Source organism: Paralimibaculum aggregatum (assembly GCF_030270585.1).
GTDB classification, from domain to species: Bacteria; Pseudomonadota; Alphaproteobacteria; order Rhodobacterales; family Rhodobacteraceae; genus Thermohalobaculum; species Thermohalobaculum aggregatum.
In genome coordinates this window covers 1-57,671 of sequence record NZ_BSYI01000012.1, presented here as the reverse complement: position 1 = coordinate 57,671, position 57,671 = coordinate 1, and the positions used below count along the sequence as shown (strand labels likewise).

Annotated in this window: 41 protein-coding genes; 21 read left to right on the top strand and 20 right to left on the bottom strand. The window is 71.6% G+C overall.

What is annotated here, in order from left to right; translation table 11 throughout:
* Positions 1 to 59: 59 nt before the first annotated feature.
* From QSJ97_RS09235 to QSJ97_RS09220, 4 genes are all read right to left on the bottom strand, one after another.
* Positions 60 to 530: a hypothetical protein gene (locus tag QSJ97_RS09235; RefSeq protein ID WP_285671448.1), complete on the bottom strand. Its 471-nt coding sequence runs from the start codon at positions 528 to 530 to the stop codon at positions 60 to 62.
* Positions 527 to 5,383, bottom strand: coding sequence for a DUF4781 domain-containing protein (locus tag QSJ97_RS09230; RefSeq protein ID WP_285671447.1), 4,857 nt, complete (start codon positions 5,381 to 5,383; stop codon positions 527 to 529). Before QSJ97_RS09230 ends, QSJ97_RS09235 begins: the two co-directional genes overlap by 4 nt.
* Positions 5,384 to 5,401: 18 nt before the next feature.
* A complete protein-coding gene (locus QSJ97_RS09225; protein ID WP_285671446.1) occupies positions 5,402 to 6,667 on the bottom strand; it encodes a hypothetical protein in 1,266 nt (421 codons plus the stop codon).
* A 208-nt stretch (positions 6,668 to 6,875) separates the two neighbouring features.
* Positions 6,876 to 8,771: a sigma-54 interaction domain-containing protein gene (locus QSJ97_RS09220; protein ID WP_285671445.1), complete on the bottom strand. Its 1,896-nt coding sequence runs from the start codon at positions 8,769 to 8,771 to the stop codon at positions 6,876 to 6,878.
* Between the two features lie 184 nt (positions 8,772 to 8,955).
* On the opposite strand from QSJ97_RS09220, the gene QSJ97_RS09215 reads away from it, so the two are divergent.
* The 5 genes from QSJ97_RS09215 to QSJ97_RS09195 are packed head-to-tail and all read left to right on the top strand — an operon-like array spanning position 8,956 to position 13,154.
* Positions 8,956 to 10,344, top strand: a complete 1,389-nt coding sequence (locus QSJ97_RS09215; protein WP_285671444.1) for a CmpA/NrtA family ABC transporter substrate-binding protein — start codon at positions 8,956 to 8,958, stop codon at positions 10,342 to 10,344.
* A 4-nt stretch (positions 10,345 to 10,348) separates the two neighbouring features.
* Complete coding sequence (gene ntrB / locus QSJ97_RS09210; RefSeq protein WP_285671443.1) at positions 10,349 to 11,191, top strand: nitrate ABC transporter permease; 843 nt, start codon at positions 10,349 to 10,351, stop codon at positions 11,189 to 11,191.
* Between the two features lie 7 nt (positions 11,192 to 11,198).
* Complete coding sequence (locus QSJ97_RS09205; RefSeq protein WP_285671442.1) at positions 11,199 to 12,122, top strand: ABC transporter ATP-binding protein; 924 nt, start codon at positions 11,199 to 11,201, stop codon at positions 12,120 to 12,122.
* A 14-nt stretch (positions 12,123 to 12,136) separates the two neighbouring features.
* On the top strand, positions 12,137 to 12,607 hold the full coding sequence (gene cynS / locus QSJ97_RS09200) for a cyanase (RefSeq protein ID WP_285671441.1): 471 nt from the start codon (positions 12,137 to 12,139) through the stop codon (positions 12,605 to 12,607).
* 25 nt (positions 12,608 to 12,632) lie between these two features.
* Positions 12,633 to 13,154: a nuclear transport factor 2 family protein gene (locus QSJ97_RS09195; protein ID WP_434220903.1), complete on the top strand. Its 522-nt coding sequence runs from the start codon at positions 12,633 to 12,635 to the stop codon at positions 13,152 to 13,154.
* Positions 13,155 to 13,293: 139 nt separating this feature from the next.
* On the opposite strand, the gene QSJ97_RS09190 is transcribed toward QSJ97_RS09195, so the two are convergent.
* The 3 genes from QSJ97_RS09190 to QSJ97_RS09180 all read right to left on the bottom strand — a co-directional run bounded on the left by QSJ97_RS09190 (position 13,294) and on the right by QSJ97_RS09180 (position 17,086).
* Positions 13,294 to 14,091, bottom strand: coding sequence for an SDR family NAD(P)-dependent oxidoreductase (locus QSJ97_RS09190; protein ID WP_285671440.1), 798 nt, complete (start codon positions 14,089 to 14,091; stop codon positions 13,294 to 13,296).
* A 149-nt stretch (positions 14,092 to 14,240) separates the two neighbouring features.
* Positions 14,241 to 15,902 (bottom strand): choline dehydrogenase, encoded by a 1,662-nt coding sequence (locus QSJ97_RS09185; RefSeq protein WP_285671439.1) that lies wholly within the window; start codon positions 15,900 to 15,902, stop codon positions 14,241 to 14,243.
* Between the two features lie 26 nt (positions 15,903 to 15,928).
* A complete protein-coding gene (locus tag QSJ97_RS09180) occupies positions 15,929 to 17,086 on the bottom strand; it encodes an aromatic ring-hydroxylating oxygenase subunit alpha (protein ID WP_285671438.1) in 1,158 nt (385 codons plus the stop codon).
* Between the two features lie 238 nt (positions 17,087 to 17,324).
* On the opposite strand from QSJ97_RS09180, the gene QSJ97_RS09175 reads away from it, so the two are divergent.
* The 13 genes from QSJ97_RS09175 to QSJ97_RS09115 all read left to right on the top strand — a co-directional run bounded on the left by QSJ97_RS09175 (position 17,325) and on the right by QSJ97_RS09115 (position 31,997).
* A complete protein-coding gene (locus QSJ97_RS09175; RefSeq protein WP_285671437.1) occupies positions 17,325 to 18,335 on the top strand; it encodes a GlxA family transcriptional regulator in 1,011 nt (336 codons plus the stop codon).
* Between the two features lie 715 nt (positions 18,336 to 19,050).
* Positions 19,051 to 20,022 carry an ABC transporter substrate-binding protein gene (locus tag QSJ97_RS09170; protein WP_285671436.1) on the top strand — a complete coding sequence of 324 codons (972 nt, stop codon included), beginning with the start codon at positions 19,051 to 19,053 and terminating at the stop codon, positions 20,020 to 20,022.
* 54 nt (positions 20,023 to 20,076) lie between these two features.
* A complete protein-coding gene (locus QSJ97_RS09165) occupies positions 20,077 to 21,132 on the top strand; it encodes a quaternary amine ABC transporter ATP-binding protein (RefSeq protein WP_285671435.1) in 1,056 nt (351 codons plus the stop codon).
* Positions 21,129 to 23,192, top strand: coding sequence for an ABC transporter permease (locus QSJ97_RS09160; RefSeq protein ID WP_285671434.1), 2,064 nt, complete (start codon positions 21,129 to 21,131; stop codon positions 23,190 to 23,192). Before QSJ97_RS09165 ends, QSJ97_RS09160 begins: the two co-directional genes overlap by 4 nt.
* Positions 23,193 to 23,317: 125 nt before the next feature.
* On the top strand, positions 23,318 to 23,887 hold the full coding sequence (locus QSJ97_RS09155; protein ID WP_285671433.1) for a helix-turn-helix domain-containing protein: 570 nt from the start codon (positions 23,318 to 23,320) through the stop codon (positions 23,885 to 23,887).
* Positions 23,888 to 24,062: 175 nt separating this feature from the next.
* Positions 24,063 to 24,947, top strand: coding sequence for a nitrilase family protein (locus QSJ97_RS09150; RefSeq protein WP_285671432.1), 885 nt, complete (start codon positions 24,063 to 24,065; stop codon positions 24,945 to 24,947).
* Between the two features lie 51 nt (positions 24,948 to 24,998).
* Positions 24,999 to 26,156 (top strand): substrate-binding protein, encoded by a 1,158-nt coding sequence (locus QSJ97_RS09145; RefSeq protein ID WP_285671431.1) that lies wholly within the window; start codon positions 24,999 to 25,001, stop codon positions 26,154 to 26,156.
* Between the two features lie 55 nt (positions 26,157 to 26,211).
* On the top strand, positions 26,212 to 27,051 hold the full coding sequence (locus tag QSJ97_RS09140) for a branched-chain amino acid ABC transporter permease (RefSeq protein WP_285671430.1): 840 nt from the start codon (positions 26,212 to 26,214) through the stop codon (positions 27,049 to 27,051).
* Entirely contained in the window at positions 27,041 to 28,852 is a 1,812-nt protein-coding gene (locus QSJ97_RS09135) for a branched-chain amino acid ABC transporter ATP-binding protein/permease (protein ID WP_285671429.1), read from the top strand. Before QSJ97_RS09140 ends, QSJ97_RS09135 begins: the two co-directional genes overlap by 11 nt.
* Complete coding sequence (locus QSJ97_RS09130) at positions 28,849 to 29,580, top strand: ABC transporter ATP-binding protein (protein ID WP_285671428.1); 732 nt, start codon at positions 28,849 to 28,851, stop codon at positions 29,578 to 29,580. Before QSJ97_RS09135 ends, QSJ97_RS09130 begins: the two co-directional genes overlap by 4 nt.
* A gap of 3 nt (positions 29,581 to 29,583) precedes the next feature.
* Positions 29,584 to 30,333 (top strand): DUF1028 domain-containing protein, encoded by a 750-nt coding sequence (locus QSJ97_RS09125; protein WP_285671427.1) that lies wholly within the window; start codon positions 29,584 to 29,586, stop codon positions 30,331 to 30,333.
* A 9-nt stretch (positions 30,334 to 30,342) separates the two neighbouring features.
* Positions 30,343 to 30,594 (top strand): hypothetical protein, encoded by a 252-nt coding sequence (locus QSJ97_RS09120; RefSeq protein WP_285671426.1) that lies wholly within the window; start codon positions 30,343 to 30,345, stop codon positions 30,592 to 30,594.
* Positions 30,591 to 31,997, top strand: coding sequence for an amidase (locus tag QSJ97_RS09115; RefSeq protein WP_285671425.1), 1,407 nt, complete (start codon positions 30,591 to 30,593; stop codon positions 31,995 to 31,997). Before QSJ97_RS09120 ends, QSJ97_RS09115 begins: the two co-directional genes overlap by 4 nt.
* A gap of 3,221 nt (positions 31,998 to 35,218) precedes the next feature.
* On the opposite strand, the gene malQ is transcribed toward QSJ97_RS09115, so the two are convergent.
* From malQ to QSJ97_RS09095, 4 genes are all read right to left on the bottom strand, one after another.
* The gene (malQ, locus tag QSJ97_RS09110) at positions 35,219 to 37,294 is read right to left on the bottom strand and encodes a 4-alpha-glucanotransferase (RefSeq protein WP_285671424.1); all 2,076 of its coding nucleotides are present in this window, start codon (positions 37,292 to 37,294) and stop codon (positions 35,219 to 35,221) included.
* Positions 37,291 to 39,438: a glycogen debranching protein GlgX gene (gene glgX, locus QSJ97_RS09105; RefSeq protein ID WP_285671423.1), complete on the bottom strand. Its 2,148-nt coding sequence runs from the start codon at positions 39,436 to 39,438 to the stop codon at positions 37,291 to 37,293. Before glgX ends, malQ begins: the two co-directional genes overlap by 4 nt.
* Positions 39,435 to 40,904 carry a glycogen synthase GlgA gene (gene glgA / locus QSJ97_RS09100; RefSeq protein WP_285671422.1) on the bottom strand — a complete coding sequence of 490 codons (1,470 nt, stop codon included), beginning with the start codon at positions 40,902 to 40,904 and terminating at the stop codon, positions 39,435 to 39,437. Before glgA ends, glgX begins: the two co-directional genes overlap by 4 nt.
* A 255-nt stretch (positions 40,905 to 41,159) precedes the next feature.
* Positions 41,160 to 43,559, bottom strand: a complete 2,400-nt coding sequence (locus QSJ97_RS09095) for a glycogen/starch/alpha-glucan phosphorylase (RefSeq protein ID WP_285671421.1) — start codon at positions 43,557 to 43,559, stop codon at positions 41,160 to 41,162.
* A 352-nt stretch (positions 43,560 to 43,911) separates the two neighbouring features.
* On the opposite strand from QSJ97_RS09095, the gene QSJ97_RS09090 reads away from it, so the two are divergent.
* On the top strand, positions 43,912 to 44,154 hold the full coding sequence (locus tag QSJ97_RS09090) for a hypothetical protein (protein ID WP_285671420.1): 243 nt from the start codon (positions 43,912 to 43,914) through the stop codon (positions 44,152 to 44,154).
* 80 nt (positions 44,155 to 44,234) lie between these two features.
* Here the strand turns inward: QSJ97_RS09090 and xylB are convergent, their stop codons facing one another.
* From xylB to QSJ97_RS09045, 9 genes are all read right to left on the bottom strand, one after another.
* Entirely contained in the window at positions 44,235 to 45,749 is a 1,515-nt protein-coding gene (gene xylB / locus QSJ97_RS09085; RefSeq protein WP_285671419.1) for a xylulokinase, read from the bottom strand.
* Position 45,750: 1 nt separating this feature from the next.
* Positions 45,751 to 47,223, bottom strand: coding sequence for a mannitol dehydrogenase family protein (locus QSJ97_RS09080; protein ID WP_285671418.1), 1,473 nt, complete (start codon positions 47,221 to 47,223; stop codon positions 45,751 to 45,753).
* An 8-nt stretch (positions 47,224 to 47,231) separates the two neighbouring features.
* On the bottom strand, positions 47,232 to 48,005 hold the full coding sequence (locus QSJ97_RS09075; RefSeq protein WP_285671417.1) for an L-iditol 2-dehydrogenase: 774 nt from the start codon (positions 48,003 to 48,005) through the stop codon (positions 47,232 to 47,234).
* Positions 48,002 to 49,006, bottom strand: a complete 1,005-nt coding sequence (locus tag QSJ97_RS09070; protein WP_285671416.1) for an ABC transporter ATP-binding protein — start codon at positions 49,004 to 49,006, stop codon at positions 48,002 to 48,004. Before QSJ97_RS09070 ends, QSJ97_RS09075 begins: the two co-directional genes overlap by 4 nt.
* 12 nt (positions 49,007 to 49,018) lie before the next feature.
* Entirely contained in the window at positions 49,019 to 49,849 is an 831-nt protein-coding gene (locus tag QSJ97_RS09065) for a carbohydrate ABC transporter permease (RefSeq protein WP_285671415.1), read from the bottom strand.
* Positions 49,850 to 49,862: 13 nt separating this feature from the next.
* A complete protein-coding gene (locus tag QSJ97_RS09060) occupies positions 49,863 to 50,735 on the bottom strand; it encodes a carbohydrate ABC transporter permease (protein ID WP_285671414.1) in 873 nt (290 codons plus the stop codon).
* A 78-nt stretch (positions 50,736 to 50,813) separates the two neighbouring features.
* On the bottom strand, positions 50,814 to 52,067 hold the full coding sequence (locus QSJ97_RS09055; protein ID WP_285671413.1) for an ABC transporter substrate-binding protein: 1,254 nt from the start codon (positions 52,065 to 52,067) through the stop codon (positions 50,814 to 50,816).
* Positions 52,068 to 52,594: 527 nt separating this feature from the next.
* Positions 52,595 to 53,521 (bottom strand): LysR family transcriptional regulator, encoded by a 927-nt coding sequence (locus QSJ97_RS09050; RefSeq protein WP_285671412.1) that lies wholly within the window; start codon positions 53,519 to 53,521, stop codon positions 52,595 to 52,597.
* Between the two features lie 403 nt (positions 53,522 to 53,924).
* Positions 53,925 to 55,121 (bottom strand): ROK family protein, encoded by a 1,197-nt coding sequence (locus QSJ97_RS09045; protein ID WP_285671411.1) that lies wholly within the window; start codon positions 55,119 to 55,121, stop codon positions 53,925 to 53,927.
* A gap of 241 nt (positions 55,122 to 55,362) precedes the next feature.
* Here QSJ97_RS09045 and QSJ97_RS09040 point away from each other — a divergent pair, with 241 nt between their 5' ends.
* Both QSJ97_RS09040 and zwf read left to right on the top strand, forming a co-directional pair.
* Entirely contained in the window at positions 55,363 to 56,307 is a 945-nt protein-coding gene (locus QSJ97_RS09040; RefSeq protein ID WP_285671410.1) for a carbohydrate kinase family protein, read from the top strand.
* A partial coding sequence (gene zwf, locus QSJ97_RS09035) for a glucose-6-phosphate dehydrogenase (RefSeq protein ID WP_285671409.1) occupies positions 56,307 to 57,671 on the top strand: 1,365 nt, incomplete at its 3' end. The genes QSJ97_RS09040 and zwf, both read left to right, overlap by 1 nt.

The window sequence follows — 57,671 nt, the reverse complement described above, 5'->3', positions numbered from 1 at the left end:
GAGCGCCTGACGTCCGGGCGGGCAGGTGTCGGTGGCGGCGGGGCGCCGCGCGTGCCGGCCTAGTCGCCGCCCGCGGCGAGCGCCTCGACGGCGCGGCGCCAGTCCGCCTCGGGGATCGACAGGTCCTCGGCCTCCTCGCGGGAGAGCTCGCCGATGCGGCGCATGTAGAGGTTGTTCCAGGTCTGCGCCTCGGGGATATGCGCGAGGTCGAGGCCGACCTCGTTGTTGCGGTCGATCCGGTACTCGAAATGGGTGAAGGGCGCGTTGGCGAAGGGCGGCGTGCGCTTCAGCGCCTCGGCGCGCTCGAGGATTGCGAGGACCGAGTCGCTCGGCAGCTCCGCGTCCATCTCGCCGAACGAGGTCTCGTTGCCCGCCGCATCCACCCAGCCCGGCATGCCCTGGGCGAAGCCGGGATAGATCCGGCCGCGGAAGACCATCGCCTCGGCCTCCGGCGGCGCGAGATCGACGAGGATCTGGCCGATCTCGCGCAGCAGCTCGCGATCGTCGGGGATGGCGGTCTCGTCGCTCATGCCTGCTTCCCGTCTCCGGTGTTGTAGAGGAAGATCTCCGTGACCTCGGGCTTGCCGTAGACGAACTCGCCGTTCTGGTCGCGCAGGAACCTGCCGTCCGGCCCCTTCTTGCGCCGGGCGATCGTGGTCCGGACCTTGAAGCGCTTCGGCGTCTGCCGGCGGGCCTCGTTGCCCGAGCCGTGGTAGACGACCTGGATGTCGATCTCCACCCTGTTGCCGGCATGGTGCTCGGCATACCACTGCTTCTCGAGCCCCCGCCATGCGCCGTTCTGGTTCAGCTCGCGCTGCATCGGCACGATGTTGAGCTTGCCCGGCGCGCCGCCGAGCTCGCGCGGGATCAGGTGCCCGCCGTCGAAGTTCTCGGTCGGATCGCCCTCGACGCCGACATGGCCCACCTCCTCGGTGATGGCGCTGTCGCGGTCCCATTTCACCGCCTTCTGCGCCGGCGGCGTCGGGAAGCTCATCTGCACGCGCTTGGTCCGGCCCTGGCCGTCGGTCTCGTAGACCGAGCCGTCCTCGTATTCGTAGCGCGTGTCCGGCTCGGGATTGTTGGCGTACCAGTTGCGCTCCTGGCGCTCGCCGCGGGGGGCGCCCTCGTCGCGCCAGCCGCGGTTGAGCAGATAGGTGAACTTCCTGGTCTTGGGGTCGATCCTCAGCCCCGGCACGTCGGGATGGATCGGCACCGGCTGCAGGCCCCTGGCGGTGATCGACCACTTGTACTCCGGCTTGCCGCTGCCATAGGGCTGGGGCAGCGGCGGATAGCCCTTCTGCTTGGCGATGTCGGCGGCATCGCCGGGCGACGCGACATAGCCCTTCGGCATCAGCTGGTCGAACTGCCTCAGCCGTTCCTGCTCCATGCGCAGCGCATAGGCGAGCTCGGCCAGCCGCTTGCGGATCTGCGCCTGCTCGGGCTCGGGCAGGTCGGGATCGGCGAGGCGCCTCGCGATCTGGAAGGATTCGTCCCGGATCTTGCGGCATTCCTGTGCCGCCTCCCAGGCCACCGGCGCGGTCTTCGGGTCGGGCGCATGCTCGGGATCGCCGTATTTCGTCCCCTTCAGGAAGGCGCGGAACCGCCCCTCGAGCCCGACCGACATCTCCATGTTGGCCGCCGCCCGGCCGTGCAGCTCGAGCATGAAGCGGCTCGGCGGGCTCGCCGCGTTGTAGACGATCTCGAAAGTCTTCGGATTGTCCGGCGGGTCGTGGCGCACCGCCACGCCGCCCTCGGGAATGCCGTCCTTTGGCAGCGCCTTGCGCAGGTTGTAGGGGCTGCCATGCTCGAGGATGTTGCGGGTGCGGGTGAAGCTGTAGTCGTCGAGCACGAACTCGCCCTTCACCTTCTTCGCGGTCATGCCGGCGGCGCCCATCGCGGCCTGCATGCCGAGCTGCATCATCGCCTGGTTCTTCTGCTCCGGGGTGAGCCTGTGCCAGGTCTTGCGCAGCTGCAGGATCTGGTCGGCGTTCTGCACGCCGCCGAGCACGTTGCCGGCGACCTGCAGCCCGGCGATCACGGTGGAGGCGCCGCGGCCCATCTGCATGCCCTTCGCGGCGAGGCTCGCCGCGCGCATGCTGCCGCCGATGCCGGCGATGGAGAGCGGGCCGGAGGCGAGGTCGTACATCAGCGCGCGGTTCTCCGGGTCGCTCATGTCGGTGATGTCGAAGCCATGCTCGCTGCGGTCGGCCGCCTTCTCGGCGGCGCGCGCGGTGGTGTAGCCGGCGACCGCGGCGGCCACCGCGGGGGTCGCGACCCCGCCGGTGCCGGCGATCGCCGCGACCCCGGCGGCGATGCCGGCGGCCACGGCCACATCGTCCATGATCTCGGTGACCTTGCTGCCGGGGGTGCCGGCCGGCGTCGTCGCGGTGATCAGCCGGCCGCCGAGCTCGAGCTCCGCGGGATAGGTCATCTGGCCGGCCGGCAGCTTGTTGTTCGCCGTCCAGTCCGCCACGTTCTTGTAGGTGCGGCCCCCCGCATCGACGAAATAGGTGAAGGTGCCGCTGTTCATCCGCAGCACCTTGAACACCGCCGCGCCGAACGCGTTGCTGGTCACCGTCACCGGGATCGGCTGCACGGTGAGATCCTGCACGCCGCCGAGCGGGTTCTCCTCCTTCCACTTCTCCTTGAGATTGGCGAAGGGCTGCTTGGTGTGGTCGAAATAGGGATAGTCGATCCCCGCCTCGAGGCGCCGCGCCCGCTCCTCCGGGGTCTCGTTCTTCGGCGTCCGGTCCGGCGTCATGCCGAGCGCCTGGCCGATCGCGTTGAGCGCCGCGCCGGAGGGCAGGTTCGGCCCGCGCCGGCCGGAGCCGCTGGCATCGACGAGGCGCACCTTCACCGGCGCCGGCGCGGTCTTCATCGCCTCCTCGATCTGCTTCCTCGCGAAGGCCTGGGAGATCGCCTTGCTCTCCCAGCCGTCCTCGAGCGTGTAGGGGTTGAGCGGCTTCGCGCCGGGCAGGCCCGGGCCCGGCGCGATCTGGCCGAGCGCCCAGTTGCGCAGCGCCGGGCTGACCTTCGGGTTGAACATCACCTCGCGGCCGCTCTCGGTGCCCATCGCCGTCTCCAGCCGGCGCTTCGTCATCCGCGCATCGCCGTCGGCGGCGCCGCTGGCGGCGTTGAGCAGCTTCGCCGTCGCCGCCGCCAGCGCCTTGCGATAGGCCGGGTCCTCGGCCTCGTCCGGGCTGGTCGCGCCATACATCGCGGTGACGAAGGCGTTCGTTGCCGCCGGGTCCATCGCGCCCGCGGCGGCCGCCTCGAGAAGGCCGTTGCGGGCCTCCTCCGACATCGGCCCGGGGCCGCGCTGCTTGAGCAGCGCCTCGTCGTTGCCGACCGCCTCCGCCACCGCCCCGACCCCGTCGGAGGGCGGCGGATAGGGCTCCGATCCGGTCGCCCGGCGGGCCAGCGCCAGGCCCTCCTCGGCACCGGGATAGCGCCCGGCATAGCCGGCCGGGTCGAGCTCGGCGGCGGCGAAATCCATCTTCGAGAGGATGTCGCGCACCCGGGCGACATGGCCGAGCTTCTCGCCCTGCAGGAACTCCCAGCGGCCGGGGTTCTGCTCCAGCATCGCATCGGCGACGATCTTCGCCATCGCGCCGTCGCCCCGTGCCGCCTCGGTCAGGGCGCGGATATCGGCCAGGCGCTCCGCGTGGAACGCGGTGTCCTCCGGCGGGATCTCGGGGTCGGGCACCCAGGAGCTGCAGGCCCGCGTCGCCAGATAGCGCTTCTCGTTCTCGCCGAGCTCGCCGAGGCCGGACCCGCCCTTCAGCGCCTCGGCCAGCGCCGCGCCGGTCAGCCGCTCGTCGCCCTCGCCGGATTTCCCGGCGATCCAGCCATCGAGCCTGGCGGCGGTGGCATCGTCGATGGCGAGGCGCTCCTTGAGCGGCACCGCCCAGAGCGCCGCATTGGCCAGCTTCCTGATCCGGCGCTCGATCACGTAGAGGTCGCCATCGTCCTGCGCGGTGGCGAGCAGGGCGATGATCTGCATCTTCTCGTCGCCGAGCGCGATCTTGGCCTCGTCGTCGGCCCTGTCGTGGATCACGATGGCGGAGAGCCGCGTCGTCAGCAGGGCGATCCGGTCCTCGAGCGTCGGCGGCTCCGCCGGTTCCGGGCCGATATCCTCGTGCGGGTCGGCCGCATCCTCGGCATCGCGCCGCGCCGCGCCGATATCGGCGGCGAAGGCGTCGATCCGGCCGAGCGCGGTGTCGAGCGCCGCGTGGTCGGTCACGCCGTCGAGCGCGGCGTTGAGCGCGGCCCGCCGGGTCTCGTAGGCGGCCTTCTCCTCCGCCAGCAGCAGGTCCGGCACCACGATCCCGTTCAGATACTGCCGCGCCTTCGCCAGCGCCGGGCCGAGCGGCTCGGGCTCAGGCTCCGGCTCCGGCGCCTCTCCGGGCGCGGCGGGCGGCGGCGCGGTCTTGCCCTCGAGCTCGTCGGCGAGCCGCTGCATGCGGTGGTGCAGGCGCTCCGCGGTCGAGCCCGGCGGCAGGTCATAGCCCCGCTCCGCCGGGTCGCGCCGGTAGGCCTCGGCGAGGATCGCGGCCAGATCGGCATGCTCGCCGCCGAGCTGCCCGGCGAAGAAGGCGGCGGCGCGCGCCTGCTCGAGAAGCCGCGCCTCGGCCTCGTGGCGCTCGTCCTCCGGCAGCGCATCGGCGACATCCGCCAGCCCGATCCAGTGATCGGCGGCCGATCTTGCCAGCGCCCGCCGCTCCTCCGGCGTCAGCGGGCCGAGCGTGCCGCCGCCCTTCAGCGCGATCACCAGCGCGTTGCCCGCCGTGCTCTGGCCGAACTGGTCCCTCGCATCCCCGTTCTCGCCGAGCCAGTCGAAGATCGCGTCGACGCGGTCGGGCTCGACGCCCTCGAACAGCTCCGCGGGCTCTGGGCCGGCCGCCGCCTCGTCCTCCGGGTCGCGCAGGAACGCCTCCAGCAGGCGCGCCAGCTGCACCGGATCGGAGACCCGGCCATGCGCCTGCAGGAACGCCTTGCGGTCCTCCTCGAACATCGACTGGGCGAGGTCGATCGCCCAGGCATAGTCGTCGAGATGATCGGCCGGGACCTGCTCGGGATCGGCGCTGCCGAACACGAACCTGCGCACCGCCGGCGTCAGGCCCTGCACCCCCTGCACCAGCGCCTTGCGGATCTGGTCGATCTCGGTCGCATCGACATCCAGCGTGATGACGTATTCCGGGGCATCCGGCGGCAGCGGCCGGTTTTCGCCGTCGATCACCAGCGCCCCCTCGCCGCGCTTGCGCGAGATGTAGTCGCTGGCCCAGTCGCTCGACCGCTGGAAATAGCGCTCGACGGCGATCCGGACCGCCATCTCGGTGGTCGCGGCCTGGGCGCGGGCGATCCGTATCGAGACTTCCGGCATCGTCGCGCTCCTTGCCGCCTAGAACCGGGGGACCGGGCTCGCCTTGATCCGGACCCGGATCAGCCCGGGCGCCGGGCCGCCGGGCATGGCGAGATCGCCCAGATCGGCGGTGTTCCCGGCCGCGAAGCCCTCGAGCGCCCTGATGATCTTCAGCGCGTCGGCGGGCTCGCGCGAGCGGACCGTCTGGCCGTATCGGACCAGCGTGGCCTTCAGCATCGTCGCCTCCTCCGGGCGCAGCTCGGGCATGATCGCCTTGAGGCGCGCATAGGCGGCGGCATAGCGGGGCTGGATCGCCACCAGCCGCTCGCGCGGCGGGCCGGGGGGCAGCTCCTCGGCCGGGTCCTCGCCCGGCGCCGGCTGCTTCGGCGCCTGCTGCTTCGGCTCCGGCGGCGGCGCCGGGCCGGGCGGCGGCGGCCCAGGCGCGCCCTGCACCGGGGCCGGATCGCCGGCCGCGGCGGCATCCGGCCCGTCGTCCGGGGCATCGAGATCCACCGCGTCGAGGGCGATGTCGTCCGGGGTGTCCTCGTCGGCGGCATCGAGCTCGGTCCCGCCCTCCAGAACCTTCACCCGGCCGAACTGGCTGAACCCGAGCTTCTTGAGCATCAGCCGGATGCGCTTGGCGAGCCCGGGGATCCGCCGTCCCTCGAGATGCAGGCAGAGCGTGCGCGCGCCGACATCCTCCTCGCCGACCTCCGCCGCCAGCTTCAGCGTGCCGGCCCGGCCGAAGGTGAACTTCTTGGCGCCGGCATGTTTTTTCAGGGGATTGGCGAGGCCGCGCGGGTCCTTCGACATGTGGAAGTTGAACCGCATCTCCTCCGGCTTGTTGGAGGGCAGCCCGATCGCGAAGCTCACCGTGCCGCGCTTGATCTTCGGCGCCCATTTCGCGAGGAACGCCTTGTGCGCCTCGGGGGTGCCGAAATCGCCGGCCGCCACCGCGTCCTCGAGCGGCTCGAGCTTGCGGCGCTGCGCGTCGATCTCGCGGGCCAGCGGCTTGCCCATCACCGCAACGGTGTTCGCCAGCTCGGCCCCGGCCTTCCTGTCCGCCGCCTTCTTCTCGAGATCCTTGGCCTCGGCGGCGACCTGCCTGCCGGCGCCCGCCAGCCCGGAGAGCGCGCCCTCGAAGGCGTCGATCTCCGCGTCCGGCCTGCCCTTGCCCAGCGCCGCATCGGCCCTGGCGAAGGCCTCGAGCGCCTTCTCGAATGCCGGTGCGGACTTCTTCAGCCCGTCCGGCGCTTCCTTCTTCCACCAGGCCTTCGAGAGCGTGATCTGGGATGCGCTTTTCAACGGCGGCTCCGATCATCAGGGGCCATCCGCCAGCATCGCCGGGCGGCCGGTGCCGCAACGGAGACAGGTCGGCCCACAGGTCGTCGCTCCCCTTCAGATTGTTTGCGAATCGCACATTCCCGTCAACAGGCGGCGGCCCGATTTCTCGGCGCCGGCCGGGCCGGCCGGGCGGCCGCACCCCGGCCGCGACCCCGGCCGCGCCGGCGCCTCAGCCCTTCAGGCCAAGGCGTCTCAGGCGCGAATAGAGGGTGCTCGGCTTCAGGCCGAGCAGCGCCGCCGCGCCGTCCGGGCCCGACACCTTCCCGCCGCAGGCCTCGAGCGCCGCCCTCATGTTCTCGATCTCGGCCGCACGGCGCGCCGCCTCGGTCTCGATCGCGGCGGGGGCCGGCGCCTTCTGCGCCGCGGCCGGGCCCGGCGCATTGCTGACATCGAAGCCGAGCCGCCCGCCCTGCGCGAGGATCACCGCGCGCTCGACGACGTTCTGCAGCTCGCGCGCGTTGCCCGGCCAGGAATAGGCGCGCAGCTGGTCGACATTGGCGTTCGAGAGCGTCGGTATCGGCACGTTGAGCCGCCGCGCCGAGAGCTTCAGGAAATGCTCGGCCAGCGGCGCGATGTCCTCGGGCCGCTCGCGCAGCGGCACCAGCCGGATCGGGAACACGTTGAGGCGGAAATAGAGATCCTCGCGGAACCGCCCGGCGGCCACCTCGCTCGACAGGTCGCGATTGGTCGCGGCGATGACGCGCACGTCGATCTGGCGGGTCTCGGCGGCGCCGACGCGCTCGAAGCTGCCCTCCTGGAGCACCCGCAGCAGCTTGCTCTGCAGCTCGACCGGGATCTCCCCCACCTCGTCGAGGAACAGCGTGCCGCCGTCGGCGAGCTCGAAACGGCCGATGCGGTCGCGCAGCGCGCCGGTGAAGGCGCCCTTCACATGGCCGAAGAACTCGCTCTCGAAGAGGTCCCGCGGCACGGCGGCGCAGTTGACCCGGATCAGCGGCCGGTCGGCGCGCGTGCTGTCCTGGTGGATCGCCTGCGCGACCAGCTCCTTGCCGGTGCCGCTCTCGCCGATGATCACGACATTGGCGTCGGTCGGCGCGACCAGCTCGATCTGGCGGACGGTCTCGGCGATCGCGGCCGAGATGCCGATGATCTCGTTGTGGTTGCGGCTCTCGCGGATCTCCTCCTGCAGATAGGCGTTCTCCATCTCGAGGCGCCGCTTGAGGCGGGCGACCTCCTCGGTGGCCTCGATCAGCCGGCGCTCGTTCTCCTTGCGGGTGGTGATGTCGCGGAAGACGATCACCGCGCCCTGCACCGTCTCGTCCTCGACGATCGGGGTCGAGGTGTATTCCACCCGCAGCGGGCGCCCGTCCTTGCGCCAGAAATACTCGTCGTCGACCCGGTTCACCTTGGCATGGCGGAAGGCGTTGTAGATCGGGCAGTCGCCGGCCGGGTAGACCGAGCCGTCGGCGTGGTGGTGGTGGATCATCTCGTGCATGCTGCGGCCGATCAGGTCCGCCGCGCTCCAGCCGAGCATCGCCTCGGCAGCGGGGTTCACGAAGGTGGTGAGCCCGTCGCGGTCGACGCCATAGATCCCGTCGCCGGCCGAGGTCAGGATCAGGTCGTTGAGCCGCGCCGCCTGGCGGGCGAGGCGCTCGAGGCGGCGCCATTCGAGCAGGCCGGCATGCACGATGCCGCCGGCCTCCTCGCGCCGGTCGCGGCGCGCCCGCTCGCCGAGATCGGCGGCGACGAAGACCAGCCGCCGGCCCGCGCCGGCATCGCTCGCCGCCGCCTCGTATTCGAGCGAGAGCACCTTGCCGTCCGGGCGGCGGGCCTCGAGCCGGCGGGTCCAGGCCGCGCCGCGATAGGCGACCTCCTCGGCAAAGACGAGAAGATCCGGCACCGAGGCCGGGTGCAGCGAGAGGAAGCTGCGCCCGGCCAGCGGCGCCGCCCCGTAGAGCCGCGCCGCGGCGGCGTTCGCGGCGAGGATCCGGTCGGATCCGGGATCGACCACGACACAGGCGGGCGCCACCGCATCGACCAGATGCGCGAACCATGCGGCCTCGTCCGCCGGATTGTGCAACTGCGTGATCGGATTGTGCGATCTCATGATTTACGAGATTGCGCAATTGCCCGGCGATGTCCAGCGATTGCCCGCGGAAATTTATTCCGTCGTCTTTCCAGTATCTTGTGCGAGGCGTGCGCGATCCGGCGCGGGCTGGCACGGTTCCTGCTCAACATGCTGCGATGCCGCATCACCGCGGTACGGAACACGACAGGGCATGGAGAAGAGCATGAGCGTGAAGAGTCTCGGCAACCCCTTCGACGGCGATTCCGACCTGGTCCACGGCGCCGGCTGCGGCTGCGGGAGCTGCAAGAACGGCCACCATCACGACACCGCCCCCGCCGACGCGCTGCCGGCCGACAGCGAGGCGATGCTGGAACGCGCCGTCGAGAGCGCGGTCGTGCGCTCGGTGTTCGGGCACAACGAGTTCTCGCGCCGCTCCTTCGGCAAGATGCTGGGCGGCGCGACGCTGGCCGGCCTGATCAACGCGGTGCTGCCGATGGACAAGGCCAAGGCGGCGATCCTCGACGAGCTCGGCACCCCGGAGAAGGCCGACCTGCAGATCGGCTTCGTCCCGATCACCTGCGCGACCCCGATCATCATGGCCCAGCCGCTCGGCTTCTACGAGAAGCACGGGCTGAACGCCCAGGTCATCAAGACCGCCGGCTGGGCGGTGGCGCGCGACAAGTCGCTGAACGGCGAATACGACGCCAGCCACATGCTGACCCCGATGCCGCTGGCGATGACCATCGGCGCCGGCTCCACCGCCGAGCCCTACCTGATGCCCGCCGTCGAGAACATCAACGGCCAGGCCATCGTCCTGCACAACGACCACAAGGACAAGAACGACCCGAAGATGTGGAAGGGCTTCAAGTTCGGCGTGCCCTTCGAATACTCGATGCACAACTTCCTGCTGCGCTACTACGTGGCGGAGGCCGGGCTCGACCCCGACACCGACATCCAGATCCGCGTGGTGCCGCCGCCGGAGATGGTCGCCAACCTGCGCGCCGGGAACCTCGACGGCTATCTCTCGCCCGACCCGTTCAACCAGCGCGCGGTCTGGGAGCAGATCGGCTTCATCCACATCCTCACCAAGGACATCTGGGAGGGCCATCCCTGCTGCGCCTTCGCCTGCCCGGCGAGCCTCGCCACCGAGATGCCGAACACCTATGGCGCGCTGCTGAAGTCGATCGTCGACGCGACGCAATACGCCTCGGCGGCCGAGAACCGCGTCGAGATCGCCGAGGCGATCTCGCCGACCAACTACCTGAACCAGCCGGTGCCGGTGGTGCAGCAGGTGCTGACCGGCCGCTTCGCCGACGGGCTGGGCAATGTGCGGGACGTGCCCGACCGGATCGATTTCGACCCGTTCCCCTGGCACTCGATGGGGGTCTGGATCCTGACCCAGATGAAGCGCTGGGGCTACGTGACCGAGGAGATCGACTACAAGGCGATCGCCGAGCAGGTCTATGTCGCCGGCGACTGCGCCAAGATCATGAAGGATCTCGGCTACGAGCCGCCGGGCGAGACCTATGAGAGCTACACCATCATGGGCAAGACCTTCGACCCGTCGAAGCCGCAGGAATACGTCGACTCCTTCGCGATCAGGCGGAGCTGATCCGATGCAGACCTTCAACGGACTCTCGCTCGGGATCCGCTCGGTCATCGTCTCGATCGCGATCCTGCTGGTCACGCTCGGGGTCTGGGAGCTCTCGATCTCGTCCGGCGGCGCCTCCGCCGAGCTGACGGAATACGAGCTGCTGACCGGCGGCGGCGCTCCGAAGGCGGGGGTTCCCCCGCCCTCGGAGGTCTTCGTCAAGGCCTGGGAGCAGCTCTCCGACCCGTTCTACGATGCCGGGCCCAACGACAAGGGCATCGGGATCCAGATCGGGCATTCGCTCTACCGGGTGCTGGCGGGGTATTTCCTCGCCGCCGCGATCGCGATCCCGCTCGGCTTCCTGATCGGCATGTCGCCGCTGATGTACCGCGCGCTCGATCCATTCATCCAGATCATGAAGCCGATCTCGCCGCTGGCCTGGATGCCGCTGGCGCTGTTCGTGATCCAGGACAGCCAGGCCTCGGCGATCTTCGTGATCTTCATCTGCTCGATCTGGCCGATGCTGATCAACACCGCCTTCGGCGTCGCCGGGGTGCGGCAGGACTGGGTCAACGTCGCGCGCACCCACGAGCTCGGCACCTTCAAGACCGCCTTCACGGTGATCCTGCCGGCGGCGGCGCCGACGATCCTGACCGGCATGCGGATCTCCATCGGCATCGCCTGGCTGGTGATCGTCGCCGCCGAGATGCTCGTCGGCGGCACCGGCATCGGATACTACGTGTGGAACGAGTGGAACAATCTCGACCTCACCTCCGTGATCTTCTCGATCATCATGATCGGGCTCGTCGGCATGGTGCTGGACGCCGTCTTCGGCCTCGTCCAGCGCCAGGTGCAATACAGCGAGTGAGGACGTCATGACGGTACCATTCCTGAAGATCGAGCAGCTCGCCCAGCGCTTCCCGAGCCCCGACCGGGGCGGCGAGCCGCTGACCGTGTTCGAGAATGTCTCCTTCGGCATCGAGAAGGGCGAGTTCGTCTGCATCATCGGCCATTCCGGCTGCGGCAAGTCGACCATCATGAACGTGCTGGCCGGGCTGGCCGAGCCCACCGAGGGCGTCGTGGTGATGGACGGGCAGGAGGTGAAGGGGCCGAGCCTCGAGCGCGGCGTGGTGTTCCAGAACTACAGCCTGCTGCCCTGGCTCTCGGCGCTGAGGAACGTCACCTTCGCGGTGCAGGCCCGCCATCCTGACTGGCCGAAGGACAAGGTGAAGGCGCATTCCTACCGGTTCCTCGAGCTCGTCGGCCTGACCGGCGGCGCCGAGCGGCGCAAGCCGAGCCAGCTCTCCGGCGGCATGCGCCAGCGCGTCTCGATCGCCCGCGCCTTCGCCATCGAGCCCAAGCTGCTGCTGCTCGACGAGCCCTTCGGCGCGCTGGACGCGCTCACCCGCGGGTCGATCCAGGACGAGCTGCTGCGGATCTGGCGGGGCTCCGGCCTCACGGTGTTCATGATCACCCACGATGTCGACGAGGCGCTCTATCTCGCCGACCGGGTGCTGCTGATGACCAACGGCCCCTATGCGCGGGTGGCGGAATCGGTCGAGGTCGGCATTCCGCGGCCGCGCTCGCGCGACCAGATCGTCGAGCACCCAAACTACTACAAGGCGCGCAACCACCTCGTGCACTTCCTGGCCCGGCGCTCGAAGGAGCTGGCCGGCCGCGAGCATGCCACCGCCTCGGGCCAGCCCGAGACGGTGCGCTTCGCCGACCCCGGTGACGACAGCCCGGGCGGCGAAGGCGCCGACCCGTCCCAGCCGGCGCTTCGCGCCGTCAACCAGTGAGAGGAGGCTTCCCGATGAAGGAATCGAAATTCGTCGACGCGGCGATGGACAAGGACGATGTCGCCGCCATGGTGCTGTCCGCCAAGCGCAGCGCCGGGCTCACCTGGGAGGAGATCGCCGAGCGGATCGGCATGTCGCCGGTCTGGACGCATTCGGCCTGCATGGGCATGAACTCGATGCCGAAGGACAAGGCGGAGCTGCTGGTCGCGGCGCTCGGCCTGCCGCAGGAGGCGGTGCTGGTGCTGAACGAGGCGCCCAACAAGGTGTTCGCGCAGGCGATCCCGACCGACCCCTGCGTCTACCGTCTCTACGAGATCGTCGGCGTCTACGGCCCGACCATCAAGGCGCTGATCCACGAGAAGTTCGGCGACGGCATCATGTCGGCGATCGATTTCGACATGGCGATCGAGCGCGTCGAGCACCCCAAGGGCGACCGGGTGAAGCTCACCATGTCGGGCAAGTACCTCGCCTACAACAGCTGGTGACGGGCGCGCCCGGCGCCGCAGCGCGATCCGGGGGGCGCCCGCCGCGGCGCCCCCTGCCGTCAGCCGAGGAGGAAGTCCCCTGTCCCGCCCCCCGTTTCCCCCCTTCGACGCCGAGAGCGCCGCGCAGAAGGTCCGCATGGCCGAGGATGCCTGGAACCTCCGCGACCCGGCGCGCGTGGCGCTGGCCTATACCGAGGACAGCAGCTGGCGGAACCGCGCCGAGTTCTTCAGCGGGCGCGCCGCGATCGTCGCCTTCCTCACCCGGAAATGGGAAACCGAGAGGGACTATCGCCTGATCAAGGGCCTGCACGCCTTCCACGGCGCCTGCATCGCCGTGCGCTTCCGCTATGAATGGCGCGACGCGGCGGGGCAATGGTGGCGCTCCTACGGCAACGAGAACTGGGAGTTCGACGGGCACGGCCTGATGAAGCGGCGCGAGGCCTCGATCAACGACACCGCGATCGCCGAGGCCGACCGCCGCTTCTTCTGGGATGCCCCGGGGCCGCGGCCGGCGCATGTTCCGGGGCTGCCGGAAACCCCGTTCTAGGCGCCGCGGGCAGCGCCGGCCCTACGCCGGCGCCGCGCGGCGCCCCGGCCGGGCGGTCTGCGGCCCCCGCCCGCGCCTCCATCGCCCCGCACGCGCCTCCACCGCCCCGCCCGGCCGGGCTGCGGCGCGCGGCGGCAGGCTACCAGAGCGCGCCGCCGGTCACCTGGATGTTCTCCATGGTGATGCCGCGCGCCGCATCGCTGCACAGGAAGGCGACGAGCTCGGCGATCTCGCCGGGCTGGATGATCCGCTTCTGGGGGTTCCCGGCCGCGATATCGGCCATCGCCTGCGGCACCGAGCGCCCGCTGCCCTCGCGCGCCACGATCTCCGCCACGTCGCGGCGCATCAGGTCGGTCTCGACCCAGGTCGGGCTGACCATGACGCAGGTGACGCCGTGCCCGGCGCCCTCCAGCGCCACGCAGCGGGTGAGGCCGAGCAGCCCGGCCTTGGAGGCGCAATAGGCCGGGTTGTCGGCCCAGCCCACGCTGGCGGCGGTGGAGCCGATATTGACGATCCGTCCGAAGCCCGCGCCGATCATATCCGGCAGCAGCGCCCGCGTCATCCGGAAGGCGCCGGTCAGGTTGGTCTCGATGATGGCGTTCCAGAGCGCGTCGTCATGGCCGCAGACCGGCTGCTCGCTGGTCATCCCGGCGGCGTTGACCAGCAGGTCGATCGGCCCGAGCGCGCGGCGCGCAGCGGCGGTGAAGGCATCGATGCTGGCCTGATCGGTGACGTCGAGCGGCCCGGCATGGACCGGCTCGCCCGCCGCGCGGAGCTGCTCCAGCGCCAGGCGGTGCCGGGGATCGTCGCCGCCGGCGACCGAGCGCGAGCCGACCGCGACCGCCGCGCCCGCCCGGGTCAGCGCGGCGGCGATCGCCAGCCCCATGCCCGAGAGGCCGCCGGTGACGATCGCGCGCCTGCCAGAGAGAACGGCCATGATCGATACTCCCTCCCGTCAGGAACGCCGCAGGCGGCGGCCGGATCGCCCGCCGGACCGCCCGCCGGGGCGCAGGGCCCGCGGCGCGCGCGGCGCCCCCGCGGCCACCGGCCCGGGCCCGCCCGCCGATCCTGCCGCCCGCGGCCGTCTCACATCGCGGACCCGGTAGCGGATGCGGCGCACCGCCCGCGGATCAGGTCGGCCGCCTTCTCGGCGATCATGATCGCCGTCGCGTTCGTGTTGGCGCTGACGATCTCCGGCATGATCGAGGCATCGACCACGCGCAGCCCGTCGATCCCGCGCAGCCGGCACTGCGGGTCGACGACGGCATCGGCGGCATCCCCGTTGCCCATCCGGCAGGTGCCGACCGGGTGGTAGCAGGTCTCGAGCGTCTCCGCGATCCAGGCGTCGATGGCGTCCCGGCCCGTCACCCCCGGCCCGGGGAAGAGCTCGGGCCCGGCAAAGCGCGCGAGGGCCGGCTGCGACAGCACCTCGCGCAGGATCGCGACGCTCTCGCGCAGGTCGGTCCGGTCGGCCGGATCGGCGAGATAGTTGAACAGGATCGCCGGCGCCTGCCGGGCATCGGCGTTGCGCACCCGGACATGGCCGCGGCTTCTCGGTCGCATCAGGTCGATATGCACCTGGAACGAATGTTCGCGCCGGATCTCCACGGTTCCCGGAACCACCGACAGGGGCATGAAGGTGAACTGCAGGTCCGGGTGCTCGACCTCCGGCCGGGAGCGGACGAAGCCGCCGGCCTCGAAATGGTTGGTCGCCGCGGGGCCGGTCCCGCGCAGCGCCCATTCGGCCCCGGCCAGCCAGCTCCGCCCCGGGCGGGTCGCCGGATAGATGCTGACCGGCTCGAGGCAGCGGTGCTGGATCACCAGGTCGGGATGGTCGTTGAGGTTCTCGCCGACGCCCGGCAGGTCGTGGCGCACCGCGATCCCCGCCGCCTCCAGAACCGCCGCGGGGCCGATGCCCGAGAGCTGCAGCAGGTGCGGCGAGCCGATCGCCCCCGCGGCCAGGATCACCTCGCGTTCGGCGCGGGCGGTGGCGGCCTGGCCGCCGGCGCGATAGCGCACGCCCCGCGCGCGGCCCCGCTCCAGCACGATCGCCTCCGCCAGCGCGCCGGTCACCACGGTCAGGTTGCGCCGGCCGCGGGCCGGGTGCAGATAGGCGCGCGCCGCGCTCCAGCGCCGGCCGCCATGGGTGCTGCGCTCGACCGGGCCGAAGCCCTCCTGCTCGCCGGCGTTGAAATCCGGCAGCACCGGATAGCCGGCCTCGCCGCCGGCCCGCACGAAGGCCGCCGCCAGCGACCCCGGCGCCAGCGCCGGCCGGGTCACGCGGATCGGCCCGTCGGCGCCCCGGTCCGGGCCGGCGCCGTCCGGCGCGGTTTCCGCCCGGCGGAAATAGGGCAGCACGTCGGCATGGCTCCAGCCCGCCGCGCCGCGCTGCGCCCAGCCGTCATAGTCGCGCGGATGGCCGCGCAGCCAGACCATCCCGTTGATCGAGGACGACCCGCCGAGCACCTTGCCGCGCGGATGGCCGAGCCGCCGCCCGCCGAGATGCGGCTCGGGCTCCGAGGTGAAGGCCCAGCTGTAATCCGTGCCCCAGACGACCTTCGACATGCCGGCCGGCATCTTCAGCCAGATCGAGCGATCCTCCGGCCCCGCCTCCAGCAGCAGGACCCGCGTGTCGGGGTCCTCGGAGAGCCGGCTCGCCAGCACGCAGCCGGCCGAGCCGGCGCCGACGATGACATAGTCCCAGCCCTGTCCGGTCGTTCCCTGACCGGTCGTTCCCTGTCCGGCCATTCCCTGTCCGGACATCCCCTGCCCGGTCATTCCCTGATCGCCTGGTAGCAGAGCTTGTGGAAATGGTGGACGAGATGCTCGCTCTGGTTCGGCAGGTTCTCGTCGATCAGGTACCGCCCCGAGCCGAAGCCCATCGAGTGCAGGCCCTTCTGGTTGGTCACGTTCAGCTCGATGTCCTCCGGCCCGAGCTGGGTGTTCATCCATTCGATCGCCGCCTTCGTCACCGCCGGCACCGGCCGCCCCTTCGGCGCGTAGTAGCCGAAGCGCAGCAGCGACTTCTCCGGGCCGAGCGGGATCATGATGAAGGTGCCGATCATGTCGGTATAGGGGAAGGAATAGAAGGTGGTGTTGGGCCAGAGACCGATGTTGAAGAACCAGTCGGTCTGCCAGGTGGCGCCCTCCAGCGGCTCGCCATAGGCATGGGTCGCGTTCGGGTTGGGCGGGCCGATATAGGTCCACCACCTGTCATGCGCGGTCAGCGTGTAGCCCTTGAAGTCGATCAGCGCGGCGAGCTCCTTGTGGACCGGCCCGCTGAGGTCGAAATGGTAGCCCTCGATCGAGTTCTCCTGGATCACCTTCCAGTTGGCATCGACGATGACGTCGGTCTCCTCGACCAGCACGACATTGTCGAGATCGGGCAGGAAGCGGCGCATCTCCGCCTCGGCCCCGGCGGCCATCTCCGCGACCGGCGGCGCCGCGTCGTCGAGCGTCACGAAGACCCAGCCGGCGAAGACCTCGTGGCGCACCTTCCGGAGGCTGTGATCTTCCTTGCTGAAGCAGGCGAGATGCTCGGTGCGCGGCGCCGAGCGCAGGCCGCCGTCGAGATTGTAGCACCAGGAATGGTACTGGCAGCGCAGCACGCCCCCCACCTTGCCGCGCCGCTGCGTCATCAGGCGGTTGCCCCGGTGCCGGCAGACATTGTGCCAGGCATGGATCCTGCCGTCGGCCCCGGCGGTGACGACGACGCTCTGCTCGAAGATGTCCTGGACGACGTAGTTGCCCGGCTCGGCGAACTCGTTGACATGGCCGACCAGGTGCCAGCAATGCATGAAGATGCGCTGCTTCTCCTCCGCGAAGATCTGCGGGTCGAAGAAGAACGGGGCCGGGATGGTCGGGCCGTTGACCGGATCGCTGTAGTCCCAGGTCAGGTCCGACTGGCTTCGGGGGGAATCGATCTTGCCCATGCTGGCTGTCCTCTTCCTGAATGATGGCGCACGGCTCGCCCCGGATGGTAGCCCGCGGCACGGCGCCGATTTGACCATGCGCGACAGGCGGGGCATTCTGCGCAGATCCGCGGCGATGGAGTTTCATCAGCCTTTTCCGCGCCTTGCGAGGCCGCCCCGGAAAATAGCCGCCGGTTCTTGAAGAACTTGACCGGCAGCGCCAGGATGCGGCGCGAAGAATCAACCCTCCGGAGACCGCATGACCGATCGGGACACGCCGCTGCACCGCTTTGGCCTGCTGCTCGTGCCGGGCTTCTCCTCCCTCGCGGTGACGCTGGTGACCGAGCCGCTGTTCATCGCCAACTGGCTGGCCGGGCGCAGCCTGTTCCGGTGGACCACCCTCTCCGCCGACGGTTTCGCCGTGCGGTCGAGCAGCGGCAGCCTGATGGCGGTCGACGCGCCGCTGGCCGGCGACCCGCGGGCGGCGTTCGACACGGTGTTCGTGATCGCCAGCTTCGATGTCCGGGCCTCGGCCGGCAAGTCGCGGCTGATCGACTGGGTGCGCATGGCGTCCCGCACCGGGGTCCGCGTCGGCGCCATCGAGATCGGCAGCGAGATCCTGATGGAGGCCGGCCTGCTCCGCGGCGCCGGCATTCCGGTCCACTGGTACAACGCCAAGGGCAGCGAGGAGCGCTATCCCGAGCTCCGCGTGACCGAGACGTTGTTCGATGCCTCGGGCAGGCATCCGCTCTCGGCCGGCGGGCTGGCGACCGCCGACATGATGCTGGACCTGATCGCCCAGGAGGCCGGCGACGGCATTGCCGACGAGGTCGGCAAGCACCTGCTGCTCGACCGGCGCCGTCCGGGCTCGCGGCCGCAGCCCCCTGCCGGCGGCGGCCTCCCGCCGGCGGACGGGTTCCGGCACGACGACCCGGTGGCCCGGGCCCATGCGATCATGGAGGAGCAGCTCGACGAGCCGGTCTCCTGCACCGCCCTCGCCCGGGCGGCCGGGGTCTCGGCGCGGCATCTGCAACGGCTCTTCAAGGCGCGCCTCGGGCGGGGGGTGGAGGCGACCTACCGCGAATTGCGGCTGGCCAAGGCGCACCAGCTGGTGCAGCAGACCGAGATGTCGCTGACCGAGGTCGCCGTGGCCTGCGGGTTCTCCTCGCTGGAGGTCTTCTCCCGGACCTATCGCAGCCGCTTCGGCGTGGCGCCCAGCCGCGACCGGCGCCAGTCGCTCGAGGCGACGGTGTATCACAGCATCACCTGAAGCCGGCCCGGCGCCTCCGCAGCGGGCACCGCGGCGGCCCGCGCCGCAGTGCTTGACGATTTCCGCCATATCCGTCCGAATCGGTCAGGTTGTACGCCCTGAAGAATTCGGCAACCGCGAAACAGTTGGCAAGCCTCTGCCAAGGCTACGCTTTTCTCGAAGACAGCATTGGCCATCGGACGCGCAATCTGGCGTGCAACGTCAAGTCTGGCGATGGCATGGCGCTACGCTCGAGATCGCCAGCGATACATCACACGTGATGACCATCGGGATGACCATGGATGCAGCAAGCGACGCCGGGACGGGCCCGCGAGACGACGCCGTTCGTTCCGTGACGGCCGAACAGCGATAGTGGACAGCCTGCCCCGAGACCGCAGGCCGGGGCCCGCGCCCTGCCCGTCCCGGCCGCCCACCGCGGCTGCCCGCCCCGGCTGCCCGCATCGCCCCGGCGCCGCCGCCGCGGCGGCCGGGCCCGGCCGCACCCCATGCGCCCAGGCGAGAGACAACGCCCCGGCGGCCGCACCCGGCCTCCGGGGCGTCCGGCGTGATCGGGCACACCGCGAAAAGTGCCGCCGCCCTCATGCGCCGCCCGGCCATGCCTGCGCCGGCCACGCGGCGCGCGAGGGCGGCCGGGCCGGCCGGCCCCCGATCGCCGGCAGGGCGCCGGCCCGGCGCCCGGGGCCAGGACAAACGGATCAACGAAACTGGAGGTACCATGTTCCATCTCACCAAACTCGGCGCGCGGCTGATCCCGGGCACCGCCGCCCTGATGCTCGCCGGCATGGCGACGGCGGCGGAGCTCGGCGCGACGGACGAGCCGATCAGGCTGGCGATCAACGAATGGACCGGCCAGCACATCTCGACCCATATCGCCGGCGAGGCCCTGCGCTCGATGGGCTATGACGTGGAATACGTCACCGCCGGCAACTATCCGCAGCACACCGCGCTGGCCGATGGCGACCTGCACGCGACGCTCGAGGTCTGGACCAACAATGTCGGCGACATCTATCCGAAGATGAAGGCGGCGGGCCGGATCGTCGATATCGGCCCGCTCGGCCTGACCACGCGCGAGGGCTGGATGTATCCCAAGCACATGGAGGAGCTCTGCCCGGGCCTGCCGGCCTGGGAGGCGCTGGTCGGCTGCCGGGACAGGCTGGTGACCGCCGAGACCTTCCCGCAGGGCCGCATCCTGGCCTATCCGGCCGACTGGGGCACCCGCTCCGCCGACATCATCCGGAACATGGGGCTGGACTACAAGGCGGTGCCGGCCGGCTCCGAGGGCGCGCTGGTGGCCGAGCTGAAGGCCGCGGATGCGCGCAAGACGCCGCTGGTGATGATGTTCTGGGCGCCGCACTGGGTGTTCGCGGAGGTCGAGGCCGGATGGGTCGCGCTGCCGGCCTACGAGCCGGCCTGCGACACCGACCCGGCCTGGGGCCCCAACCCCGATGCCACCGGCGACTGCGGCGTCGAGGCGCCGGTGACCATGAAGGTGGCCTGGGCGGGGTTCGAGGAGAAATGGCCGGCGGCATGGGCGTTCCTCGAGGCCTATACCCTCGATACCGCGGCGCAGGAGGCGATGATGAAGGCGATCGACCAGGACGGCGAGCCGATCGAGGCGGTGGTCGCCGCCTGGATGGAGGAGAACGCGGCGGTCTGGACCCCCTGGGTCGAGGCGGCGACGCAGTAAGGCCTGCGCCCGGCGCGGCCCCGGCACGGGCCGCGCCACCGGCTGGAGCATGACATGACATCACGAGCGGCGCCGAAACTCTCGGTCCGGAACCTGTGGAAGATCTACGGCCCGAACCCGCGGCGGATCGTGTCGGGCGCGTTTCGCGACATGACCCATGAACGGCGCCTCGAGCATGTGCGCGAGGCCAGGCATTTCGTGGCCGCGGCGGATGTCAGCTTCGATGTCCACGAGGGCCGGATCTTCGTGATCATGGGGCTGTCCGGCTCGGGCAAGTCGACCGTGCTGCGCGCCGTCTCGCGGCTCGACGAGCCGACCTGCGGGCAGGTCTTCCTCGACGATACGGACCTGCTCACCGCCTCGCCGCGCGCGCTGATCGAGATCCGCCGGCGCAAGATGGGCATGGTGTTCCAGAGCTTCGGCCTGCTGCCGCATCTCGACGTGATGCAGAACGTGGCCTTCCCGCTGAAGGCGCAGGGCCTGCCCCGCGACAGGCGCGAGGCGCGCGCCCGCGAGATGATCGACCTGGTCGGGCTGAAAGGCAGGGAACGGTCCTATCCGCACCAGCTTTCCGGCGGGCAGCAGCAGCGGGTCGGGATCGCGCGGTCGCTCGCCGTCGAGCCGGAGCTGTGGTTCCTCGACGAGCCCTTCTCGGCGCTCGACCCGCTGATCCGCGCCCAGATGCAGGACGAGTTCCTGCGCCTGCAGAAGCAGCTGCACAAGACCATCGTCTTCGTCACCCACGATTTCCTCGAGGCGCTCAAGCTGGCCGACACGATCTGCATCATGAAGGACGGCGAGATCGTCCAGATCGGCGCGCCGGCCGAAATCGTGCTGCGCCCCGCGAACGCCTATGTGCGCGAGTTCATCGGCGACGTGCCGCTGGCCCATGTGCTGCGCGCCGGCGACGTGATGAGCCCGCCCCGGAACGACGGCAGGGCGCATCCGTCGGTGCCGCCGGAGGCCATCCTCGAGGACGCGATCAGGCTGTTCGGCGAGACCACCGAAACCGTCGACGTGGTCGGTGCCGATGGCGCGGTGCTGGGCTCGCTGCAGCCGCTGCAGGTGATCCGCTCGCTCCACCACGACGGGCCGGGGCCGGATCGTTGACGGGTTTCGCCCGGCGGTTCCGCGCCTCCTGCCGCAGTGCCCGGCCCTGGCTCGCGGTCCTCGGCCTGAGCGCGCTCCTGCTCGCGCAGCGGGCGGCGTTTCCGCAGATCGTCGGCTATCCGGATGCCTGGACGCTGCCGGTCGCGGAGGCGATCAACCGCGTCATGGACGGCCTCGTGGCACAGTTTCAGGGCGTTGCGCGGGCGGTCAGCGGCGGGCTGAACCTGGCCTTCTCGGGCGTGCGGGCGCTGCTGATCGGATCGCCCTGGGCGGTGCCGGTCTGCCTGTTCTGCCTGATCGCCTGGCAGGGCGGCGGCCGGCGGCTGGCCCTGCTGACCGGGGCGCTGCTGCTCTACATCCTCGCCTCGGGCTACTGGGAGCCGGCGATGAACACCCTGGCGCTGGTGCTGGTGGCGCTGCCGCTGTCGATCCTGATCGGCTTCGGCCTCGGCTATCTGGGCTTCCGGTCGGCCCATGCGCGCCGGGTGATCCTGCCGATGCTCGACCTGATGCAGACGATCCCGGCCTTCGCCTACCTGATCCCGATCCTCCTGCTCTTCGGCTTCGGGCCGGTGGTCGGCCTGATCGCCAGCGTGGTCTTCGCGGTGCCGCCAATGGTGCGCAACACCATCCTCGGCTTCGAAAGGATCCCGCCGGCGGTGCTGGAAAGCGCCCGGATGTCGGGCTGCTCGCGGCCGCAGCAGTTCGCCTGGGCCGAGCTGCCCTCGGCGCTGCCGCAGATGCTGGTCGGCGTGAACCAGACCACCATGGCGGCCCTGTCGATGGTCATCATCGCCGCGATCATCGGCGGTTTCGAGGATATCGGCTGGGCGGTGCTCTCGGCGATGCGCAAGGCGCAGTTCGGGCAGAGCCTCCTGTCGGGCGCGGTGATCGTGGTCCTGGCGATCCTGCTCGACCGGGTGACCGCGGCCTATGCCGCGCGGCAGCTTCCGGGCGCCAGCCATGCCGGCCTGCCGCTGCGCCGGTTCGCGCCGGTGCTGGCCGCGGCGCTGATCGCGGCGTTTCTGGCGGCGCAGGCGCTGCCGGCGCTGCGCGACTGGCCGGCCGGGCTGATCCATTCCCCGGCGCAGGCGATCAACGCCGCCACCACCGGCTTCGTCCTCGCGCATGGCGAGCTGATGGCGGCGCTCAAGAACGGCGTGCAGTTCTTCCTGCTGCTGCCGGTCAAGCTGGGCTTCGAGCGGGCGGTCGTGCCCTTCACCTGGGGCATCACGCTGACCCCGGGGATGAAGGCGGCCTACTGGGCCCTGGCCGGCCTCGGCTGCGTGCTGGCCTTCGGCCGCGGGCGCTGGAAGGGCGGCATCGCGGTGCTGGTGGTGGCCGGCTTCCTCTATTTCGGCGCCACCGGGCTGCCCTGGGCCACGGTGCTGCTGCTGACCACGCTCCTCGCGTTCCAGCTCGGCGGCATCCGCCTCGCGCTCCTGGCCGGCGGCGCCGTCGTCTACCTGCTGGTCGCCGGGCTGTGGCAGCAGGCGATGATCTCGGTCTATCTCTGCTCGGTCGCCGTGTTCCTCTGCATCCTGCTCGGCGGCCTGATCGGGATCTGGGCGGCGGCGTCGGACACGGTCTCGGCGATCATCCGGCCGATCAACGACATGCTGCAGACGCTGCCGCAGTTCGTGCTGCTGATCCCGGCCCTGATGCTGTTCCAGGTCGGCGACTTCACCGCGCTGCTGGCGATCGTCGCCTATGCCATCGTGCCGATGATCCGCTACACCGAGCACGGGCTGCGCTCGGTGCCGGCGACCCTGATCGATGCCGGGCGCGCCTGCGGCTGCTCCGCCTGGCAGCTGTTCTGGCAGGTGCGCCTGCCGCAGTCGCTGCCGCAGATCCTGATCGGGATCAACCAGACCGTGCTCTACGGCCTCGGCATGCTGGTGATCGCCGCGCTGGTCGGCACCACCGGGCTGGGGCAGGCGATCTATGTCGCGCTGGGCGAGGCGAATGCCGGCGCCGGCCTCGCCGCCGGGCTCGGCATGGCGCTGATCGCGATGACCGCCGACCGGCTGCTGCAGGCGGTGATCCGGGGCCGCGCCTGACCCGGGCGCCGGCCCTGCCGGTGCCCCGCGCGCGCCGGGAGAGGCGGCCGGAAGGACACTATGGGTTGACCATCCGGCCGAAGATCTCGAACTTGATCGGGGTTCAAGAGATTTGACGGTGGCCTGTGAGCGCGAACGACACATCGAAGATCGGCAGCCAGCTGCGCTACCAGCGACGGCTCCGCGGCCTCACCCTGCAGAGCCTGGCGGCGCGGGCCGACTGCTCGGAGAGCATGGTCTCGAAGGTCGAGACCGGGCGGGTGAACCCGTCGCTCACCATGCTCAGCCGGCTGGCCAAGGCGCTCGGCGTCAATGTCTCGACCTTCTTCGCCGACGACCAGACCGCCGGCGTGGTGATGCGGGCCGGCACGCGCCCGCGGCTCAACACCGATGCGCTGCGCCGGGGCGACGGCGTGACGCTGGAGCGGCTGGCGCCCTGTGCCGAGGGCTGCATGCTGCAGGCGAACATCCACATCGTCGCCGCCGGCGGGCGCAGCGACGGGGTGATCAGCCATCTCGGCGAGGAACTCGGCTTCCTGATCGAGGGCGAGCTGGAACTCGAGGTGGACGGCCGGCGCTATCACCTGATGCCGGGCGATTCGTTCTACTTCTCCTCCGAGCGGCCGCACGGCTACCGCAACCTCGGCACCACCGAGGCGCGGGTGCTCTGGGTCAACACCCCGCCGACCTTCTGATGGAATGGCGTGCGAACGGGCATGCATCTGCACAGCATTTGAGCGGGCCGGGCATTCTGCACCACTGCGTGCATGGATTGGGAAGAAAGTTCCTTGACTATGACGCAGGAAGCCGGAGCATGACAGGACGGCGGCCACGGGGTGCGGCCGGTCCTGCGAGAGGGAGAGTGCCGAGATGTCGACCGATGCCCCTGGCGGCGAAGCGGAGATCACGGTTTCCTGCCTGCAGTTCGAGCCCCGGATCGGCGATCTCGCGGCCAACCGCGCGGCCGGGCTCGAGCTGATCGAGGCGGTCGCCGAAGCCGGGGCGAGGCTGGCGGTCCTGCCGGAGCTGTCGGACAGCGGCTATGTCTTCGAGAGCCGCGCGGAGGCCTTCGCGCTCTCCGGCACCGCGGCAGAATCGGAGACCATCGCCGGATGGGCGGAGGCGGCGCGCCGGCACGACCTGCACATCGTCGGCGGCTTCTGCGAGCGCGACGGCGGCAGGCTCTTCAACTCCGCCGCACTGGTCGGCCCGGACGGGCTGATCGGCGTCTACCGCAAGACCCATCTCTGGGATGCCGAGAACCTCTGGTTCGAGCCCGGCGACCACGGCTATCCGGTGTTCGCGACCCCGCTCGGCCGGATCGGCGCGCTGATCTGCTATGACGGCTGGTTCCCGGAGGCCTGGCGGCTGCTGGCCATGCAGGGGGCCGACATCGTCTGCGTGCCGACCAACTGGGTGCCGATGCCGTCGCAGCCTGCCAGCCTGCCCTCGATGTCCAACATCCTCTGCATGGCGGCGGCGCATTCCAATTCGTTCTGCGTGGCGGCGGCCTGCCGGATCGGCACCGAGCGCGGGCAGCCCTTCATCGGCCAGAGCCTGATCGTCAACCACGAGGGCTGGCCGGTGGCCGGCCCCGCCCCGGAGGAGCGGCCCGAGGTGCTGACCGCCCGCGTGAACCTCGCGGACGCCCGGCGCAAGCGCCGCCTGAACGACTTCAACCAGCTGCTGCGCGACCGCCGGACAGATCTCTACGACGAGATGCTCGGCACCGACCTGACACCGGGCTGGTACTGAGCCAAGGCCAATCCGACCCCAAGCACGGGACCAACAGGAGGTGAGACGACCATGACCCTGAGACCGCTTTCCATCGCTGCCGTGGTGGCTGCCCTCGCGGCCGCACCGGCCATTGCCGCGGACACCATCAAGATCGGCATCCCCGTCGGCCTCTCCGGGGCCAACAGCGTGGTCGCACCCTCGGTGGTGCAGTCGTCCGAATACGCGGCCAAGGAGATCAACGACGCCGGCGGGATCCTCGGCATGAAGGTCGAGCTGGTGGTTGCCGACGACAACTCCGGCGCCCAGGGCGCGCAGCGGGCCTTCGAGAGCCTCGTCTACGAGGAGAAGGTCAACGTCCTGATCTCCATGGAGACCTCGGCGGCGCGCAATGCCGGCCTGCCGATCGTCAACCGCGGGCGCACGCCCTACATCTACACCTCGTTCTACGAGGGCCGGTCCTGCTCGCCCTGGATGTATGTCAACGCCTGGGTCCCCGAGCAGCAGGTGGCGCCGATCGTCGATCACTTCATGGCGGAATACGGCGCGAAGACCTTCTTCCTGGTCGGCTCGGACTATGCCTTCGGGCGCGGCATGCTGGAGTTCACCCGCTCCTATGTCGAGGCCAATGGCGGCACGGTCCTGGGCGAGGAATACCTGCCCATGGACGGCTCCGACTGGACCGCGATCATCTCCCAGCTCAAGGCCTCGGGCGCCGATGCGCTGATCACCTCGACCGCCGGCGGCGCGCCCAACGTGACGCTGACCAAGCAGCTCCGCGCGGCGGGCGTCGACATGCCCTATGGCAACCTCGCGGTCGACGAGGGCACCGCGAAGTCGATGGGCGCCGACGCCACCGGGATCTACATCGCCGCCTCCTATGTCACCGGCATCGACAGCGCCGAGAACAAGGCCTTCCTCGAGGGCATGACGGCGACCTTCGGCGACGACCTGATCACGCCCAACGATCTCTCGGTGCCGCAATACGAGGCGATCTATGCCTACAAGGCCGCCGTCGAGGCGGCCGGCTCGACCGATCCGCAGGCCGTGATAGACGCGCTCGACGATGTCTCGGTCACCGGGCCGCGGGGCACCATCACCATGGACGCGCAGCGCCACGCGCCGCTGACCATGTATCTCGGCCAGGTGCAGGCCGACGGCTCGGTCAAGGTGATCCAGAGCTTCGAGAACGTCGATCCGGGCGACCAGTGCCCGCAGTTCGCCGGCTGACGCACTCTCGGGGGGCGGCCGGCCCGCCCCCCGGCCGCCGGCAATCGGAGACCTCATGGCCAATCTCGCCCTCGACATGATCACGACCTCGGCGATCCTCTTCGTCGTCGCCTCGGGGCTGATGATCATCCTCGGCGTCATGAAGCTGATCAACTTCGCCCATGGCGCGTTCCTGACGCTCGGCGGCTATGCCGCCTATCTGACCACCGAGGCGGGGCTGTCGCCCTGGCTCGCGCCGCTGCTGGCCGGCGCGGTCGGGTTCGGCGTCGGCATCGTCGTCGAACGGGTGATCGTGCGTCCGCTCTATCACCGCCCGCTCGACGCGATCCTCGCGACCTGGGGCCTCGGCATCATCATCGGCCAGCTCATCACCATCGGCTTCGGCCGCGAGGTGCAGTTTGCCGCGAGCCCGATGACCGGGACGCTCGATCTCGGCGGGATCGAATACTCGGCCTATCGCCTGACGCTGACCGCGGTCGCGCTGGCGATCGGCGGCGCGCTGACGGCGCTGCTCTATCTCACGCGCTTCGGGCTGAACGCGCGCGCGGTGATCATGAACGAGACGCTGGCGCGCGGGCTCGGCATCGACAGCGCGCGGGTGCGGCTGCTGACCTTCGGGCTCGGCGCCGGGCTCGCCTGCGGCGCCGGCGCGCTGATCACGCCGCTGCTCTCGGTCGATCCGAACATGGGCCTGCCCTGGCTCGTGAACTCGTTCATGCTGGTGCTGGTCTCGGGGGTGTCGATCCCCAGCCTGGCGCTGGCATCGCTGATCCTCGGCAGCGCGCAGGTCGCGGTCTCGAGCTATATCAGCCCGATCATCGGCGGCCTGACCATCGTCGTCCTCGCCGCCGTCCTTCTCCGTCTCTATCCAAAAGGGCTTGGCCGTGGCACGTGACACGAGCGAGGCGGCGCCGGGATCATCGGTCACGCGGCGGGTCCGCCGCACCGTCCTGATCGGCGCGGCGGTGGCGGCCGTCGTCGTCGCGACGGCGCCGTTCCAACTCGACATCTACACCAAGAACATCCTGATCCGGGCGTTCTTCCTGGCGGCGCTGGCGATGACCGTCGACGTGCTCTGGGGCTATACCGGGATCCTGACCTTCGGCCAGTCGGCGTTCTTCGGCATCGGCGCCTATGCCTGCGCGCTGGTGGCGACGCATTACGGCTTCGGCCCGTTCTGGTTCGCGGGGTCGTTCCTGCTGGCGCTGCTCGCCGCGGTCGCGGTGGCCTGGCTGATCGGCTGGCTCGCCTTCTATCACGGCGCCTCGCCGCTCTATGCCTCGATCGTGACGCTGGCGCTGCCGATCGTCCTCGTGCAGCTGATCTTTGCCGGCGGGCGCTTCACCGGCTCGTCCTCCGGCATCTCGGCCTTCCCCACCTATTACTGGGCGTTCGAGACCTGGTTCTGGATCGCCGGCGGCTACCTGATCGCGGTCACCGCGCTCGGCTACCTGCTGGTCAGCAGCGATTTCGGCCGGCTGCTCGTGGCGATCCGCGAGAACGAGGAGCGCTGCGCCTATCTCGGCATCCCGGTCAGCCGCATCAAGATCCTGCTGATGATGGCGGCCGGGGCGATCGGCGCCGGCGCGGGCTTCGGCTATGCCGCCTTCACGAACGTGGTGGCGCCCGAGCTCGGCGGCTTCCTGCTCGGCACCGAGCTGCTGATCTTCACGGCGCTCGGCGGGCGGGGCACGCTGATCGGCCCGGTGCTCGGCACCATCGGCATCGACGTCACCGCGTCCTATCTCTCCGGCTCGCTGCCGTTCCTCTGGAAGCTGATCACCGGCGTCGCCTTCGTGGTGGTGATCGTGCTGCTGCCGCAGGGGCTGATCCCGATCCTCGGCAAGGGGCTGCGCCGGCTCTGGCCGTTTCCCCGGGCGGCGGCGCGCGACGCGGTGGTGCTGCGCGGCTTCGAGCCGACCACCCCGCATGGCGAGACCCGCTCGGCGCCGCTCCGCACCGCCGACCTGCTGCGCCACTACGGCAGCCTCAAGGTGCTCGACGGCATCGCGATCGAGAGCCGCGGCTCCGAGCTGCTCTCGATCGTCGGGCCGAACGGCGCCGGCAAGACCACGCTGATGCGCTGCATCTCCGATGGCGGCGAGCGCTCGGGCGGCGAGGTCTATGTCAACGGCACGGAGATCGGCCGCGGCTCGCCGCAATCGGTGGTCGCGCTCGGCATCGGGCGGAGCTTCCAGAACACCAACCTGTTCGAGACGCTGACCGTGGGGGAATGCCTGATGCTGGCCCGCTGGCGGATCGACGGCGCCAGCCTGTTCTCCCGCCGCAACGAGGTCGCGCTGCCGACGCCGGCGCTCGGGATCCTCGAGGCGACGGGCCTCGACAAGGCGCTCGGCACCGAGACCCGCAACCTCAGCCACGGCCAGAAGCGCGGGCTCGAGCTGGCCATGGTGCTGGCGACCGAGCCCTCGGTGCTGCTGCTCGACGAGCCGACCGCCGGGCTGACCAAGGCCGAGCGCACGGCGATCGGCTCGGTGCTGACATCGCTCGCCAGGGTCCACGGCCTGTCGATCCTGCTGATCGAGCACGATCTCGACTTCGTGCGCGACATCTCCGACCGGATCGTGGTGCTGCACCAGGGGGCGCTGCTGATGGAGGGCACCGTCGAGGAGGTGATCGCCTCGGATCTGGTGAAGGCGGTCTATTCCGGGCAGGCCGTGGAGACCGCATCATGAGCGCGGCAGCGGCCGATGCGGCAACCCCCGCCCTGCTCAGCGTCGAGGCGGTGAGCGCCGGCTATGGCGGCGCCACGGTGATCGACGGCGTCTCGCTCGCCATCAGCCAAGGCGAGATCCTCACCGTGCTCGGCAAGAACGGCATGGGCAAGACGACGCTGATGAAGACGATCATGGGCTTCGTGAAGGCCCAGGCCGGGCGCATCACGCTGGCCGGCGAGGAGGTCACGCGGCGCCCGCCCCATGCCATGGCGCGCGCCGGCGTCGCCTATGCGCCGCAGGAGTTCACGATCTTCCAGGACCTGACCGTCGAGGAGAACCTGCGCGTCGGCGTGCCCGACGACCGGACCTTCGCGGAGCGGGTCGACAGCCTCGCCGACGTGTTCCCGCGGATGCTCGAGCGCCTGAAGCAGCGCGCCGGAACCCTCTCGGGCGGCGAGCAGAAGATGCTGATCATGTCGCGCGCCGTGCTGGCGCAGCCGCGGCTGATGCTGATCGACGAGATCAGCGAGGGCCTGCAGCCGACGATGATCGACCGGATGGCCGAGGTGCTGCGCGCCACGCGCGAGCGGAACGGCACGGCGGTGCTGCTGGTCGAGCAGCATCTCTCCTTCGCGCTCTCGGTCGCGGACCGCTTCGCGGTGCTCAAGCTCGGGCAGATCGTCGAGCAGGGGCCGGCCGGCGATCCGGGCGCGGCCTCGGTCCTGGTCCACCACCTGAAGGTCTGAGCGATGAGCGGTGTCTGGGCGCATACCTATTCGATCGTCGGCCGCTGCGAGCGCACTGGCGAGCTCGGCGTGGCGGTGGCCTCGGCGGTGCCCGCGGTCGGCGCGATCTGCCCCTATCTGCGGCCGGGGGTGGGCGCGGTCAGCACCCAGTCCTGGGTCAACCCGTATCTCGCGGTGGCGGTGCTCGACCGGCTCGCCGCCGGCGCCGGGGCCGCCGATGCGGTTGCCGCCACCCTCGCCGAGGACCCGGCGGCGGCGGTGCGCCAGCTCGGCGCGATCGGTGCCGGCGGCGCCGGCGCGGCCCATACCGGGGCCGACTGCACGGCGGCCTGCGGCCATGCCTGCGCCGCCGATCACGCGGTGCAGGGCAACATGCTGACCGGCGTCGACGTGCTCGAGGCGATGTCGCGGGCCTTTGCCGCCGGGCCCGGGCTGCCGCTCGACGAGCGCCTGCTGGCCGCGCTCGAGGCGGCCCAGGCCGCCGGCGGCGACAAGCGCGGGCGCCAGTCCGCCGCGCTGGTCGTGACCGGCTCGGAGATCTACCCGCGGGTCGATCTGCGGGTCGACGAGCATGCCGACCCGGTGGCCGAGCTGCGCCGCGTCCACGGCGTCGCCGCCAGCCAGCTCGCGCCCTTCGTCGCCGGCATGCCGCGGCGCGGGGGGCCCGCGGCCGCCGCCCCCGCCGCGGTCACCGAGATGCTGCTGAAGCCGCCGCCGCAGCGCCCCGGCGGCGGCGGCTCCGACCGACCCTGAGGACCGCCGATGCAAGACACCCCCGACCAGACCCCCGATCCCGACCCGGCGCCCGCCCCGGCCGCCGACCCGGCCCCCGGCGACCCGCGCGATCCGCTCGACCCGCATGTCCTGACCGGCCTCGACCTGCCGCCGGAGCGGCTGCGCGCCGTCGCCGCCGCCTTCGCCGACATCCGCGCCGCGATCGAGGAGCTCCGCGCCCTCGATCTCGGCGAGACCCATCCCGCGGTGGTGTTCCAGCCCTGGCGGGGGCCGCGATGACCGCGCCCGGGGATCCGACCCGCGCCACCATCGGCGAACTCTCGGCGCTGCTCCGGGCGGGACGCCTGTCGCCGGTCGAGCTGCTCGACGCGCTGACCGACCGGATCCGCCGCGAGGACGGCCGCCTCGCCGCCTTCGTGCATCTCTCCGAGACCGCGCGGGCGGCGGCCGAGCGGGCCCATGCCGAGATCGCCGCCGGCGACTGGAAGGGGCCGCTCCACGGCATCCCGATCGCGATCAAGGACAACCACACGACCGCCGACATGCCGACCCGGGCCGGCAGCGCCGCACCGGGCACCGACTATCCGCTGGCCGACGCCCATGCGGTCGCGCGCCTGCGGTCGGCCGGCGCGATCCCCTTCGCCAAGACCCGGATGCACGAGTTCGCCTGGGGCATGGAGACCCCGCCGACGCGCAACCCGCGCGACCCGTCCTGCTCGCCCGGCGGCTCGAGCGGCGGCTCCGCGGCGGCGGTCGCGGCGGGGCTGGCACCGGCGGCGCTCGGCTCCGACACCGGCGGCTCGATCCGCATCCCGGCGAGCCTCTGCGGCTGCGTCGGCTTCAAGCCGAGCTTCGGGCTGATCGGGCGCAGCGGGATCGTTCCGCACAGCTGGTCGCTCGACCATGCCGGCCCGATCGCCGCCTCGGTGGGCGATGCGGCGCTGGTCGCCGGCGCCATGGCGGGGCCGGACCCGGCCGATCCGGGCAGCCTCGGCGTCGCGGCGCCGGACTGGTCCGAAGCGCTCGCGGGCGGCGCCGGCGGGCTGCGCGTCGGGGTCTGCCGCACGCATTTCTTCGAGGACCTGGTGCCGGCGGTCGGCGACCGTGTCGAGGCGGCGATCGCGGCGCTGGCGCGCGCCGGCGCCCGGGTCACCGAGTTCGCGCTGCCCGAGATCGGCCAGGGGCTCGGCGCGATCTTCGCCATCGAGCTCGCCTCCTCGACCAACTACCACGACCGGCGCCTGCGCGAGGGCGCCGTCGCCGGCTTCGGCGCGGATGTGCGGCTGCTCGTCGAGATGGGCCGGCTGGTCAGCGGCGCCGACTACCTCCAGGCCGAGCGGTTCCGGCGCCATCTCGCCGAGCGCCTCGCCCCGGTCTTCGATGCGGTGGACGTGATCGTCGGGCCGACCATGCCGCTGACCGCCTGGCGCAGCGGCGAGACCGAGATCCGCATCGGCGGACGCGCCGAGAGCATCGTCGCGGTCTCGTGGCGGCTGACCTATCCGTGGAACCTGCTGGGGCTGCCGGCGATCTCCCTGCCCTGCGGCATCGACGGGGCGGGCCTGCCCGTCGGGCTGCAGATCGCCGGGCCGGTGCTCGGCGAGGCGCAGGTGCTCCGCGCCGCGGCCGCGGCCGAGCGGGCGCTCGGCGGCCCGATGCAGCGGGTCGCCGCCCCCGCCTGACCGCCCCCCAGGCCCGGGAGCCGCCCGGCCTGGCGGCCCAGCGCCCGGCAGCCGATCCGGCCCCGGTTCCCGGCCCGTCCTCCCCGGCAGACGGCCCCGGCGGACAGCCAGCCGCAGCGGATTGCCGCCCCCGCCCGACCTCCCGGCAGGCCCGGGAGCCGTCCGATCTGGCGGCCGAAGCGCCCGACAGCCGATCCGGTTCCCGGCCCCTCCTCCCCGGCAGAAGGCCCCGGCGGGCGGCCGGCCCGGCCCGCTCGCCGCACCGCCGGCCAAGGCCCCTGCCTGCCGACAGCCCCATGCCCCGCGCCGGGGCATCGGCACCCTCGCCGCCGACCATGCCCTGCCCACCGCAAACGGGGCGGCCCGCAGCAGCGGATTGCCGCCTCCGCCCGACCTGCCGGCAGGCCCGGGAGCCGCCCGGTCTGGCGGCCGAAGCGCCCGGCAGCCGAGCCGGCCCCCGTTTCCCGGCCTCTCCTCCCCGGCAGACGGCCCCGACGGGCGGCCAGCCCGGCCCACTCGCCGAGCCGCCGGTCAATGCCCGCGCCAGCCGACGCGCCCCTGCCCCGCGCCCATGCCTCGGCACCCTCGCCGCCAGGCGCGCTCGGCCCACCCCAAACGGGGCAGCCCGCCGCTTGGAGGTGTCGCCCCAAGGCGCCCGGCTGCGCCCGCGGCAAGGCTGGCCAACGCGGCGGCCGGACGCCTCGAGAGCCCGCGCCCCGATGCCGCCTCGGCCGGCGCGAATCCAACCCCGATCGGCCGTACTGAGTCCCCTGCCGGTCCAGCCGCCCCCTGCCGCCAGCGCGAGAGGCCCGGCACGCCGACGGAAACCCGCGCGTGCGGTCAGGTCGTCCGGCCTTCCTCACGACATGGCAGGGCGGCAGCAAGGCCCGGTGCCGAAGCGCAGGCGGCGCGAACCGCCCGCCCGTTCCCCGGCACGACACCGGCGCGTCCCACAGGGTCGGCATCGCCGAAGACCGCCGGCGCACCGTGCACCCTTGCCGCCAGTCGCCGCAGCCCTGGCGAGAACGCATGACGACTGTCGGCATCGCGCGCGCCAAGCACGCCCGGCCACCAATCCGCACCGCCAGCGCCTCTCAGCCGGCGCCGGTGCCTAGTAGCCCCAGCAGGATCCGGCCGCGGGCGCCCCTCCGGACCGGGATCCCCGACCGCCGGACAGACGAACTTGACCCGGCAGTCTCCGCAGCATGCGGCGCGATCGCCGCCCAGACCCCGGAGAAACCCCGGCCATGGCGCGGGCGGCACCCCGATGCCCCGCCCCGCAGGCGTCTCGGCGGCCAGCAACGGAGACTTGTCCCGCATCGGGATATTTGACCACAGCAGCCCTCGGCGCGCGATGCGCTCGCCCTGCCCCGCGCCCTCCCGGGTCGGCAACCCGGCCGTGTCGAAACCCTCCCGGCATGGCACCGCCCCGATCATCGCCTGTGCCGGGGCCATCGGCGCGGCGGGCGGCCCGAGAGGCGGCGTCGATGCGGTGACCGGGCCGGAACAGGTAGCGGACCGGCGCTCAACCGGCACCCGGATGTCGGCAGGACCGATTTCACCGGCAGACCCGCGACGGTCCGGGTGATCGCCGCCGGCCCGACCGACCGGGGCGGCACTCGAGCCGGCCTTCTCCCCCTGCGCGGCGCGGCGGCGCCGATACGCCGCGCCAACGACAGCGCCCATGCCCGTGCCTCCGCTGGCCCGACCCACGGCCCAGAAGCGCAGCGCGCTGTCTCCGGCCCCGGCGCCGGCCGCGGCAACCCTTCGGTGCCTGTGAGGTCGGCGCGGTGAAGAAGGGCACGGTCCGAAGGAGATGCCCCGAGGCGGCCGCTCGGGCGACTGCCGGGCGACGGGGTTCAGGCAACCGCTGCTCCCCTTCGGCGCGCCAGACAGGACGCCGCGCACACCCACGGATCGGGGGAAGGCGCCGGACCTGATCCTCGCCGCGCAGTCGGACGCCGTGCCCGCCCACGGAGCGGGGCCCTGCAACTGCACCGCCCCCCGGGATCGCGGCGCTCAAGGCCGCGCGGGCACGGCGGGGGCGCTGGTGATGCCATCCGGCGGCACGGACGTCCACGCGGGCGGCATCGAGCCGGTCGCCGCGGGGCTCGCCGGCGAGATCCGACGCGCGCCCCTGCCGCCCGTGACCCGATCGACGATCTCGCCTGGCTCTCCGGTCCGCTGGCTGTCTTCCGGAACGCGGCGCTGCAGGCCGGGGCCCGTCCGGCACCGATCCGCCAGGGCCTCCCAAGCTCGGCCCCTGCCGCCGGCTCTGAAGCCCGGCCCGGCGCGGGGGCGAGGTCATGCGGATCGATGCGCGGCCGGTCGGGACCTTCGCCGGCGGCGGGGCTGCCGCCGGGGTGAGCCGGACCGGGTCCGGCGGCAGCAGATTCGCGGTCGACTACGTGCCGCGTCGGGGGCGTGGCCTCCGGGCCGCGGTCGGCTTCCTGCATGACCCTGCGGATCTCGTCGAGGCCGAGATCGGGCGTGAGGCAGGGTGCCGCCTCGACTGGGTGCCGCGCGTCGCCGATCGGCGGTGGGGCTGCCTCCGGGGTGCACCGGGCCGGGCCGGCGGCGGTGCAACTGCGGTCAGCCGCGCGCCGCGTCGGAGGGGCATGGCCTCCGGGCCGCGGCCGGTTACCAGCATGGCCCGGCGGATCTGATCGAGGCCGAGACCCGGTGGGAGGCATGGCGCCGCGGGTCGCTAGTCGGCGGCGGGGCTGCCGCCGGGGTGCGCCGGGCCGGGGCGGGCGGCGGCGCATCTGCGGTCGGCCGCGTGCCGCGTCGGCGGGGGGTGCCGCAGCCGGACAGGGCGGCTGCGGGGGTTTTCGCGGACGGTGTTCCTCTCCTGCTCCCGGCACGGGGGCCCGCGTCCCCATCCTCAGGGCTGGCGGCGCCGCAACGCTGGCCGATCCACCGGCCGGGCACTGGGGGAAGGCGCCGCGTCGCCGGGGCGAACCGGGCCGGGCCGACGGCGGCGCATTCGCGGTCAGCCGCGCGCCGCGTCGGGGGGCGTGGCCTCCGGGCCGCGGCCGGCTTCCTGCGTGACCCCGCGGATGTCGTCGAGGCCGAGACCGGGTGGGAGGCATGGCGCCGCACCACCGGGACGCCGCACGTCGCGGATTAGCGGCGTCGCTACCTCGCCAGGGCGCCGCGGGTAGCCGATCGGCGGCTAGGCTGCCTCGGGGCGAACCGGGAGGGCGGCGGTGCATTCGCAGTCAGCCGTGTGCCGCGCCGGGGGGCTTGGCCTCCGGGCCGCGGCCGGCTTCCTGCATGACCCGGCGGATCTCGTCGAGGCCGAGGCCCTCGGCGAAGCGCTCCACCGGCAGGCCGCAGCGCTGCTGCCAGTTGGGATGCGCGTCGGTGGTGCCCGGCAGGTTCTGGGCTTCCCGCTGCGCGCAGAGATCGTCGATCTGGACCGAGACGATCTCCGCCGGCGAGACCGCCAGCGCGCGGTGCACCGACCGCCGGGCATCGGCGAAGGACGGCGCGGCGCCGGCCTCCGCCGGGCCGGCGAGGCCGAGCAGCGCCTGCCGGTCGCCCGCCCTGCGGCGGCGGGTCTCCTCCGCGCCGCCCTCGTCGATCCAGCCGAGGCGCTGCCACCAGTCGATGTCGCGGCCGTCCCAGAAGCCCTTCAGGGTCGGCGTGTCATGCGTCCCGAAGCAGACCAGGCTCTTCGGGCGGAGCGCCGCCGCCGGGCGCAGCGTGCCGCTGTCGTCGCGCTCGTATTGCAGCACCGAGTAGCCGTAGAGCCCGCGCGCCGTCAGGGTCTCGCGGAAGCCCTGCGGCACGAGGCCGAGATCCTCGCCGATCACCACGGTCCCGCTGCGCTCGGCCTCGATGGCGACCACCGCCAGCAGCGCCGCGAGCGGCTGGCCGATATAGCCGCCGGGGCTGCCGTCGTCGGGGATCCAGTAGCTGCGGTTCATGCCGAGGACATGGTCGATCCGCAGCACGCCGGCATGGCGCATCGCCGCCGACAGGATGCGCCGCAGCGGTGCATAGCGCCGTTCGGCCAGCTTGCGCGGCGCGTAGCCGGCGAGCTGCCAGTTCTGCCCGTCCGGGCTGAGATGATCGGGCGGGGCGCCGATCGCGACGCCCGCGGCGATCGCGTCCTGCTCGCACCAGGTCTCGGCCGCCCAGCGCCGCGAGCCGACGGCGAGGTCGAGATAGAGGCCGAGCGCCATGCCGGAGCGGCGCGCCCGCGCCTGGGCGCCGGAGAGCTGCGCCGCGGCGAGCCATTGCAGCCATTCGTGGAACCGCAGGCGGCCGGCGAGGCCCGCCGCGGCGGCGGCGGTGGCGGCGCTCGCGGGGTCGCGCAGCGGCGCCGGCCAGCTGCGCCAGTCCGGCCCGTGCGTCTCGCTCAGCGCCTCGTAGAGCGCGAACTGCGAGAGCGCGGCGCCGCCGGCGGCGCGGCCGGCCTCGAACGCCGCCCGGGTCGACGCCCCGGCACCGGCCTCGAAGGCGTGCCAGCCGGCCTCGAGCCGCGCCCGCTGCGCCGGCAGGATCTCGGAATAGCGGATGGTCTCGCGCGCCGGGTCGCCGGCATCGCTACCGGCATCCACCCCGGCGCCGCCCGCCGCGGGCGCCTCCGGCAGGCCGGGAATCCGGTCCGCCGCGACATGCGCGGTGTTGAGAAAGCCCCGGTGCGACGGCGAATAGGGGCTGATCGTCCCGGTATCGCTCCAGCCGATGTTGTGCACCGGGTTGATCCCGAGGAAATCGGCGCCGTGGGCGCCGAACGCCTCGGCCGCCGCGGCGAGGTCCTCGAAATCGCCGAGGCCGCGGTTGCGCGAGGACCAGAGGCCATAGAGCGCCGCGGTCGCGCCCCAGATCCGCGCGCGGCCGGTCGCCCCGGCCACCGAGGGGCAGGCCGGCGGCGCCGCGATCACCGCGATCTCCTCGGTGCGCCCGCCCAGGCTGGCGGTGAGGCTGTGGATGCCGGCGGGCAGCGCCGGCAGCATGGCGCCCTCGGCGGCCCGGCCCTCGGCGGCGATGCCGGGCCGGCCCTCGAGCGCCAGATGCCAGTCGGCGCCGGGCGCCAGCGGCAGCGGCGCCGCGGCGCCGCGCTCGACGATGATCTCTTCGGGGTGCCGGCGCGCCGCCCGCTCGGCGCGGAGCTGGTCCAGCGCCTCGGCCGCCATCGCGTCGTTGTCCACGGCGAGGCCGTTGGCCCGCAGCAGGGCGCGCTTGGTCTCGGGCGCGGTCGGGCGGATCTCGCCGGAGAGGTCGTGGAAGCTCGGCAGGATGCCGAAGGCCGCGGCCAGCGCGTCGAGGCTCTCGTTGCCGCTCATGACGCGCTGCCGGCGGCGGCGAGGGTGAACACGGTCACCGAGCTGCCGGCGATCCGGGCCGAGGCGCCGGTGCAGGCCGCGCTGGCGAAGGCATCCGCCGCGGCGGTGTCGATCCGGCGGACCCAGCAGCGCCCGGGGCCGGGCTCGGGCAGGACCGCCTCGGCGCCCTCGTCGTCGCGGTTGAAGACGATGAAGACGGCATCGCCGTCCGAACCGCCGGCGGCGGTTTCGGCCGAGCCGCGCAGCAGCAGGCTGAGGCGCGACAGGCCGGGATCGCGCCATTGCAGGGCGTTGCCGTCGGGGGCGTGCCACTCGACATCGGGCTTGCCGTCGGCCTCGCGCAGGGCGCCGTGCAGGAACACCGTCTGGCGCACCGCCGGATGGGCCGCCCGGAACCGCGCCAGCCCCTGCACGAAGGCCAGCAGGTCGGCCCCGACCCCGGCATCGGCCCCGCCATCGGCATCGGCATCGGCCCCGGCCCCGGCCCCGGCCCAGTCGATCCAGCCGGTCGGATTGTCCTGGCAATAGGCGTTGTTGTTGCCGTCCTGCGAGTTGCCGATCTCGTCGCCGCCGAGCAGCATCGGCGTGCCCTGCGAGAGGAACAGCGTGGCCAGCAGGTTGCGCTGCCGCCGCATCCGGCGCCGGCAGACCGCCGGGTCGTCGCTCGGCCCCTCGACGCCGCAATTGTCGCTGAAATTCGCGTTGTGCCCGTCGGCGCCGCTCTCGCCATTGGCCAGGTTGTGCCGCTCGTTGTAGCGGGTGACATCGGCCAGGGTGAAGCCGTCATGGGCGGTCAGCATGTTCACCGAGGCCCAGCTCCGGCGGCCGCAGCGGTCGAACTCGCCGGCCGATCCGAGCAGGCGCGCCGCCAGCCCCTGGGTGCTGTGGCTGTCGCCGCGCCAGTATTTCCGCACCGCGTCGCGATACTGGTCGTTCCACTCGGCGAAGCCGTTCGGGAACTCGCCGAGCCGGTAGCCGCCGGGGCCGATGTCCCAGGGCTCGGCGATCAGCTTGACGCCGGCCAGCACCGGGTCCTGCTGCACGCAGTCGAGGAAGCCGCCATTGCGGTCGAAGCCGTGCTCCTCGCGGGCCAGCGCGGTCGCCAGGTCGAACCGGAAGCCGTCGATGCCCATGTGCTGCACCCAGAAGCGCAGGCTGTCCATCACCATGCGCAGCACGAAGGGGTTGGAGACGTCGAGCGTGTTGCCGCAGCCGGTGTCGTTGACATAGTAGCGCGGCTGCCCGGCCAGCAGCCGGTAATAGGCGGCGTTGTCGAGCCCGCGATAGCACAGCGTCGGGCCGCGATGGTCGCCCTCGGCGGTGTGGTTGTAGACGACATCGAGGATCACCTCGATCCCGGCGGCGTGGAAGCGCTCGACCATGGCGCGGAAGCCGGCCAGCCCGGAGGGCCCGAAATAGCGCGGCTCCGGCGCGAAGAAGCCGATCGAGTTGTAGCCCCAGTAGTTCGAGAGCCGCTTGCGCAGCAGGAAGCCCTCGTCGACGAAGGCATGCACCGGCAGCAGCTCGACCGCGGTGATGCCGAGCGCCAGCAGATGCTCGAGCATCGCCTCCGATGCCAGCCCGTCATAGGTGCCCCTGACCGCCTCGGGCACGCCGGGATGCGCGCGGGTCAGCCCCTTCACATGGGCCTCGTAGATCAGCGTCTCGCTCCAGCCGTTGCCGGGGCCGGGCGCGGCGGCGGGAAACAGCGCCGGGTCCGACACCACCGATTTCGGCACATGGGGCGCGCTGTCGCAGGCGCTGTAGGAGAGGTCGAGCTGCGGCGAGTTCTCGTCGTAGCCCCGGGTCGCCGGATGGTCGCTCCAGCGGCCGCGGAACTCGCGGGTATAGGGGTCGAGCAACAGCTTGTGCGGGTTGAAGCGGTGGCCGCGCTCCGGCGCATAGCTGCCATGGGCGCGGTAGCCGTAGAGCGTGCCCGGCGGCAGGCCCGGCTTGTAGCCGTGCCAGACATGGCCGGTGCGCTCCGGCAGGGCGTGCCGCGCGGTCTCCCGGGCGCCGTCGGCGGAGAACAGGCAGAGCTCGATCTTGCGGGCATTGGCGGAATAGACGGCGAAGTTGGTGCCCTCGCCGTCGAAGCTGGCGCCGAGCGGGTTCGGCGAGCCGGGCTGCAGATGCGCGATCATGCCGGCGCCGGCTCCGCCGGGGCCTCGCCGAGCAGGCCGGCATAGAGCGCGAGATAGGCGCGGGCCGACTGGTCCCAGCCGACCGGGTGCTTCATCGCCTGGCGCATCATCTTCTGCCAGAGCGCGGGCTGGCGGTAGAGCTCGCAGGTCCGCGCGATCGCCTGGTCGAGCGCCTGGGCGGTCACCGGCGCGAACTGCACGCCGGTGGCGCAGCCGGCCAGGATCGCCGCCTCGTTCGCGTCGATCACCGTGTCGGCCAGCCCGCCGGTGCGCGCCACCACCGGCAGCGTGCCATAGCGCAGGCCATAGAGCTGGGTCAGGCCGCAGGGCTCGAAGCGCGACGGGATCAGGATCGCGTCGCTCCCGCCCTGCATCAGGTGCGAGAGCGGCTCGTCATAGCCGATCTCCACGCCGACCGAGCCCTTGAACCGGTGCGCCGCCGCGACGAAGCCGGCCTCGAGGCTCTTGTCGCCGCTGCCGAGGAGCGCGAGCCGCGCGCCGCGCGCGACGAGGCCGGGCAGCACCGCCAGCAGCAGGTCGAGGCCCTTCTGCTCGGTCAGCCGGCTGACCACGCAGAACAGCGGGCCGTCGCCATCGGCGGCGGCGTCGAGCCCGAAGCGCTGCTCGATCGCGGCCCGGTTCGCCGCCTTCTTCTTCAGCGAGCGGGCGGTGTAGGTGGCCGCGAGGCTCGGATCGGCGCCGGGGTCCCAGGCATCGAGGTCGATGCCGTTCAGGATGCCCGAGAGATCCGCGCTGCGCGCCTGCAGCACCCCGTGCAGCCCCATGCCGAATTCCGGCGTCAGCAGCTCGCGCGCATAGGTCGGGCTGACGGTGGTGATCCGGTCGCAGCAGGCGAGGCCGCCCTTGAGGAAGCCGAGCTTGCCGAAATACTCGGCCCGCTCCGACACGAAGCTTTCCGGCTCCACCCCCAGCTCGGCGCAGACCGCGGCATCGAACAGGCCCTGGAAGGCGATGTTGTGCACCGTCACCACCGATTTCGGGACCGCGCCGCCGGCCTGGCGCAGATAGACCGGGATCAGCCCGGCCTGCCAGTCATGCGCATGCAGGATGTCGGGCGCCCAGCCCGCGACGCCATCGAGCGCGACGCGGGCGCCGATCCGGCAGAGCGCGCCGAAGCGCAGGTGATTGTCGGCCCAGTCCGCGCCGTCCGGCCCGAGATAGATGTTGCCCGGGCGGTCGAACAGGTGCGGCGCGTCCAGCAGCAGCAGGTCGAGCCCCTCGGCCGTGACCGCGCGCAGCGCCGCCGGGCCGCCGAACAGGTCGTCGATGGCCAGGACCGTGTCCGCCGCCGCCGCATGTTCGCGCAGCGCCGGATAGGCCGGCAGCAGGATCCTGACCTCGGCGCCGAGCGCGGCGAGGGTCTTCGGCACGGCGCCGATCACGTCGGCGAGCCCGCCGGTCTTGACGAAGGGGGCGCATTCGGAGGCGACGAACAACACTTTCATGACGCCGCCTCCGGGGTTTCGCCGCACGGGGCGCCGGCGGGCGGCATCGCCGCTCCCGCCCCCGCCCGGGCCTGCGCCCCCGCCCGGGCGAGCGCAGCCGCCGGCCGGAGGGTTTCGCGGATGCCGGCCGGGGCGGGCACCGGGCCCTGCGCTGCCGGGTCGTGTGGGTCTCGCTTCATCGGTCGCCTCCCGCTTCGGTCCGTGCGTGCTGTCGCTGCTGGTCTCGTTCGCCCCGGAGGGCGGGCCGGCGCCGCCTCAGCGCCGCGGCGCGCGCCCGACATTCCAGATATCCTCGGCATAGCCGGCGATCGTGCGGTCCGAGGAGAACCAGCCGGCATTGCTCGTGTTCAGGATCGCCCGGCGGGTCCAGTCGCCGGTGTCGCGGTAATCCGCGTCGATCCGGCGCTGGGTCTCGTAATAGCTGTCGAAGTCGCAGCTCACCAGGAAGTAGTCGTGGTCGTGCAGCCGGTGCACGAGGCCGGCATAGCGCCGCGGCTCGTCGGGCGAGAACGCGCCGCCGGCGATCTGCTCGAGGACCCGGCGCAGCGTCGGGCTGGCCTCGATGGCATGGCGGGCGAAATCCGGCTCGGCGCGGCGCGCCGTGACCTCCTCGGCGGTCAGCCCGAACAGGTAGAAGTTCTCCGCCCCGACCCGCTCGCGGATCTCGACATTGGCGCCGTCGAGCGTGCCGATGGTCAGCGCGCCGTTCAGCGCGAACTTCATGTTGCCGGTGCCGGAGGCCTCCTTGCCGGCGGTCGAGATCTGCTCCGAGAGATCCGCCGCCGGGACCAGGTATTCCGCCATCGAGACGTTGTAGTTGGCGGGATAGACGATCTGCAGCAGGCCGCGCGCCGCCGGGTCGGCATTGATCGTGCGCGCCACGTCGTTGATCAGGTGGATGATCTCCTTGGCGACGAAATAGCCCGGCGCCGCCTTGCCGGCGAAGATCTTGATGCGCGGGGTCCAGTCGCCGTTCGGGTTGTCGCGGATGGCGTTCCAGAGCGCGACGGTCTCGAGCAGGTTCATCAGCTGGCGCTTGTACTCGTGGATCCGCTTGATCTGGATGTCGAACATCGCGGCGGTGTCGAGCGTGATGCCGTCCCGCGCCTTCAGCCAGGCGGCGAGGCGCTCCTTGTTGGCCTGCTTGGCGGCGCGGAACGCCTCGCGGAAGGCGCCGTCATCGGCCAGCGGCGAGAGCCGCCCGAGCTGCTCGAGATCGTCCGGCCACTCGGTGCCGATGCTGCGGTCGATCAGCCCGCTGAGCGGCCGGTTGCAGGAATAGAGCCAGCGCCGCGGCGTGATCCCGTTGGTCTGGTTGACGATCCGCTCGGGATAGGCCTGGTGCAGGTCGCGGAACACGGTCTGCTTGACGAGGCCGGTATGCAGCGCCGAGACGCCGTTGACCCGGTGCGCCATCACGAAGGCCAGCTCGCCCATCTTGACCGAGCCGTCCTCGATGATCCGGACCGGGCCGCCGGTCGCGGCCAGATGGGCGTCCTCGATCAGCTCGATGATGCGGTGATGGCGCGGCAGGATCTGCGCGAACAGCGCCTCGGGCCAGCGCTCCAGCGCCTCCGGCAGCAGCGTGTGGTTGGTATAGGCGAGGCAGCCGCGCGCGGTGGCGATGGCCTCCGCCATCGGCAGGCCGTGGACATCGGCCAGCAGCCGCACCAGCTCCGGCCCGGCGATCGCGGGATGGGTGTCGTTGAGCTGGATCGCGACATGCTGCGGCAGCTCGGCGAGGGCGTTGCCCTCCGACAGGAACCGGCGCAGCAGGTCCTGGATCGAGGCCGCGGTGAAGAAGTATTCCTGCTTCAGCCGCAGCTCCTTGCCGGTATCGGTGGTGTCGTCGGGATAGAGCACCCGGCTGATCGTGCGGGCCAGCGTCTCCGGCGCGCTCGCCGCCATGTAGTCGCCGCGGTTGAAGCTCTCGAGGTCGAAGAGCCGCGTCGGCTTCGCCGCCCAGAGCCGCAGCGTGTTGGCCCAGCGGCCCTTCCAGCCGATGATCGGCGTGTCGTAGGCGGAGGCGATCACCGTCTCGCCCGGGTGCCAGGCGGCCTTGCCGCCGGATTCGCTGACATAGCCGCCGAAGCCGATCTCGTAGGCCACCTCCGGGCGCTCGAACTCCCAGGCATGGCGCTGGGTCAGCCAGCCCTCCGCCGTCTCGATCTGCCGGCCATCCTCGAAATGCTGCTCGAACAGCCCGTGCTCGTAGCGGATGCCGTAGCCATAGGCCGGGATCTGCAGGGTCGAGAGCGAATCGAGGAAGCACGCCGCCAGCCGGCCGAGGCCGCCATTGCCGAGCGCCGCGTCCGGCTCGTCGGCGACCACGGCGGCATAGTCCTGGCCGAGCGACGCCATCGCCTCCCTGGCGACATCCTCGACGCGCAGGTTGATCGCGATGTCCTCCACCAGCCGGCCGATCAGGAACTCCATCGACAGGTAGTAGACCCGCTTCGCCCTGGCCTCGTAGACCTTGCGGGTGCTGGCGAACCAGGGCGCGACGACGAGGTCGCGCAGGGCCAGCGACAGCGACATCCGCCAGTCATGCAGCGAGGCGTGGGTCTCGTCCTTTCCCAGCGAGTAGTTCAGATGCCGGATGATCTCGCTGCGAAGCGACTGCGCGTCGATCTCGATCGGGGCGTGAAACGTCATGGCGCTCTCCTGTGAGCTGCGGTGTGTGGCGGCGTCCGCGTCATCCGACGGGGATCGCCCTGGGCGGCGGCATCGGGAGATGGCCGGCATGGCCGCAACGCCGTCCGGCGTCTCTCCCGGCAGCCCGATTGCTGTCCGTTCGCGCGAACGCGTAGCCTGCCCCGACGTGATCCGTCCATTCCCGGTCCGTTGAGCGCAGCGCACAGGCCCTTTGCGCATGGCGACCTACAGCCCGGCCTCTCCCCGACGCATATTGTGCGTTGCAGCATGCTGCGTTCGACGCGCTCCGCCCTTCGAGGGGGGCCTTGCCGAAAGGCCCTCCGGGGAGCAGCGCAGGAGAAAGGAAGCTGACATGACGATGACAATCAGCAAGACGGGCGTGCAGGACAGCGCGCCGATGGTCCGGTTCGTTCGCTACCTGGAAGAGGTCCGGGCGCGCCGTGCCGCCGCCCGCGCCCGGCGCCGCCGGGTCGAGGCGATCGAGGCCAGGCTGATGGCGATGAGCGACCGCAACCTCGCCGACATGGGGTTCGTCCGCGCGGATATTCCGCGCATCGCCGAGGCCAGCATCGGCGGAGCGTCCGGGGCGGCGTGAGCCGCGCCGCGCCGCGCCGAAGGGGCCGGGGCCGGCGCTGACCGGCCCGCGGGGGCGCCGATGGGTGGGGATGTGCCCGCTCATGCCGGTGCAGCCCCCCCGTGCCGGGACCGATGCCCGGCCCGATGCCCGGGCCGATGCCCTGCCGCGACGGCCGCAAGCGCCGGATAGAGCGCCCGGTGGCGTGCCAGCCCCTCGGCATAGGCATCCGCCAGCGCATCGGCGGGCTCGCAGCTGCCGGCAAGCGGCAGCGCGGTGCAGACCGCCTCCGGCGCCGCGCCCTCCGCCGCCATCATCCCGAGCCGGGCCGCGCCGAGCGCCGCGATCGAGGCGGCATCGGCGGGGATCTCCACCGGCAGCCCGAGGGCATTGGCGACGGCGTGCAGCAGGGCTCCCGCCCGGGCGCCGCCGCCGACCGCGGTGAGCCGCTCGATGCGGGCGCCGGCGGCCCGCAGCGCGTCGAGATTGTCGCGCAGCGCGAAGCCGATCCCGTCGAGCACCGCCCGCGCCAGTTCGCCGGCGCCGTCGCCGTGGCGCAGCCCGACGAAGGCGCCGCCGACATGCGGGTCGTTGTGCGGCGTGCGCTCGCCGGAGAGATAGGGCAGGAAGCTCACCCGGCCCGGCGCCGCCGGCCCGCCGGCGCCGGCGAGCAGCGCATCGACCGGCTGCCCGGCGAGCCCGGCGAACCAGTCGAGCGCGCTCGCCGCCGACAGCATCACCCCCATCTGGTGCCAGCGCCCCGGCAGGGCGTGGCAGAAGGCGTGCACCGCGGTTCCGGGCGCCGGCAGGAAGCGCTCGGTCGCGGCGAAGATCACGCCCGAGGTGCCGAGCGAGACCAGCGCGCGGCCCGGCGCGACGATCCCGGCGCCGAGCGCCGCGGCCGCGTTGTCGCCGGCGCCGCCGGCGACGCTGACCCCTGCCGCCATGCCCCAGCGCGCCGCGAGGGCGGGCCGGAGCCCGCCGGCCGGCGCGCTGCCCTCGACCAGCCGCGGCATCCGCGCGCGGTCGAGCCCGGTGGCCGCCAGCAGCGCCTCGGACCAGTCGCGCGCGCCGACATCCAGCCAGCCGGTGCCGGAGGCGTCGGACATCTCCGAGACCCGCTCGCCGGTCAGCCAGAGCCGCAGGAAATCCTTCGGCAGCAGCACGCAGCGGGTCGCCGCGAAGGCTGCCGGCTCCGCCGCGCGCAGCCAGGCCAGCTTCGGCGCGGTGAAGCCGGGAAAGACGATGTTGCCGGTGATCGCGCGGAACCGCGGATCGGCATCCAGCGCCGCCGCCTCGGCATGCGCGCGGGTGTCGTTCCAGAGCATGCAGGGCCGCAGCACCGCATCGCCGGCATCGAGCAGCACGGCGCCGTGCATCTGCCCCGAGAGGCCGATGCCCCGCACCGCGGCCAGCGCGGCCGGATGGCTGGCCGCCAGCGCGTCGAGCGCCGCCCCGGCGGCGGCGATCCAGGCCGCCGGGTCCTGCTCCGACCAGCCGGGATGCGGGCGCCGCACCGCGAGCGGCCGCACCGCCGCGCCGAGCGGGCGCTGTGCCTCGTCGACCAGCAGCGCCTTCACCCCGGAGGTGCCGAGATCGATGCCGAGGTAACTCACCTCATCCGCCGTCGAGATAGCGCCTGATCGTGGCCTCGGTGCCCTCCGCCCAGAGGGCGCGGAGCCAGCCGTCGAAGGCGTCGCGGAACGGCGCGGCCCGGCCGGTCTCGCCATAGACCTCGGTCATGCCGAGCCAGGCGCCGGGGTCCTCGCGGGCGGCGCGCGACCGGGCCTGGAGCGCGTCCCAGTTGGGATCGTTGGGGGCGATCGCGGCGCCGCTCTCGGTCTCGCCGTGGCAGTAGCGGCACCACAGCGCCGAGGCCAGCGCAAGGCCGCCGACACCGCGCCCCGCGGCCAGCCGGTCGGCGATCGGCGGCACGATGAACTTGGGCTGGCGGTTCGAGCCGTCGAGGCAGAGCCGGCGGATCGTGTCGCCGATCTTGGGGTTCGAGAAGCGCTCCTCGATCTTGTCGAAATAGGCGCCGAGATCGGTATCCGGCACCGGCGGCAGCTCGGGAATGATCTCCTCCTGCTCGATCTTGCGCAGGAAGGCGCGGACCAGCGGATCGGCCATCGCCTCATGCGCGAAGTGGATGTCCAGCAGCCCCGCCGGATAGGCGATGATCGCGTGCCCGCCGTTGAGGATGCGGATCTTCATGTGCTCGTAGGGCGCGACATCCGGCACGAACTGCACGCCGACGGTCTCCAGCGCCGGGCGGCCGGCGGGGAAGGTATCCTCCAGCACCCATTGCATGAAGTCCTCGCAGAACACCGGCCAGGCGTCGGCGATGGCGAAGTCGCGCAGCACGATCTCGCGCTCGCGGTCGCCGGTGGCGGGGGTGATGCGGTCCACCATGCCGTTGGGGAAGGCGACGGTCTCCGCGATCCAGTCGGCGAAGCCGGGGTCGGAGAGCCGCGCCAGCCCGGTCAGCGTGTTGCGGGTGACCGCGCCGTTGTGGGGGATGTTGTCGCAGCACATCACGGTGAAGGGCGCATGGCCGGCGGCGCGGCGGGCGCGCAGCCCGGCCAGGATCAGCCCGAACACGGTCTTCGGCGCCTCCGGGCTGGCGGCATCGGCGACGATCGCGGGATGGCCCGGATCGAACTGCCCGGTGGCGGCGTCGATGAAGTATCCGCCCTCGGTGATGGTCAGCGAGACGATGCGGGTCTCCGGGCGGGCCAGCGCCGCGACGGTGGCGGCGACGTCGCCGACCGGCAGCATGTCGGTCATCCCGCCGGTGATGCGCGCCGAGGAGGCCGCGGCCGACTGCGCGACCACGGTGGTCAGGTAGTCCTGGCTCGCGAAGATCTCGCGGGCCCGGGCATCGGAGGGCAGCACGCCGGCACCGAGGATCGCCCAGTCGTGATCGCGCCCGCTCTCGAACAGCCGGTCGAGATAGACCGCCTGGTGCGCGCGGTGGAAGTTGCCGACCCCGAAATGCACGATGCCGGGGGTCAGCGCGGCGCGGTCATAGGTCGGCACCGTGGCCGTGGTCAGCCCGGCAAGGGTCGCGTCGGAGAGTTTCGTTGCCATGATTGTTCTCAGTTCATCCACTGGCCGCCATCGACGTTGAAGCATTGCGACACGATGTAGTCGGCCTCGCTGGTGGCCAGGAAGATCGCCATGCCCGTCAGGTCCTCGGCGACGCCCATGCGGCCATAGGGGACGCCTTCGCCGACCTCGCGTTTCTTCTGGCCCGGCGGCTTGCCCTCGTAGCGCGCGAAGAAGGCGTCGACGCCGTCCCAGTGCTCGCCGTCGACGACGCCGGGGGCGATCGCGTTCACGTTGATGCCGTGCCCGATCAGGTCGAGCCCGGCCGACTGGGTCAGGCTGATCACCGCGGCCTTGGTGGCGCAGTAGACGGCGACGAGCGGCTCGCCGCGCCGGCCGGCCTGGCTGGCCATGTTGATGATCCTGCCGCCGCCGCCGCGCGCGATCATGTGGCGGGCGACGGCCTGCATGGTGAAGAGCACGCCGCCGATGTTGACATCGACCAGGCGGCGGAAGTCGTCGCGGTCGATCTCGACGATCGGGGCGGCCGAGAACAGGGCGGCGTTGTTGATCAGGATGTCGATGCGCCCGAGCCGCGCCACGGTCTCGGCCACCGCGGCCTCGATCGAGGCCTGGTCGGTCACATCCATCGCGACCGCGATCGCGGCGTCGCCGAGGCCATCGGCGGCGCTCCGGGCGCCGGCGATGTCGATATCGGCGAGCGCCACCCGGGCGCCCTCGCGCACATAGGCCCCGGCGAAGCCGAGCCCGATGCCGCGCGCCGCCCCGGTGATCAGCGCCGTCCTGTCCGCGAGGCGCTTCACGGCAGCCTCAGCCCGTCCTTGCCGAAGCGGTGGAGCTGGTCGGCGCGCGGCGTCATGAAGATCGTGTCGCCGTGCTTGAAGCCGACCTCGCCGGAGGCGCGGACGGTCATGGTCTCGGCCAGCCCGGTGTCCTGGACATGGAAGAAGGTATCCGAGCCGAGATGCTCGGAGACCATCACGGTGCCCTGCCATTCGCCCGACTGGTCCGAGACCTCGATGTGCTCGGGCCGGATGCCGATGGCATGGGCGCCGTGCTGGGCGGCGGCGTTGCCCTCGATCAGGTTCATCTTCGGCGAGCCGATGAAGCCGGCGACGAAGAGGTTGCGCGGCTCGCGGTAGAGCGTGAGCGGCGAGCCGACCTGCTCGATATGGCCGGCGCGCAGCACGACGATCTTGTCGGCCATGGTCATCGCCTCGACCTGGTCGTGGGTGACGTAGATCATCGTCGTGGCCAGCCGCTCGTGCAGCTCGCTGATCTCGAGCCGCATGCCGACGCGCAGCGCCGCGTCGAGGTTCGACAGCGGCTCGTCGAACAGGAAGGCCGCCGGCTCGCGCACGATGGCCCGCCCGATCGCCACGCGCTGGCGCTGGCCGCCCGAGAGCTGGCCCGGCCGGCGATCGAGATAGTCGGTCAGGTTGAGCGCCTTGGCGGCGCTGTCGATGCGCCGCTTCTGCTCGTCCTCCGGCATGCCCGCCATCTTCATCGGGAAGGCGATGTTCTTGCGCACGGTCATGTGCGGATAGAGCGCGTAGGACTGGAAGACCATGGCCAGGCGGCGCTTGGCCGGCGGTGCGGCGGTGGCGTCGGTGCCGTCGATCTCGATGTTGCCCGAGGTGACATCCTCGAGCCCGGCGATCAGCCGCAGCAGCGTGGACTTGCCGCAGCCCGAGGGGCCGACGAAGACCACGAACTCGCCGTCCTCGATCTCGAGATCCAGCGGCGGGATGACGTTGGTCTCGCCGAAGCTCTTGGTCACCTTCTTGAGTACGATGCGTCCCATGTCTCGTCTCCCTTATTTGACGGCGCCGAAGGTCAGGCCGCGCACGAGCTGCTTCTGGCTGAACCAGCCGATGATCAGGATCGGTGCGATGGCCATGGTCGAGGCCGCCGAGAGCTTGGCGTAGAACAGTCCCTCCGGGCTCGAATAGCTGGCGATGAAGGCGGTGAGCGGTGCCGCGTCGTCGGCGGTCAGGTTGATCGTCCAGAACGCCTCGTTCCAGGCCAGGATCACGTTCAGCAGCAGCGTCGACGCGATCCCCGGCACCGCCATCGGTGTCAGGATGTAGATGATCTCCTCGCGCAGGGTGGCGCCGTCCATCCGCGCCGCCTCGAGGATGTCGACCGGGATCTCGCGGAAATAGGTGAACAGCATCCAGATGATGATCGGCAGGTTGATCAGCGTCATGACGATCACCAGCCCGATCCGGGTGTCGAGCAGGCCGACATCGCGGAAGATCAGGTAGATCGGCACCAGCACGCCGACCGGCGGCAGCATCTTGGTGCTGAGCATCCACATCAGGATGTCCTTGGTGCGCCGCGCCGGCTGGAAGGCCATCGACCAGGCCGCCGGGATCGCGATGGCCAGGCCGATCAGCGTCGAGCCGAGCGCGATGATCACCGAGTTCATGAAGTGGTGGAAGTAGTTCGACCGCTCCTGCACCGTGGTGTAGTTCTCCGTCGTCCAGTCGAAGGCGAAGAACACCGGAGGATCGGCGATCGCCTGCGCCTCGGTCTTGAAGCTGGTCAGGATGGTCCAGAGGATCGGGAAGAAGATCAGCAGCCCGATCCCCCAGGCGACCAGCGTGAAGGTCCATTTCTGGCGGGGTGTGATTGCGCGTGCCATGTTTCCGATCCCCTCAGAGGTCCAGGTTCTTGCCGATCATCCGCATCAGGAAGATCGCAACGATGTTGGCGAGGATGATGGCGAACACGCCGCCGGCCGAGCCGAGTCCGACATCGAACTGCAGCAGCGACTGCGCATAGATCAGGTAGGTCAGGTTGGTCGATGCCGTGCCCGGACCGCCGCTGGTGGTCACCAGGATCTCGGCGAAGATCGAGAGCAGGAAGATCGTCTGGATCAGGATCACCACGGTGATCGCGCGCGCCAGATGCGGCAGCATGATGTACCAGAACCGCGCCACGCCGGTCGCGCCGTCCATCTCCGCGGCCTCGAGCTGCTCGCTGTCGAGCGACTGGAAGGCGGTCAGCAGGATCAGCGTCGCGAAGGGCAGCCATTGCCACGAGACGATCAGGATGATCGACAGCAGCGGCACGGTGGAGAGGAAATCGAAGGCCTCGAACCCCAGCCCCTTCGCCAGATGCGCGAAGAGCCCGTTCACCGGGTTCATGAACATGTTTTTCCAGACCAGCGCCGAGACCGTGGGCATCACGAAGAAGGGCGCGATCACCAGGATGCGCACGATGCCCTGGCCGAACATCGGCTGGTTGAGCAGCAGCGCCAGCATGGTGCCGCCGACCACGGTGATGATCAGCACGCCGACCACGAGCATGACGGTGTTCCACACCGCCCCCGTGAACGCCGGGTCGGTGAAGAAGAACTCGTAGTTCTCGAGCCCGACGAACGGATTGTCGCCCGGCATCAGCAGGTTGTAACGCAGGACCGAGAAGTAGATCGTCAGGCCCAGCGGGATCAGCATCCAGGCGAGAAGCAGGATCACCGCCGGAGAGATCATCAGACGTGCAGCGGCACGCGAATGTTGCGTGGCCATCTTGGCCTCCTCCCCTTTGTTCGTCTCTGATTGGGCCGGCGCCGAACGGGCGGCGCCGGCCGGAGCGTCAGCGTGTCGTCACTTCGGGTAGCCGGCCCGGCGCATCTCGCGCTCGGCAAGCACCTGGGCATTCTGCAGCGCCTGCTCGGCGGTGATCTGCCCGGCGAGCGCCGCCGAGAACTGCTGGCCGATCGCCGTGGCGATGCCCTGGAACTCCGGGATCGCGACGAACTGGACGCCGACATAGGGCACCGGATCGACCGTCGGGTTCTTCGGATCGGCCGAGCTGATGCTGTCCAGCGTCATCTGCGCGAACGGCACCTTCTGGTACTCGGGGTTGGCATAGAGCGAGGCGCGGGTGCCCGGCGGCACGTTGGCCCAGCCCTCCTTGTCGGCGACCAGCTCGAGATAGGCCTTCGAGGTCGCCCAGGCGACGAACTTCTTGGCCGCTTCCTCGGAATCGGTGCCGGCAGGGATCCCCAGCGACCAGGCCCAGAGCCAGTTGCCCCGCTTGCCGAGCCCGTTGTCGGGCGCCAGCGCGAAGCCGACCTTGTCGGCGACCTGGCTGTCCTTGGGGTTGGTCACGAAGGAGGCGGCGACGGTGGCGTCGATCCACATCGCGCATTTGCCGGTCTGGAACAGCGCGAGGTTCTCGTTGAAGCCGTTCGACGCCGAGCCCGGAGGGCCGGCCTCCTGCATCAGGTCGATATACATGGTCAGGGTCTGCTTCCATGCATCGCTGTCGAACTGCGGCTTCCACTCCTCGTCGAACCAGCGCGCGCCATAGCTGTTGGCGGTGGCGGTCAAGAAGGCGATGTTCTCGCCCCAGCCGGCCTTGCCGCGCAGGCAGATGCCGTAGATCTCGCCGTCCTTGTCGGTGAGCTTGCGGGCGGCCTCGTTGATGAAGTCCCAGCTCGGCGCAGCGGGCATCTCGAGCCCGGCCGCCTCGAACAGGTCGGTGCGGTACATCACCATCGAGCTCTCGCCGTAGAACGGCGCGGCATAGAGCTTGCCGTCGACGGTCAGCCCGTCGCGGATCGACGGCAGCAGATCGTCGATGTCGTAATCCGCCGGCAGGTCGTCGAGCGCGACCAGCCAGCCCTGCGCGGCCCAGATCGGCACCTCGTAGGTGCCGATGGTCATCACGTCGTACTGCCCGCCCTGGGTCGCGACATCGGTGGTCACCCGCTGGCGCAGCACGTTCTCCTCGAGCGTGACCCAGTTGACCTCGATGTCGGGATGCAGCGCGTTGAACTCCGCCGTGAGCCCCTGCATCCGGATCATGTCGCCGTTGTTAACCGTGGCGATGGTGATCGTCTCGGCCAAAGTCATCGGCGCTGCAAGCAACGTCGCAGATGCGGCAGCCCCAGCTAGCGACTTAATAAACCTCATTGGTTTCCTCCTGTTTGGCATCGACGTTTTTTTTAGTCGTCGCTTGGCGCCCCAATCGAGTCAAGTAAGGCCGGACCGTAGTTAAGTCGAACCATACCGCTCGACGGCGCCCTTGCGATGCGAGCGACGGGCCACCTCACCACCCGGAACGGACCCGGGGAGCCTGGCGGGCAGCTGCCGCGACTCTCGTGTCTTTTTAATAAAGCATTTTGATTTATGTGACAACAGAAACTTTACCAATGGGCGTCGATGCGGGGGGCGGCGGCGGCGGGCGGGGCGGCCCTGCGGCGCGGCGTGGCGGGGCCCGCGAGCGCTCTCCGGCGCGGCTGCGGAGGATGGCCCAAGGCTTTTTGCCGGAGGGGGATTTCCGGCCCTGCCGGGCATGTCTCCCGGTCAGGTCTCCCCGCCGCCGCGCGCCGCCACCCGCCGACCCGGCCGCCGCCGCCCGCCAGCCCGGCCGCCCCGCGTCAGGCGCCGGCGGCGCCGCCGGCGGCCTCCCAGGGCGGGGTGCCGGCGAATCGCTCCACCAGGTGGTCGAGGAACACGCGGATCTTGGCGGGCAGGTTGCGCCGGTCGGCATAGACCGCGACGATGTTCGTCGTGTCGTCGACCAGCCCGGGCAGGAGATGCTCGAGCCGGCCGCGGCGGAGGTCTTCGGCGACCAGATATGTCGGCAGGCGCGCGATGCCCATGCCCGCCAGCACGGCCTGGTGGATGGCATCGGCGCTGTTCGCCTCGAAGGAGCCGGTCGCCACCACCGTGGTCTGCCCGGCGCCCGATCCGAACTCCCAGGCGTTCCAGCTCTCCACCGTCGAGAGGCGCAGGCAGTTGTGGTCGGCCAGCGCCTCCGGGGTCGCGGGCCGCCCGAAGCGCTCGAGATAGGCCGGCGCGGCGCAGATCACCCGGGGGTTGGCGGTGAGCCGGCGGGCGACCACGCTCTGGTCGGCGATCTGCTCGGAGAACCGGATGGCGACGTCGATGCCGTCGGCCTCGATGTCGATCGGCCGGTCGCTGAGCTCCAGCGAGATGTCGAGATCGGGATGGCGGCGGGCAAACTCGGGCAGCGCCGCCACCAGGTGCATCCGCCCGAAGGCGACGGTCGAGCCGATCCGCAGCAGCCCGACCGGCCGGGTGCCGAGGCCCACCGTCTCGGCCTCGGCCTCGGCGACGCGCGCGGCGACGTCGCGGCTGCGCTCGAGAAAGCCCGCGCCCGCCTCGGTGACGGTCAGGCCATGCCGGGTCCGGTGCAGCAGGCGCACGCCGAGCCGGTCCTCGAGATTGGCGATCTGCCGGCTCAGCGCCGAGGGCGTCTGGCCGAGCGTGCGCGCGGCGGCGGAGAAGCTGCCATGCTCCATCACCTTCGCGAACAGCACCATCTGGCTGGACAGGTCCATGTCACGTGTCCTCCCGAACGTTCGCGCCCGTGGCTTCCGCGGTGCCCATGGCTTCGGCAGCGCCCGTGGCTTCGGCGGCGCCCGCGGCTTCAGCGGCGCCCGTTGCTTCGGCAGCGCCCGCGGCTACGGTGGCGTCCGTGGCTTCGGCAGCGCCCGCGGCCTCGGCAGCGCCCGTGGCTTCGGCAGCGCCCTTGGCTTCGGCAGCGCCCTTGGCTTCGGCAGCGCCCTTGGCTTCGGCAGCGCCCGCGGCTTCGGTGTCGCCTGCGGCTTCAGCGGCGCCCTTGGCTTCAGCGGCGCCCGCGGCCTCGGCAGCCCCGCGGCTTCGGCGGCGCCTGCGGCGCCTGCCGGCGGCGCGCCCCGGCCGCCCCGGCGAACGGCGGGCGGCCGCTGCGGAGGCGCCGCGCTAGGCGCCGGCCGCAGCCGGCTTCCTGCCGGCGACCAGCAGCTTGGGGTCCGGCGAGAAGCGCACCCGCAGCGGCATCAGGGCGGCGCCGAGCACCCGCGCCGGCGGCCCGACCGAGCCGGTGACGAGCTGCGGCACGACGATGCCGCGCAGGTCGAACCGCGTGAGCGCCGTGCGCACCTGGCGCACGATGTCGCGGCGCCACTGCGGCGGCAGCACGCCGTCGATCACCACCGTCTCGAAATCGAGGATCGCCAGCGCCGAGACGATGGCGCGGGCGATGCCGTCGATGTTCTCGTCGCGCCAGGCGCGGTAGACCGCCTCCGCCTCGGGCGTCGGCTCGGCGTCGAACACCGTCTCGAAGCGGATGCCCGCATCCGACAGCGCGCGCTCCAGCGCGATCACCGATGCGGTGCCGACGAGCTGCGCCGGCCGGCCCGAGGCGGCGGCGGTGCAGGTCGGCATCGAGGCGATGGCGCCGGCATTCCCGGCGGCGCCCTGGTAGAGCCGCCCGTCGATCACGATGCCGGCGCCGATGAAGGCGCCGAGATAGAGATAGAGCGCGCTCGACCGGGTGATGCCGTCGCCCAGCATCATCTCGGCGGCGCAGGCCGCGGTGGCGTCGTTGAGCACCACGGTGGACAGCGCCGAGCGCGCGCCGATCACCGCGGCGGGGTCGAGCGTGCCCCAGCCCTCGAGCCGCTCCGGCGCGACGCCGAGCTCGTCGGACCAGAGCTCGATATCGCTCGGCATCGCCAGGCCGACGCCGCAGATCCGCGCCCGCTCGGCCTCGCCGAGCTCGGCGGCCAGCGCCTCGACATAGCGGCACGCGGTCTCGAGCGCCTCGTCGGGAATCGGCGCGGCATGCGGCTTCTGCCGCCGCGCCACGACCGCGCCGGTGAAATCGACCAGGATCGCATCGGTGCTGCTGCGGCCGATCTTCACGCCGATCGAGAAGGCGCCCCGCGGGTTGATCATGTTCGGCGTCGAGGGCTGCCCGACCTGGCCGCGGATCTTCTCGCCCTGCAACAGCAGGCCGTCGTCGAGCAGGCTGGTGACGATGACCTTGGCCGCCTGCCCGCTGAGCCCGGTGGCGCGGGCGATCTCCGCCTTCGACAACGGACCGGCGCGGAGGATGGCGTCGATCACCAGCCTCTCGTTGTAAGCCCGCAGCCCGACGGTATTGCCGCCCCTCATGCCCAGATCCTCTTGCAACCGGTTCGCGAGCATAATTCGAATCAAAAAGCAAAGCAATATGATTTTCCTATTGACAACCATGCCTCCCGAAAGGTTAATCGGCGGCATCGCGCGCCAGCCGCCGGTCCGCCTCGGCATCGGGCGACGGCGCCCTGTGGTGTGCCGGACCGGTCTGGTAACCTGTGCGCGGATGCACGGCACCCGGCCGGTCGGCGGCCGCGCGACAGCGAGGGAGGAAAGGATGTTCCTTGTCTGCGGCGAAGCGCTGTTCGACCTCTTCGGCACGGAGGGGCCGTCGGGCCTGGCCTTCGACGCGCGCATCGGGGGCTCGCCCTTCAACGTGGCCGTCGGCCTTGCCCGGCTCGGCCAGCCGGCCGGGCTGTTCACCGGGCTCTCGACCGATCCGCTCGGCGTGCGGCTGGCCGCGGCGCTGGCGGCCGAGGGTGTCGCGACCGGCTTCCTCAAGCGCACCGCGCATCCGACCACGCTGTCGGTGGTCGATCTCGACGCCGCCGGGCACCCGGCCTATGCCTTCTACGGCACCGGCGCGGCCGACCGGATGATCGCGCCCGCCGACCTGCCGGCGCTCGGCGCCGATGTCTGGGGCATCCATGCCGGCTCCTACTCGCTGGTCGTCGAGCCGGTCGGCAGCGCGCTGCTGGCGCTGTTCGAGCGCGAGCGCGGCCGCCGCCTGCTGACCCTCGACCCCAATGTCCGGCTCAATGTCGAGCCCGATGTCGATCTCTGGCGCGCCCGCATCGACGCCTTCGTCCGCCTCGCCGATGTCGTCAAGGTCTCGGACGAGGATCTCGGCCTGCTCTATCCGGGCCGGACCGCCGGCGAGATCGGCGCGCAGTGGCGCGCCGCCGGGGCCGGGCTGGTGGTGGTGACCCGCGGCGCCAACGGGGCCGAGATCTTCGGCGCGCATGGCAGCCTCGCGGTTCCCGGCCGGCGCATCGCGGTGGTCGACACGGTCGGCGCCGGCGACACCTTCCAGGCCGCCGTCATCGCCGCGCTCGGCGAGCTCGGCATCCGCAGCCGCGCCGATCTCGACGCGGCGCCGCGGCAGAGCCTGCTCGACATCGCCGCGTTCGCCGTCATGGCCTCCGGCATCACCTGCACCCGGCGCGGCGCCGACCTGCCGCGGCGGGCCGAGCTGCCGGCCGGCATCGGAGGGTCTGTCTGATGGTTGCGCGCGTTGTTCCTGTCGGGGCCTTCGATCTCGTGGTGTTCGGCGCGACGGGGGATCTGGCGCGGCGCAAGCTGATCCCGGCGCTGTATCACCGGCTGCATGACGGCCAGATGCCGGACGGGGCGCGGGTGATCGGCGCGGCGCGCAGCGAGCTCGACGCGGACGGGTTCCGCCGGATGGCGGATGCGGCGCTCGGCGAGTTCGTCGGGGCCTCGGCGCTGGAGCCGGAGGCGCGGGCGCGGTTTCTCGCGACGCTGGACTATGTGCAGCTGGACGCGGTCTCCGGCGAGGGGCTGGAGGCGCTCGGGGCGGCGCTCGGCCCGGCCGAGCCGGGGCGCCCGCGGGCGTTCTATCTCTCGGTGGCGCCGCGCTTCTTCGGGCCGATCGCCGAGCAGATCCACGCCCATGGCCTGGCCGGGCCGGACTGCCGGATCGTCATCGAGAAGCCGCTCGGGCACGATCTCGCCACGGCGCGGGCGCTGAACGCCTGCTTCACCGGGCATTTCGACGAGCGCCAGATCTACCGGATCGACCATTATCTCGGCAAGGAGACGGTGCAGAACCTGATGGCGCTGCGCTTTGCCAATGCGCTGTTCGAGCCGCTCTGGAACGCGCGCCATGTCGACCATGTGCAGATCACGGTGGCGGAGAGCGTCGGGGTCGACGGCCGCGGGCCGTATTACGACGGCGTCGGGGCGATGCGGGACATGGTGCAGAACCACCTGCTGCAGCTGCTGTGCCTGATCGCCATGGAGCCGCCGGCGCGCTTCGAGCCGGATGCGGTGCGCGACGAGAAGCTGAAGGTGCTGCGCGCGCTCGCCCCGGTGGCCGAGGCCGACGTGGTGCGCGGGCAGTACATGGGCAGCAACGGCAGCGCGGCCTATACTGCGGAGGCGGAGGCGGCGGACAGCCTGACCGAGAGCTTCGTGGCGCTGCGCGCCGGGGTGGACAACTGGCGCTGGGCCGGGGTGCCGTTCTACCTGCGCACCGGCAAGCGGCTGCGCGCGCGGGTCTCGGAGATCGCGGTGGCGTTCCGCGAGGTGCCGCACCTGATCTTCCCGGCGCGCGGCGGGCGGGCGCAGCAGAACGTGCTGGCGATCCGGCTGCAGCCGGACGAGGGGATCCGGCTCAGCATGACGATCAAGGACCCCGGTCCGGGCGGCATGCGGCTGGCGCCGGCGGAGCTCGACATGACCTTCGCGGACCGGCTGGCGGCGAGCGCGCTCCGGATGCCGGATGCCTATGAGCGGCTGGTGATGGACGTGATCCGGGGCGACCAGACGCTGTTCATGCGCGGCGACGAGGTGGAGGCGGCCTGGGCCTGGATCGATCCGATCATCGCCGGCTGGGAGGAGCGG

Excerpts from the sequence above, each read along its gene's own strand:
- QSJ97_RS09235 (WP_285671448.1), bottom strand. The coding sequence starts at position 530 with ATGAGCGACGAGACCGCCATCCCCGACGATCGCGAGCTGCTGCGCGAG.
- QSJ97_RS09230 (WP_285671447.1), bottom strand. The coding sequence starts at position 5,383 with ATGCCGGAAGTCTCGATACGGATCGCCCGCGCCCAGGCCGCGACCACC.
- QSJ97_RS09220 (WP_285671445.1), bottom strand. The coding sequence starts at position 8,771 with ATGAGATCGCACAATCCGATCACGCAGTTGCACAATCCGGCGGACGAG.
- QSJ97_RS09215 (WP_285671444.1), top strand. The coding sequence starts at position 8,956 with ATGAGCGTGAAGAGTCTCGGCAACCCCTTCGACGGCGATTCCGACCTG.
- ntrB (WP_285671443.1), top strand. The coding sequence starts at position 10,349 with ATGCAGACCTTCAACGGACTCTCGCTCGGGATCCGCTCGGTCATCGTC.
- QSJ97_RS09205 (WP_285671442.1), top strand. The coding sequence starts at position 11,199 with ATGACGGTACCATTCCTGAAGATCGAGCAGCTCGCCCAGCGCTTCCCG.
- cynS (WP_285671441.1), top strand. The coding sequence starts at position 12,137 with ATGAAGGAATCGAAATTCGTCGACGCGGCGATGGACAAGGACGATGTC.
- QSJ97_RS09190 (WP_285671440.1), bottom strand. The coding sequence starts at position 14,091 with ATGGCCGTTCTCTCTGGCAGGCGCGCGATCGTCACCGGCGGCCTCTCG.
- QSJ97_RS09185 (WP_285671439.1), bottom strand. The coding sequence starts at position 15,902 with ATGGCCGGACAGGGAACGACCGGTCAGGGAACGACCGGACAGGGCTGG.
- QSJ97_RS09180 (WP_285671438.1), bottom strand. The coding sequence starts at position 17,086 with ATGGGCAAGATCGATTCCCCCCGAAGCCAGTCGGACCTGACCTGGGAC.
- QSJ97_RS09175 (WP_285671437.1), top strand. The coding sequence starts at position 17,325 with ATGACCGATCGGGACACGCCGCTGCACCGCTTTGGCCTGCTGCTCGTG.
- QSJ97_RS09170 (WP_285671436.1), top strand. The coding sequence starts at position 19,051 with ATGTTCCATCTCACCAAACTCGGCGCGCGGCTGATCCCGGGCACCGCC.
- QSJ97_RS09165 (WP_285671435.1), top strand. The coding sequence starts at position 20,077 with ATGACATCACGAGCGGCGCCGAAACTCTCGGTCCGGAACCTGTGGAAG.
- QSJ97_RS09150 (WP_285671432.1), top strand. The coding sequence starts at position 24,063 with ATGTCGACCGATGCCCCTGGCGGCGAAGCGGAGATCACGGTTTCCTGC.
- QSJ97_RS09145 (WP_285671431.1), top strand. The coding sequence starts at position 24,999 with ATGACCCTGAGACCGCTTTCCATCGCTGCCGTGGTGGCTGCCCTCGCG.
- QSJ97_RS09140 (WP_285671430.1), top strand. The coding sequence starts at position 26,212 with ATGGCCAATCTCGCCCTCGACATGATCACGACCTCGGCGATCCTCTTC.
- QSJ97_RS09130 (WP_285671428.1), top strand. The coding sequence starts at position 28,849 with ATGAGCGCGGCAGCGGCCGATGCGGCAACCCCCGCCCTGCTCAGCGTC.
- QSJ97_RS09125 (WP_285671427.1), top strand. The coding sequence starts at position 29,584 with ATGAGCGGTGTCTGGGCGCATACCTATTCGATCGTCGGCCGCTGCGAG.
- QSJ97_RS09120 (WP_285671426.1), top strand. The coding sequence starts at position 30,343 with ATGCAAGACACCCCCGACCAGACCCCCGATCCCGACCCGGCGCCCGCC.
- QSJ97_RS09115 (WP_285671425.1), top strand. The coding sequence starts at position 30,591 with ATGACCGCGCCCGGGGATCCGACCCGCGCCACCATCGGCGAACTCTCG.
- malQ (WP_285671424.1), bottom strand. The coding sequence starts at position 37,294 with ATGAGCGGCAACGAGAGCCTCGACGCGCTGGCCGCGGCCTTCGGCATC.
- glgX (WP_285671423.1), bottom strand. The coding sequence starts at position 39,438 with ATGATCGCGCATCTGCAGCCCGGCTCGCCGAACCCGCTCGGCGCCAGC.
- glgA (WP_285671422.1), bottom strand. The coding sequence starts at position 40,904 with ATGAAAGTGTTGTTCGTCGCCTCCGAATGCGCCCCCTTCGTCAAGACC.
- QSJ97_RS09095 (WP_285671421.1), bottom strand. The coding sequence starts at position 43,559 with ATGACGTTTCACGCCCCGATCGAGATCGACGCGCAGTCGCTTCGCAGC.
- QSJ97_RS09090 (WP_285671420.1), top strand. The coding sequence starts at position 43,912 with ATGACGATGACAATCAGCAAGACGGGCGTGCAGGACAGCGCGCCGATG.
- QSJ97_RS09080 (WP_285671418.1), bottom strand. The coding sequence starts at position 47,223 with ATGGCAACGAAACTCTCCGACGCGACCCTTGCCGGGCTGACCACGGCC.
- QSJ97_RS09070 (WP_285671416.1), bottom strand. The coding sequence starts at position 49,006 with ATGGGACGCATCGTACTCAAGAAGGTGACCAAGAGCTTCGGCGAGACC.
- QSJ97_RS09065 (WP_285671415.1), bottom strand. The coding sequence starts at position 49,849 with ATGGCACGCGCAATCACACCCCGCCAGAAATGGACCTTCACGCTGGTC.
- QSJ97_RS09060 (WP_285671414.1), bottom strand. The coding sequence starts at position 50,735 with ATGGCCACGCAACATTCGCGTGCCGCTGCACGTCTGATGATCTCTCCG.
- QSJ97_RS09055 (WP_285671413.1), bottom strand. The coding sequence starts at position 52,067 with ATGACTTTGGCCGAGACGATCACCATCGCCACGGTTAACAACGGCGAC.
- QSJ97_RS09050 (WP_285671412.1), bottom strand. The coding sequence starts at position 53,521 with ATGGACCTGTCCAGCCAGATGGTGCTGTTCGCGAAGGTGATGGAGCAT.
- QSJ97_RS09045 (WP_285671411.1), bottom strand. The coding sequence starts at position 55,121 with ATGAGGGGCGGCAATACCGTCGGGCTGCGGGCTTACAACGAGAGGCTG.
- QSJ97_RS09040 (WP_285671410.1), top strand. The coding sequence starts at position 55,363 with ATGTTCCTTGTCTGCGGCGAAGCGCTGTTCGACCTCTTCGGCACGGAG.